The 57412-nt window shown below is 69.6% G+C and carries 48 protein-coding genes and 1 other RNA gene (2 of these 49 only partly in view); 24 read left to right on the top strand and 25 right to left on the bottom strand.

Features of this window, described 5'->3' with window-relative positions; translation table 11 throughout:
- A protein-coding gene (locus tag ACFWZU_RS02890; protein ID WP_439699907.1) for a polyprenyl synthetase family protein crosses the window boundary here: on the top strand, positions 1-321 show its final stretch. 681 nt of this gene lie to the left of the window's left edge; only the last 321 of its 1002 coding nucleotides appear in the window; its start codon lies beyond the left edge, outside the window; the stop codon is at positions 319-321.
- A gap of 93 nt (positions 322-414) precedes the next feature.
- On the top strand, positions 415-3450 hold the full coding sequence (locus ACFWZU_RS02885; RefSeq protein ID WP_439699906.1) for a diguanylate cyclase: 3036 nt from the start codon (positions 415-417) through the stop codon (positions 3448-3450).
- Between the two features lie 88 nt (positions 3451-3538).
- On the opposite strand, the gene ACFWZU_RS02880 is transcribed toward ACFWZU_RS02885, so the two are convergent.
- The 3 genes from ACFWZU_RS02880 to ubiH all read right to left on the bottom strand — a co-directional run bounded on the left by ACFWZU_RS02880 (position 3539) and on the right by ubiH (position 6820).
- Complete coding sequence (locus ACFWZU_RS02880) at positions 3539-4321, bottom strand: dienelactone hydrolase family protein (protein ID WP_439699905.1); 783 nt, start codon at positions 4319-4321, stop codon at positions 3539-3541.
- A 70-nt stretch (positions 4322-4391) separates the two neighbouring features.
- Positions 4392-5603: an FAD-dependent oxidoreductase gene (locus ACFWZU_RS02875; RefSeq protein WP_439699904.1), complete on the bottom strand. Its 1212-nt coding sequence runs from the start codon at positions 5601-5603 to the stop codon at positions 4392-4394.
- Complete coding sequence (ubiH, locus tag ACFWZU_RS02870) at positions 5600-6820, bottom strand: 2-octaprenyl-6-methoxyphenyl hydroxylase (protein WP_439699903.1); 1221 nt, start codon at positions 6818-6820, stop codon at positions 5600-5602. Before ubiH ends, ACFWZU_RS02875 begins: the two co-directional genes overlap by 4 nt.
- Before the next feature lie 109 nt (positions 6821-6929).
- Here ubiH and ACFWZU_RS02865 point away from each other — a divergent pair, with 109 nt between their 5' ends.
- The 9 genes from ACFWZU_RS02865 to ACFWZU_RS02825 all read left to right on the top strand — a co-directional run bounded on the left by ACFWZU_RS02865 (position 6930) and on the right by ACFWZU_RS02825 (position 16215).
- Positions 6930-7529, top strand: coding sequence for a hypothetical protein (locus ACFWZU_RS02865; RefSeq protein ID WP_439699902.1), 600 nt, complete (start codon positions 6930-6932; stop codon positions 7527-7529).
- Positions 7529-8089, top strand: a complete 561-nt coding sequence (locus tag ACFWZU_RS02860; RefSeq protein ID WP_439699901.1) for a cob(I)yrinic acid a,c-diamide adenosyltransferase — start codon at positions 7529-7531, stop codon at positions 8087-8089. The genes ACFWZU_RS02865 and ACFWZU_RS02860 overlap by 1 nt, the downstream gene beginning before the upstream one ends.
- Before the next feature lie 11 nt (positions 8090-8100).
- Complete coding sequence (locus ACFWZU_RS02855) at positions 8101-9018, top strand: histone deacetylase family protein (protein ID WP_439700167.1); 918 nt, start codon at positions 8101-8103, stop codon at positions 9016-9018.
- Positions 9019-9194: 176 nt separating this feature from the next.
- Positions 9195-11591, top strand: coding sequence for an LPS-assembly protein LptD (locus ACFWZU_RS02850; protein WP_439699900.1), 2397 nt, complete (start codon positions 9195-9197; stop codon positions 11589-11591).
- A 120-nt stretch (positions 11592-11711) separates the two neighbouring features.
- On the top strand, positions 11712-13070 hold the full coding sequence (locus tag ACFWZU_RS02845; protein ID WP_439699899.1) for a peptidylprolyl isomerase: 1359 nt from the start codon (positions 11712-11714) through the stop codon (positions 13068-13070).
- Between the two features lie 8 nt (positions 13071-13078).
- Positions 13079-14071, top strand: coding sequence for a 4-hydroxythreonine-4-phosphate dehydrogenase PdxA (pdxA, locus tag ACFWZU_RS02840; RefSeq protein ID WP_439699898.1), 993 nt, complete (start codon positions 13079-13081; stop codon positions 14069-14071).
- Positions 14072-14096: 25 nt separating this feature from the next.
- The gene (gene rsmA / locus ACFWZU_RS02835) at positions 14097-14879 is read left to right on the top strand and encodes a 16S rRNA (adenine(1518)-N(6)/adenine(1519)-N(6))-dimethyltransferase RsmA (protein WP_439699897.1); all 783 of its coding nucleotides are present in this window, start codon (positions 14097-14099) and stop codon (positions 14877-14879) included.
- A gap of 48 nt (positions 14880-14927) precedes the next feature.
- Positions 14928-15311, top strand: a complete 384-nt coding sequence (gene apaG, locus ACFWZU_RS02830) for a Co2+/Mg2+ efflux protein ApaG (protein WP_439699896.1) — start codon at positions 14928-14930, stop codon at positions 15309-15311.
- A gap of 52 nt (positions 15312-15363) precedes the next feature.
- Positions 15364-16215: a symmetrical bis(5'-nucleosyl)-tetraphosphatase gene (locus ACFWZU_RS02825; RefSeq protein WP_439699895.1), complete on the top strand. Its 852-nt coding sequence runs from the start codon at positions 15364-15366 to the stop codon at positions 16213-16215.
- 153 nt (positions 16216-16368) lie between these two features.
- Here ACFWZU_RS02825 and secA read toward each other — a convergent pair whose 3' ends face one another.
- Together secA and ACFWZU_RS02815 are read right to left on the bottom strand one after the other, a co-directional pair.
- Positions 16369-19086: a preprotein translocase subunit SecA gene (gene secA, locus ACFWZU_RS02820; RefSeq protein ID WP_439699894.1), complete on the bottom strand. Its 2718-nt coding sequence runs from the start codon at positions 19084-19086 to the stop codon at positions 16369-16371.
- Between the two features lie 232 nt (positions 19087-19318).
- Positions 19319-20248: a peptidoglycan DD-metalloendopeptidase family protein gene (locus ACFWZU_RS02815; RefSeq protein WP_439699893.1), complete on the bottom strand. Its 930-nt coding sequence runs from the start codon at positions 20246-20248 to the stop codon at positions 19319-19321.
- A 27-nt stretch (positions 20249-20275) separates the two neighbouring features.
- Between ACFWZU_RS02815 and ACFWZU_RS02810 the strand changes: the two genes are divergently transcribed.
- Positions 20276-20755, top strand: a complete 480-nt coding sequence (locus tag ACFWZU_RS02810) for a DciA family protein (protein WP_439699892.1) — start codon at positions 20276-20278, stop codon at positions 20753-20755.
- Between the two features lie 234 nt (positions 20756-20989).
- On the opposite strand, the gene lpxC is transcribed toward ACFWZU_RS02810, so the two are convergent.
- From lpxC to rsmI, 17 genes are all read right to left on the bottom strand, one after another.
- Entirely contained in the window at positions 20990-21904 is a 915-nt protein-coding gene (lpxC, locus tag ACFWZU_RS02805; protein ID WP_439699891.1) for a UDP-3-O-acyl-N-acetylglucosamine deacetylase, read from the bottom strand.
- A 410-nt stretch (positions 21905-22314) separates the two neighbouring features.
- The gene (gene ftsZ / locus ACFWZU_RS02800) at positions 22315-23496 is read right to left on the bottom strand and encodes a cell division protein FtsZ (RefSeq protein ID WP_439699890.1); all 1182 of its coding nucleotides are present in this window, start codon (positions 23494-23496) and stop codon (positions 22315-22317) included.
- Positions 23497-23648: 152 nt separating this feature from the next.
- The gene (gene ftsA / locus ACFWZU_RS02795) at positions 23649-24881 is read right to left on the bottom strand and encodes a cell division protein FtsA (RefSeq protein WP_439699889.1); all 1233 of its coding nucleotides are present in this window, start codon (positions 24879-24881) and stop codon (positions 23649-23651) included.
- A 10-nt stretch (positions 24882-24891) separates the two neighbouring features.
- Positions 24892-25623: a cell division protein FtsQ/DivIB gene (locus ACFWZU_RS02790; protein ID WP_439699888.1), complete on the bottom strand. Its 732-nt coding sequence runs from the start codon at positions 25621-25623 to the stop codon at positions 24892-24894.
- Positions 25620-26597 carry a D-alanine--D-alanine ligase gene (locus ACFWZU_RS02785; protein WP_439699887.1) on the bottom strand — a complete coding sequence of 326 codons (978 nt, stop codon included), beginning with the start codon at positions 26595-26597 and terminating at the stop codon, positions 25620-25622. The genes ACFWZU_RS02790 and ACFWZU_RS02785 overlap by 4 nt, the downstream gene beginning before the upstream one ends.
- A complete protein-coding gene (gene murC, locus ACFWZU_RS02780; RefSeq protein WP_439699886.1) occupies positions 26597-28042 on the bottom strand; it encodes a UDP-N-acetylmuramate--L-alanine ligase in 1446 nt (481 codons plus the stop codon). Before murC ends, ACFWZU_RS02785 begins: the two co-directional genes overlap by 1 nt.
- Positions 28039-29112: an undecaprenyldiphospho-muramoylpentapeptide beta-N-acetylglucosaminyltransferase gene (gene murG, locus ACFWZU_RS02775; RefSeq protein ID WP_439699885.1), complete on the bottom strand. Its 1074-nt coding sequence runs from the start codon at positions 29110-29112 to the stop codon at positions 28039-28041. The genes murC and murG overlap by 4 nt, the downstream gene beginning before the upstream one ends.
- Positions 29109-30353: a putative lipid II flippase FtsW gene (gene ftsW / locus ACFWZU_RS02770; protein ID WP_439699884.1), complete on the bottom strand. Its 1245-nt coding sequence runs from the start codon at positions 30351-30353 to the stop codon at positions 29109-29111. Before ftsW ends, murG begins: the two co-directional genes overlap by 4 nt.
- Before the next feature lie 2 nt (positions 30354-30355).
- Positions 30356-31438 (bottom strand): phospho-N-acetylmuramoyl-pentapeptide-transferase, encoded by a 1083-nt coding sequence (gene mraY, locus ACFWZU_RS02765; RefSeq protein WP_439699883.1) that lies wholly within the window; start codon positions 31436-31438, stop codon positions 30356-30358.
- Positions 31428-32798: a UDP-N-acetylmuramoyl-tripeptide--D-alanyl-D-alanine ligase gene (locus ACFWZU_RS02760; protein WP_439699882.1), complete on the bottom strand. Its 1371-nt coding sequence runs from the start codon at positions 32796-32798 to the stop codon at positions 31428-31430. The genes mraY and ACFWZU_RS02760 overlap by 11 nt, the downstream gene beginning before the upstream one ends.
- Entirely contained in the window at positions 32795-34273 is a 1479-nt protein-coding gene (locus tag ACFWZU_RS02755) for a UDP-N-acetylmuramoyl-L-alanyl-D-glutamate--2,6-diaminopimelate ligase (protein WP_439699881.1), read from the bottom strand. Before ACFWZU_RS02755 ends, ACFWZU_RS02760 begins: the two co-directional genes overlap by 4 nt.
- Complete coding sequence (locus ACFWZU_RS02750; RefSeq protein ID WP_439699880.1) at positions 34270-36081, bottom strand: peptidoglycan D,D-transpeptidase FtsI family protein; 1812 nt, start codon at positions 36079-36081, stop codon at positions 34270-34272. Before ACFWZU_RS02750 ends, ACFWZU_RS02755 begins: the two co-directional genes overlap by 4 nt.
- Positions 36078-36350: a cell division protein FtsL gene (gene ftsL / locus ACFWZU_RS02745; protein ID WP_439699879.1), complete on the bottom strand. Its 273-nt coding sequence runs from the start codon at positions 36348-36350 to the stop codon at positions 36078-36080. Before ftsL ends, ACFWZU_RS02750 begins: the two co-directional genes overlap by 4 nt.
- Positions 36347-37267 (bottom strand): 16S rRNA (cytosine(1402)-N(4))-methyltransferase RsmH, encoded by a 921-nt coding sequence (rsmH, locus tag ACFWZU_RS02740; protein ID WP_439699878.1) that lies wholly within the window; start codon positions 37265-37267, stop codon positions 36347-36349. Before rsmH ends, ftsL begins: the two co-directional genes overlap by 4 nt.
- Positions 37268-37312: 45 nt before the next feature.
- Complete coding sequence (mraZ, locus tag ACFWZU_RS02735) at positions 37313-37759, bottom strand: division/cell wall cluster transcriptional repressor MraZ (protein ID WP_342451877.1); 447 nt, start codon at positions 37757-37759, stop codon at positions 37313-37315.
- 425 nt (positions 37760-38184) lie between these two features.
- Positions 38185-38562: RNase P RNA component class A (gene rnpB, locus ACFWZU_RS02730), an RNA gene on the bottom strand.
- Positions 38563-38675: 113 nt separating this feature from the next.
- The gene (gene rsmI, locus ACFWZU_RS02725; protein ID WP_439699877.1) at positions 38676-39503 is read right to left on the bottom strand and encodes a 16S rRNA (cytidine(1402)-2'-O)-methyltransferase; all 828 of its coding nucleotides are present in this window, start codon (positions 39501-39503) and stop codon (positions 38676-38678) included.
- An 87-nt stretch (positions 39504-39590) separates the two neighbouring features.
- Between rsmI and ACFWZU_RS02720 the strand changes: the two genes are divergently transcribed.
- The 4 genes from ACFWZU_RS02720 (at position 39591) to ACFWZU_RS02705 (ending at position 44084) form a co-directional block, all read left to right on the top strand.
- A complete protein-coding gene (locus tag ACFWZU_RS02720; protein WP_439699876.1) occupies positions 39591-41549 on the top strand; it encodes a penicillin-binding protein activator in 1959 nt (652 codons plus the stop codon).
- Positions 41549-41905, top strand: a complete 357-nt coding sequence (locus ACFWZU_RS02715) for a YraN family protein (protein WP_439699875.1) — start codon at positions 41549-41551, stop codon at positions 41903-41905. Before ACFWZU_RS02720 ends, ACFWZU_RS02715 begins: the two co-directional genes overlap by 1 nt.
- Before the next feature lie 149 nt (positions 41906-42054).
- Positions 42055-43425, top strand: a complete 1371-nt coding sequence (locus ACFWZU_RS02710; protein ID WP_439699874.1) for an FAD-binding oxidoreductase — start codon at positions 42055-42057, stop codon at positions 43423-43425.
- A 68-nt stretch (positions 43426-43493) separates the two neighbouring features.
- Complete coding sequence (locus ACFWZU_RS02705) at positions 43494-44084, top strand: uracil-DNA glycosylase family protein (protein ID WP_439699873.1); 591 nt, start codon at positions 43494-43496, stop codon at positions 44082-44084.
- A gap of 68 nt (positions 44085-44152) precedes the next feature.
- Here the strand turns inward: ACFWZU_RS02705 and rhtC are convergent, their stop codons facing one another.
- Entirely contained in the window at positions 44153-44776 is a 624-nt protein-coding gene (rhtC, locus tag ACFWZU_RS02700) for a threonine export protein RhtC (RefSeq protein WP_439699872.1), read from the bottom strand.
- A 200-nt stretch (positions 44777-44976) separates the two neighbouring features.
- Between rhtC and ACFWZU_RS02695 the strand changes: the two genes are divergently transcribed.
- The 8 genes from ACFWZU_RS02695 to metK all read left to right on the top strand — a co-directional run bounded on the left by ACFWZU_RS02695 (position 44977) and on the right by metK (position 54637).
- Complete coding sequence (locus ACFWZU_RS02695) at positions 44977-46245, top strand: nucleoside permease (protein WP_439699871.1); 1269 nt, start codon at positions 44977-44979, stop codon at positions 46243-46245.
- A 109-nt stretch (positions 46246-46354) separates the two neighbouring features.
- A complete protein-coding gene (locus ACFWZU_RS02690; RefSeq protein ID WP_439699870.1) occupies positions 46355-48475 on the top strand; it encodes a TonB-dependent receptor in 2121 nt (706 codons plus the stop codon).
- The gene (locus ACFWZU_RS02685) at positions 48475-49578 is read left to right on the top strand and encodes a PepSY-associated TM helix domain-containing protein (protein ID WP_439699869.1); all 1104 of its coding nucleotides are present in this window, start codon (positions 48475-48477) and stop codon (positions 49576-49578) included. Before ACFWZU_RS02690 ends, ACFWZU_RS02685 begins: the two co-directional genes overlap by 1 nt.
- Positions 49579-49639: 61 nt before the next feature.
- Entirely contained in the window at positions 49640-50260 is a 621-nt protein-coding gene (locus ACFWZU_RS02680) for a CDP-alcohol phosphatidyltransferase family protein (protein ID WP_439699868.1), read from the top strand.
- Positions 50257-50856 (top strand): lysophospholipid acyltransferase family protein, encoded by a 600-nt coding sequence (locus tag ACFWZU_RS02675; RefSeq protein WP_439699867.1) that lies wholly within the window; start codon positions 50257-50259, stop codon positions 50854-50856. The genes ACFWZU_RS02680 and ACFWZU_RS02675 overlap by 4 nt, the downstream gene beginning before the upstream one ends.
- Positions 50853-51794, top strand: coding sequence for a phosphatidate cytidylyltransferase (locus tag ACFWZU_RS02670; RefSeq protein ID WP_439699866.1), 942 nt, complete (start codon positions 50853-50855; stop codon positions 51792-51794). The genes ACFWZU_RS02675 and ACFWZU_RS02670 overlap by 4 nt, the downstream gene beginning before the upstream one ends.
- Positions 51795-51884: 90 nt before the next feature.
- Complete coding sequence (gene dusB, locus ACFWZU_RS02665; protein WP_439699865.1) at positions 51885-52877, top strand: tRNA dihydrouridine synthase DusB; 993 nt, start codon at positions 51885-51887, stop codon at positions 52875-52877.
- A gap of 548 nt (positions 52878-53425) precedes the next feature.
- Positions 53426-54637, top strand: a complete 1212-nt coding sequence (gene metK / locus ACFWZU_RS02660; protein ID WP_439699864.1) for a methionine adenosyltransferase — start codon at positions 53426-53428, stop codon at positions 54635-54637.
- Positions 54638-54712: 75 nt separating this feature from the next.
- On the opposite strand, the gene ACFWZU_RS02655 is transcribed toward metK, so the two are convergent.
- A complete protein-coding gene (locus ACFWZU_RS02655) occupies positions 54713-55762 on the bottom strand; it encodes a D-alanyl-D-alanine carboxypeptidase family protein (protein ID WP_439699863.1) in 1050 nt (349 codons plus the stop codon).
- A 227-nt stretch (positions 55763-55989) separates the two neighbouring features.
- Positions 55990-57412, bottom strand: partial view of a protein kinase domain-containing protein gene (locus ACFWZU_RS02650; RefSeq protein ID WP_439699862.1) — the 3' portion only. The gene runs 1436 nt beyond the window's last position; 1423 of the gene's 2859 nt are visible here — the last part of the coding sequence; the start codon falls outside the window, past its right edge; its stop codon occupies positions 55990-55992.

Here is a 57412-nt window from a genome sequence, read left to right as displayed (position 1 = left end):
ACCAGCGACGCCGACACCCTGGGCAAGAACATCGGCGACGACCTGGCCGAGGGCAAGCCGACGCTGCCGGTGATCTACGCCCTGAAGCAGGCCACGGCCGACGAAACGCAGGCGATGCGCCAGGCCATCGAACACGGCGACCTCACCGCACTGGACCGCGTGCTCGCCACCATCCGCCGCAGCGGTGCGCTGGAACGCACGCACGAGCGCGCCGTGGCGCACGCCGAGGCCGCCCGCGCCGCGCTGGCGGTGCTGCCCGCCACGCCCTATCGCGAGGCGCTGGATGCACTGGCCGCCTACGCGGTCGAGCGCAGCGCCTAAGCCGCCCGTGCCGCGCGCCTGGCCGACCGCTTCCGCGGGCCGCGCCCGGCGCCGGTGTTCAAGCCGTCCGCGCTTCGGCCGATGACGGCCCCGATGCCCTCCTCACGCCCCCTCCGTTGGCTGGCCCTCGCGCTGCTGGGGCTGGCGCTGCTGCTGCCCGCGACGACCGTCGCCGCGGCCCCGGCCGCCGACTGGTCGCACTGGGACAGCCTGGCCTTCGAGCACCTCACCGTGCGCGCGGGCCTGCCGCACGCCACCACCACCGCGTTCGCACAGGACCGCGACGGCCTGATCTGGATCGGCACCTTCGGCGGGCTGGTGCGCTACGACGGCTACCGCGTGCAGGTGTTCCGCCAGTCCGGCCCCGGCGGCCTGCCGGACAACTACATCCGCGCGCTGCAGGCCGCGCCCGACGGCAGCCTGATCGTCGGCACCTCCGCCGGCGGGCTGGCTCGTTTCGACCCGCGCGACAACCGCTTCTCCACCTACGACGCCTCGCCCGCCCACGGCACCGGCCCGCACGTCCTCACCCTGGCCCCGGACGGCGCGGGCGGTTTCTGGGTCGGCGGACAGAACGGGCTCAGCCACCTGCGCAACGACCTGCGAACGATCGAGCGGCCCTCGGCCGACGCCGGCCTGCCGGCGGACGTGGCGGTGTTCGCCGTGCGCCAGGACCGGCGCGGCAACCTGTGGGTGGGCAGCGGCGAAGGCCTGTACCTGCGGCGCGCCGGCACGACGCACTTCGTGCGGTTCCGCGGCGACGATGACGCCAGCCTTGTACTGGACGAGGACATCTGGGCGCTGCGCGAGGATGTGGCCGGCAACCTGTGGGTGGGCAGCGGCACCCGCGGCGTGGCGGTGATCGATCGCCAGGGCCACGCGCGCGTGCCGCCCGGGCTCGATGGCGACGCGCCGGCGATCCAGCACCGCACCATCCGCGACCTGCTGGCAGCGCCGGACGGCCGGTTGTGGATCGCCACCGATGGCGTGGGCGTGGCCGTCTACGACCCCCACCACGGTACGCTGGACACCCTGCGCCACGACAATGCGCGCCCGGGCTCGCTGGGCGGCAACATCGTGCGGGCGCTGTTCCTGGACCGCTCCAGTGGCCTGTGGGCGGCCACCGAGACCGACGCCTCGCGCTGCGACACGCGCCCGACCCTCGTGCACACGCTGGACGGGCTGGCGCTGTTCGGTCGCCAGGATGCCAACCTCGACGAGAACGTGCGCAGCGTCCATACCGACCGCCAGGGCGCGATCTGGCTCGGCTTCAACCGCGGCCGCCTCGCGCGTGTCGATCCGGCCAGCGGCCAGATCCGCCTGCTGACCCTGGACGGCGCGCAGCAGGATCAGGACGTGCGCGCGATCGACACGCTGCCGGACGGGCGCATCGTGGCTGGAGCGCGCGGGCTGGTCACGATCGACCCGGCGTCGCTGGCGATCCGCCCGTGGTCGGTCGACGGCCTCGACACGCGGCCGATCCTCGCCCTGCGCACCTGGCGCGATGAGCTGCTGGTCGGCACCTACGATGGCCTCTACCGAATCGACCGCACGCGGCACGTCACGCACTACCGGCACGAACCGGGCGACCCGCGCAGCCTGGTCGACGACCAGGTGCGCAACATCGCGGTGCTGTCCGACGGCAGCGTGTGGATCGCCACCAGCGGCGGCATCAGCATCCTTCGCGCGGATGCAGGCGGGTTCGAAAACCTGGTACACGAGGATGGCAACCCGGGCAGCCTGCCGCAGAACTACGCCGGCTCCGTGGTCGAGCTGGGCGGCCGTATCTGGGTCGGCACTTACGGCGGGCTGGCCGCCACGCCGGCGACACCGCCGGGCCCGCACGGCTACCGCTTCACCGTGCTGCGCGGCAGCGACGGCCTGGGCAGCGACAACGTCGCCAGCGTGCTCGCCGACCGCCTTGGCCGGCTGTGGATCGCCACCGCCAACGGCCTGGCCGTGTACGAACCGGCGACCGGCCGGATCCGCTCGCTGGGCGCACGCGACGGACTCGGCGCGCGCTTCTACAACCACCGCACCGCCGCGCTGGGCCCCTCCGGCGAGCTGCTGTTCGGCGGGCTCAGCGGACTCACCGTGATCGAACCCACGCCGCAGGTGCGGCCACGCCAGTCGGATGCGCCACTGGCCGTGACCGCGGCACTGCGCGATGGCAAGCCGCTGCCTTACGCCGCGCTGCCGACCGCACGGCGTCCACTGCCGCTGGACAACGTGCATGCGCTGCGGCTGGGCTTCGCCCTGCTCGACTACACCGCCACCGACGACGTGCGTTACCGCTACCGGCTGGAGGGCTTCGACGCCCAGTGGACCGAACTGGAGTCCGGCGTGCCGCCATCGGCGGCGTACACGAATCTGCCCGGTGGCAACTACCGCCTGTGGCTGCAGGCCGACATCCCCGGACTGCACGCACGCACGGTGCAGGACGTGATCCCGCTGGAAGTACGTGGCCGCTGGTACGAACGGGGCTGGGTGCGCATCGTGCTGGGCCTGCTCGGCGTGGCGCTGGTCTACCTGCTGGTACGCCTGCGCACGCGCTACCTGCTCGCCCGTGCCGACCGCCTTGCGCAACTGGTGCAGGAGCGCACGCACGAATTGCAGGAAGCCAACGAGCGGCTCAACCGGCTGGCCAGCGTCGACGAGCTGACCGGCCTGCTCAACCGGCGCGAGCTGATGCGCCAGCTCGAACTCGCACACGAGACCGCGCAGCGCACGGGCGCGCCGCTGTCGATCCTGATGCTCGACCTGGATGCGTTCAAGGCGCTCAACGACACCCACGGCCACCAGGCCGGCGATGCCGCGCTTCGAAGCGCGGCACAGCGCGTCGCCGCGCTGTGCCGCAAGGACGACCGACTCGGCCGCTACGGCGGCGAGGAACTGATGGTGGTGATGCAGGGTGCGGACCTCGCCACGGCCGCGCAGCGCGCCGAAGCGATGCGTTCGGCAATCGCAACCATGGAGGTCGACCATGGCGACCATTGCCTGCGCCTGACCGCCAGCATCGGGGCCGCGCAACTCAAGCCCGGCGAACGCACGCACGAGCTGATCGCGCGCGCCGATGCGCGGCTGTACCGGGCCAAGCGGGATGGCCGCAACCGCGTCGCGGCCTCGTAAGCTGCGCGAGCACCGTAGGGTGGGCTTCAGCCCACCGCTCGCTCCCGAAGCCGGGCTGGTGGGCTGAAGCCCACCCTACGTGGGCCGACTACGGTCGATCGGCAAACGCCGCGTCCAGCCAGTCGTGCATCATGCGATAGCTGCGCGCAGCGGCGCGGGCGTCGTACTTGCAGCCGGGTGCGTTCTCGCCGACTTCGGTGAAGCAATGCACCGCGTTGCCGAGCACCACGAACTGCCAGTCGGCCGCGCTGGCGCGCATCTCGTCCATGAACGCGCCGGCATCGGGCATGGTGCCCTTGTCGTCGGCCCCGTTCATGGCGAGCACGCGCGCCTTGAAGTGGTCCGGCAGCGCCGGCTTGCCGGCCGCCAGGGCGCCATGGAAGGACACCACCGCGGCGACGTCGGCGCCGCTGCGGGCGAGGTCCAGCACCGCCGAGCCACCGAAGCAGAAGCCGATCGCGGCGAGCTTGCCGGTGTCCAGCGGCGCGGTGCCGGCCTGGGCCTTCAGTTGCGCCAGCGCCGTGTTCACGCGGTGGCGCATCAGCCCGCGGTCGGCGTAGAGCGGTTGCACCGCGGCCTTCGCCTCGTCGTTGCTGGTCGGGCGAACGTCCTGCCCGTACATGTCGGTGAGCAGGATCACATACTGCTTGCCGGCGATCATCTCGGCCTTCCTGATGGCCTGGTCGTTCACCCCGTACCAGTTGGGCACCATCACCAGGCCCGGGCGCTTGCCGGCACCCGCGTCGTCGTAGACCAGCACGCTGTGGAAGCGGGTGCCGCCAGCGGTCCACTCGACCGACCGATGCACCATCTTCGCCTGGGCGGCGAAGGCCAGGGGAAGCGAAAGCAGGGCGAACAGGATGCGACGCATGGCGACGGCTCCGGTGGGGTGAGGTGGCGCTCCGCGCCGGTGCTCCGCGGCGTCCGGCCGCGGCGTGGAATCATCGGCCGGCGGCGTGTGCGGCCAGGCGTCGCTTGAGCGGCGTCAGCCGGTCGACCAGCCGTACGCCCAGCGCACGCGCCGCGACCAGCGGCGGCGCCTGCCAGGCGTAGATGCGGCCCAGCGCATCGAAGCTCCACGCGTCGAGCGTGTCGGCGCTGCGCCGGCGGCGCGCGTAGCGGCGCAGCACATGCGGCGCGGCAATGTTGCGGCCGGCTTCGCGCGCGGCCACCAGCGTGTCGCGTAGCTCGGCCACGTCGCGCAAGCCCAGGTTCACGCCCTGCCCGGCCAGCGGATGCACCGCGTGCGCCGCATCGCCCAGCAGCACCAGGCGCTCGGCCTGGTAGCGGTCGGCCAGTTGCAGCCTGAGCGGGAAGGCGGCGCGGCGGGTGGTCGCGAGCACCGGGCCGAGGCGGAAATCGCTGGCCACGCCGAGCTCGGCGCAGAAGGCGGCATCGTCCAGCGCCAGCACGCGTTGCGCCTCCGCCTCGGGCAGCGACCACACGATCGAGCTGCGCCCGTCGGCCAGTGGCAGCAACGCCAGCGGCCCGCCGGGCAGGAAGCGCTGCCACGCGGTGTGCTGGTGCGGGCGTTCGGTGGTGACATGCGCGACGACGCCCCGCTGGCCGTAGTCGCGGCCGTGCGTATCCAGCCCGGCCAACCGGCGCAGCGGCGAGCCGGCGCCGTCGGCGGCGACCAGCAGGCGCGCGGACAGGCTGGCGGTCGCGGCGGCCTCCATCTGCAGCAGCACGCGATCCTCGCGCGCCTCGTAGCCGGTCACCTGCGCCGGGCACAGCCGCTGCACGCCCGCCGCTTCAAGCGCCTGCCACAACGTCCACTGCACCAGGTTGTTCTCGACGATCCAGCCCAGCCAGGCGCGGCCCTCGGCAATGGCATCGAAGTCGACTGCGGCGCCGGTGCGCGCATCCCACACATGCATCCGTCCGTACGAGGCGGCACGGCAATCGCGGATGGATGCCCAGACGTCCAGCTCATCGAGCAACGCGACCGACGAAGACGCCAGCCCGACCACGCGCAGGTCGACCTCGTCCCGGGCGTGCCAGGGCGTCGGCGGGCGTGCTTCCAGCAGCGCCGTGGCGAAACCGGCGCGGGCCAGCGCGAGCGCCGTCGCGGCGCCGACCATGCCGCCACCGACCACCGCCACGTCGAGCAGCGGCGCCCGCCGGCGCGCTTCGGTGAGCCGCGCGTTCACGGTGAGCGCTCCAGCACGGCCTGCGGCGGCTCGCCGCGGAAGCCCATGCCGCGCCGGAGTACCGCATCCTTCAGTGGCGGCAGGCGGTCGCAGGCGAGCAGCGCCAGCGAGCGCAGCGGACCGAGCCACGGTTGTGGCAGGCAGGCCAGCTGCACCAGGCCATGGCTCATCGCCATGGTGCCGTCGCGGTCCGGAGCGCGGCGAGCCGCGTAGGTGGCGAGCAGGCGCTCGTCGCCAGGGTCGGCCGCGGCGGCCACGAGCTCGGCCAGGGTCAGCGCGTCGCGCAGGCCCAGGTTGAAGCCCTGCGCGCCGATCGGGTGCACGGTCTGCGCCGCGTTGCCGACCAGCACCGCGCGTGGTCCGGTAAGACGGTTGGCGGCGACGCGCTGGATCGGGTAGGGAAAGCGCTTGCCCGGACGGCCGAGGCGGCCCAGCCGCCAGCCGAAACGGCGCTGCGCGAGCGCCAGGTAGTCTGCATCGTCCATCGCCGCCACCGCCTCGGCCTGCGATCCCGGCACGGTAAGCACCAGGCCGCAGCGGCGACCGGCCAATGGCAACAGGGCGACCGGGCCTTCGTCGCCGAAGCGCTCGTACGCGCGATGGCCGTGCTCGCGTTCGGGGGTGACGGTGCAGACGAACAGCGTCTGCCCGTAATCGTGGGTATCTGCGGCGATGCCCAGTTGCTCGCGCACAAACGAATGGGTGCCGTCGGCGCCGACCAGCAGCGGCGTGTCGATCTGTCGCACGCCCTCGGCGGTGCGCACCTGCGCGCGCCAGCCATCGGCGACCGGTTCGAGCGCCTCCAGCCTGGCCGGAGCGAGCCGTTGCAAACGCGTGCATTCCTCCAGCCGGCGCAGCAGCGCCGCGCCCAGTTCACGCGCCGGCAGCGTCCAACCCAGAGCATCGACGCCGGCATCGCTCGCCTCAAGCCGCGCACTGCCGAATTCACCCGCGCGACTGACATGGATGTGCTCGATGGCCGTGGCGCCTTCCCGCGTGTGCTTCCACACGCCGATCGCCTCCAGTCCGTTGACGGTGGCGCGCGCCAGCGCCAGGTTGCGCTCGTCGTAGCTCGGCTGCGCCTCGACGCGCGGCGCGGCGGCTTCGACCAGCATCGCATCGACACCGGCCGCATCCAGCGCGATCGCCAGGCTGGCGCCGACCAGGCCGCCGCCGACGATCAGCACGGGCCCGCGTGGGGAGGGGGGGACTGTCATGGCGTGGATGATACGGCCGAACACGCGGGCGTCGCATGGCCCGGACGGGCTTCGGCTAAACTAGCCCGTCCTGCCTTCATTCTCACGCCGCCTGCATACGGAGCACTTCATGGCTATGACGCGAACCCAGCGCCTCGGCATCTTTCTGGCACTCGCCCTGGTGATGGCCATTACCCGCGGCGCGGTGCACACCCACCACTTCGAGGCGTTCCCGGATGCGTCCTGGGGCGTGTTCTTCCTGGCCGGCTTCTGGCTGCGCGGCGCCGGGCGCTGGGCGTTCCCGCTGCTGATGGCCGAGGCCGTGCTGGTCGACTACCTGGTGATCACCGGCCAGGGCCTCGACTTCTGGAGCCACTACTGCGTCTCGCCGGCGTACTGGTTCCTCGTGGCCGCCTACGGCGCGCTGTGGCTGGGCGGCAGCTGGCTGGCCCGCCGCCAGGCCGGCCTGAAGCTTTCCACCGCGGGTCTGGCCGTGGCCGCGCTGCTGGTCAGCGAGGCGGCCTGCTTCGTGGTCTCCAACGGCAGCTTCTACTGGCTGAGCGACAGCGTGCCGGCGCCGCGCAGCATGGCGGCCTGGTTCGAGAACATGGGGGACTGGTACCTGCCGTTCCTGCAGGTGACCGCGCTGTACGTCGGCCTGGGCGCCGTGGTGCACGTGCTGGCAACCCAGCTGACCCGCGCACTGGCCCACGAAGGCCAGGCGCACTGATGGGCAACCGCCTGTCGAAGATCTACACGCGCACCGGCGACGACGGCAGCACCGGCCTGGGCGACGGTTCGCGCGTGCCGAAGGATTCGGCCCGCGTGGCCGCCTACGGCACGGTGGACGAACTCAACAGCACGATCGGCATGGTGCTCGCCTGTGACGGCGTCCCGCCGGACGTGCGCGAGGCGCTGACCCAGGTCCAGCACGAACTGTTCGACCTGGGCGGCGAGCTGTGCATCCCCGGCATGGCCATGGTCCAGGACGCCGACATTGCGCGACTGGAATCGGTACTCGACGGCTTCAACGAGCCGTTGCCGCCGCTGAAGGATTTCATCCTGCCGGGCGGCGGCATGGCCGCGGCCTGCGGCCACCTGGCACGCACCGTGTGCCGCCGGGCCGAGCGCGAGGTCATCGCGCTGGCGCGCGAGGAGGCCGTGCGCCCGCAGGCGCAGCGCTACCTCAACCGGCTGTCGGACCTGCTGTTCGTGCTCTGCCGCGTGCTGGCCCGTGCCGGCGGGCACGGCGAGGTGATCTGGCAGCACGAGCGGCGCCCGCGCGGCTGATTCCTTCGATGCTGCGGCTCTACACCCATCCGGTCTGCCTGCAGCACGCCCCCGGCCCCGGCCATCCCGAGTCCCCCGCACGCCTGCACGCGGTGCTGGCAGCATTGGACCGCGACCGTTTCGCCGCGCTCGACCGTATCGAGGCGCCGCGCGCGAGCATCGAGGCACTCGAGCGCGTGCACGATCCTGCCTACGTCGCACGCATCCTTGCCAGCGCCCCCGCGGACGGGCTGGCCCGCCTCGACGAAGACACGCTGATGTCGCCGGCCTCGGCCGAGGCCGCGCTGCGCGCTGCCGGTGCCGTGGCAGCCGCGGTCGATGCCGTCCTCAATGAACGGGCCAGCCGGGCGTTCTGCGCCGTGCGTCCGCCCGGCCACCACGCAACGGCCGACCAGGCGATGGGCTTCTGCCTGTTCAACAACGTTGCGGTCGGCGCGGCTCACGCGCTGGCCGGGCATGGCCTCGAGCGCGTGGCGATCGCCGACTTCGACGTGCACCACGGCAACGGCACGCAGGACATCTTCGCGCGCGAGCCGCGCGTGCTGTTCGTCTCCAGCCACCAGTCGCCGCTCTATCCCGGCAGCGGTGGCGCGCAGGAAACCGGTGTGGGCAACCTGCTCAACGCCCCGCTGCCGCCGGAAACCGGCTCGGGTGCTTTCCGGCAGATCTGGGAGGAGCGGCTGCTGCCGCGGCTGGACGCGTTCCGTCCGCAACTGCTGCTGGTCTCGGCCGGCTTCGATGGCCACCGCGCGGACCCGCTCGCACAGCTGCGACTGGACGCCGACGACTACGGCTGGCTGACCGCGCGGCTGGTGGACATCGCCCGGGTGCATGCGGCCGGACGCGTCGTTTCGACCCTCGAAGGCGGCTACGACCTCGACGCCCTGGCTGCCAGCGCCAGCGCCCATGTCGCGGCGTTGATGGCCTGAGCGGGGACGTATCGGCGACGAGCTCCGCCTGCCTGCGGGGCGGCGGGCTGAAGCCCACCCTGCGGCGCGCCTGGCCCGCGCTTTCCTGCCGGCCATGTCCCCTTTCTGCTAGTTTTACGCGTCCTGACGAACGCCGACAGCCCACCGTGACGCCGAGCCACACGATCCCGCGCGCCTTGCCCCCACGCCGCCTGCTGGCGGTCGCCGCCGCCCTCGCCCTGTTCGGCGGCCCGGCCGGGGCCCAGACCGCGGTATCCGAGGCCGCAGCGCCTGCCACGCCGGCCAGCACCGGCGCCGAGGTGTCGAGCTGCCCGCTGGGGGCGTTCCACTGTCCGCCGCGTCCGGAAAGTTTCGCGCTGTGCCGGCCCAACGCGCTGCTGGCGTTCTACGACCCGACGCTGCCGCGCGATCCCTCGCGCCGCGAGACCTCCGACACGGTCGTCGACGCCGCCCACGTGGACAGCTCCAACCAGGCGGTCTACCGGCTCTCGGGCAATGTGCGCATCGAGCGCGCCGACCAGCTGCTGCGCGGCGATCGGATCGACTACAACGACGCCACCACCGACTACGACGCCCAGGGCAACGTGCGCTACCAGGAGGCCGGCGAACTGCTCAGTGCCGACCGCCTGCACGGCAACACCCAGGCCAACCGTGGCGTGGCCGAGAACGTGCGTTACCAGCTGCTGCAGTCGCGCGGCAACGGCACCGCCGCGCGCGGCGAGCTGCTCGATGCCCAGCGCAGCCGCTACAACCTGGTCAGCTACTCCACCTGCGACGTCGGCCACCACCTGTGGGAAGTGCGCGCCAGGAGCCTGGAGATCGACAAGGCGACCGGCGTGGGCAAGGCCCACGGCGCGACCATGCGCTTTGCGGACGTGCCGTTCCTGTACCTGCCCTACTTCACCTTCCCGGTCGACAACCGGCGCAAGAGCGGCTTCCTGTACCCGACCTTCGGCAGTTCGAACCGGTCGGGAACGATGTTCTCGATCCCCTATTACCTCAACCTGGCGCCGAACTACGACGCCACGCTCGAGCCGCGCATCTACACCCAGCGCGGGGCGATGCTGGCGGGCGAGTTCCGTTACCTGGTGCCCGGCACGCGCGGGCAGTTCGATTTCCAGTACCTGCCGAACGACCGTGGCGACAACACGTCCGTGGACGAGCCGACCAAGGGCACGGACCGCTGGTGGCTCAAGTACACCGACGTGACGCGCCTGGGCGGGCCGTGGTACTTCAGCACCTCGATCAACCGCGTTTCCGACGGAAGCTACCTGCGCGACTTCGGCAACGACCTCTACACCACTTCGGTCGGCACGCTCACCTCCAGCGGCTACGTCCGCGGCAACGGCGACTGGTGGAACGCCTCCTTCGGCGCCAGCAGCTACCAGAACGTCGATCCGTACCTGCCCGACACGGTGGTGCAGTACAAGCGCTGGCCGACCGCGAACCTGGGCCTGGACATCCCGATCAACCGCTGGCTGGAGTTCGGCGCCGAGGCCGAGGCCACCGCCTTCCGCAAGGACGAACGCATCGAGGGCGACCGCCTCGACCTGTATCCGTACCTTGCCGCCGATTTCCGCGGTGCGGCCTGGTTCGTGCGGCCGAAACTCGCCTACCGCTTTACCGCCTACCAGCTCGACGGCAATTACGCGGACTACGGCTACCGCGGACCGCTGAGCGGCAGCCAGGTGTCGCCCTTCGACGACCGCACACCCAGCCGCGCACTGCCGATCGCAAGCCTGGATACCGGGCTGATCTTCGAGCGCCCGGCCTCGCTGTTCGGCACCACATACACGCAGACGCTGGAGCCGCGGCTGTACTACCTGTACGTGCCCTACCGCAACCAGGACGACCTGCCGCTGTTCGACACGCGGCGGATGTCGTTCGACTACTGGCAGCTGTTCTCCCCCAACCAGTTCTCCGGCGCCGACCGCCAGATGAACGCCAACAACCTCACCGCGGCGCTGACCACCCGGTTGCTGGACGACGACGGCGTGGAGCGGCTCTCGGCCAGCATCGGGCAGATCCACTACTTCGCGCCCCAGCGGGTGCAACTGCCCGACAGCGCAACCACCACCGCCGCGCCAACCGACTGGACGCGCTCGGACTACGTGGCCCAGTTCGGCGTGCAACTGAACGACCGCTGGCGCCTCGACAGCGCCTACCAGTGGAGCCCGAACACGCGCCAGACGAGCCTGGGCACGCTGGGCCTGCAACGGCGCATCGGGGCGGACGGCATCTTCAACTTTTCCTACCGCTTCCGCCGCGGCCTGGTGGAGCAGTACGACACCTCGGCGATCTACCCGATCTCCGAACGCTGGCGCCTGCTCGCGCGATGGGTCTATTCGGTGCGCGACAAGCGTACCGTCGAGGCGCTGGCTGGCGTGGAATACGACAGCTGCTGCGTCGCGGTGCGGGTGGTCGGGCGCCACTACGTGGTTTCCCGCGGCCCCATCGGCGACCGCGGCGAAAGCAACAACGCGCTCATGTTCGAGCTGGTCTTCAAGGGCCTGGGCGCCTTCAACGGCCAGGCGGAAGACGTGCTGCGGCGTGGTATTCTTGGCTATCAGTAACGGCCTTGCCGCGAACTTTCCGCTGCCGTTGCGATCCACGGTTGTCGACCGGCACGACCGGACCTGAAGGCACCGACCCCTCCAACCATCGCCGCACAGGCGATTGAAGGTTTCCGACCGATGAAGCACCCCACCGCGCTGCTCCTCCTCGCGCTCGCCGCGGCCACCGTCCTGCCCACCCAGGCCCAGCTGCTGCCCCAGGCCCAGGGCCAGGGCGACGCCACGGCCTCGGGCACGCAGCCGCTCGACCGCATCATTGCGGTGGTCGACGACAACGTGATCCTGCAGAGCGAACTGGATGACGCCGTGCGCTCGGTCAGGCAGCAGTACGCCAGCACCCCGGACCGGCTGCCGCCGGAGGACGTGCTCAAGCGCCAGGTGCTCGATCGCCTGGTGCTGATGAAGCTGCAGGTCGCCAAGGCCAACGAGCAGGGCATCCGCGTGTCCAGCTCGGACATCGACCAGGCGGTCGCCGCGGTCGCCCAGCAGAACCGCATGAGTCCCGAGCAGCTGCAGCAGGCGGTCGAGCAGAGCGGCCAGAGCTTCGCGGCCTTCCGCGACCAGCTCGGCGACCAGATCATGGTCCAGCGTCTGCACGAGAGCGTGGTCCGCGATTCGGTCAACATCACCGACAGCGAAATCAACAACCTGCTCAACAGCCCGACCTACAAGGCCGGCGAAGTCCACCTGGCGCACATCCAGGTCTCGATCCCGGCCGGCGGTACCGCCGAGGACATCCGCGCCGCGCAGGCCAAGGCGCAGGAAGCGATCGACGCGATCAAGGGCGGCATGGACTTCAATGCCGCGGCGATCCGCTACTCCGACGCGCAGGACGCACTGGAAGGCGGCGACCTCGGCTGGCGCAAGATGGACGAAATCCCGCCGGCCTTCGCCGACACCATCGCCGGCATGAAGCCCGGCCAGGTCAGCGCTGCGCTGCGCGGCCCCACCGGTTTCCACATCCTCAAGCTGGTCGACCAGCGCGAACCCAGCCGCCAGGTAGTCACCGAGTACCACGCCCGCCAGATCCTGATCCGCCCGAGCGAACTGGTGACGCCGGAGCAGGCGCAGCAGAAGGCGCAGGACCTGTACAACCGCATCGTCAACAAGCACGAGGACTTCGCCAAGCTGGCGAAGGAGAACTCCAAGGATCCGACCACCGCCAACGCCGGCGGCGACATGGGCTGGTTCCAGCGCGACCAGTGGGGCAGCACGATCGCCCAGCAGCTGTCGCAGCTGAAGGACGGCGAGGTCTCCCAGCCGTTCCAGAGCGAGGCCGGCTGGCACATCATCCAGCTGGAAGGCACGCGCAAGAGCGACGTGACCGAGGAAAGCGAGCGCAACCAGGCGCGCCAGGCGATCGGCAACCGCAAGGCCGAGCAGGCGTACGAGGACTTCCTGCGCCAGCTGCGTGCCGATGCCTACGTCAACATCCTGGTGCCGGAACTGAAGGACCCGGACGCGCGGGAAAAGAGCTGAGTCGTGCCTTGAACGCCGACCTGCCGCGGCTGGCGCTGACCGCCGGGGAACCGGCCGGCGTCGGCCCCGAACTGCTGGTCCGGCTCGCATCGACACCGCTTGCGGCCGGACTCGTCGCGATCACCGACCGCGACCTGCTGCGCCGCGCTGCCGCCCGCTGCGGCGTGCCGCTGGAACTGCACGAAGACGACGGCCAGCCGCATGCGCACGTGCCGGGCAGCCTGCGCGTCCAGCACGTGCCGCTGGTGGTGGAGGAGCGCCCCGGCAGGCCCGATCCGCGCAATGCCCGCCACATCCTGACCACGTTGGCGGAGGCGGCCGATGGCTGCCTCGCGGGTAGCTACGCCGCCGTGGTCACCGCGCCTTTGCAGAAAGCCTCGATCAACGACGCCGGTATTCCCTTCAGCGGCCATACCGAATTTTTCGCCGAGCGCACCGGCGTGGACGTGGTGATGATGCTGGCCAGCCCGGAGCTGCGCGTGGCCCTGGCCACCACGCACCTGCCGTTGCACGCGGTGTCCGCGGCGATTACCGGCGAATCCCTGGAGCGCACGCTGCACATCGTGCATGGCCAGCTCCGGGCGCGCTTCGGCCTGGTCGATCCGCGTATCGCGGTGCTCGGCCTCAACCCGCACGCCGGCGAAGGCGGCCACCTGGGCCGTGAGGAAATCGACGTGATCGAGCCCGCGCTGGCGAAGCTCCGCGCGCAGGGCATGCACCTGCTCGGTCCGCTGCCGGCGGACACCGCCTTCGTGCCGAGCCAACGCGAGCGCTACGACGCCGTGCTGGCGATGTACCACGACCAGGCGCTGCCCGTGCTCAAGAGCGAAGCCTTCGATCGCACGGTCAACATTACCCTGGGCCTGCCTTTCGTCCGTACCTCGGTCGACCACGGCACCGCGCTGGACCTGGCGGGCACGGGACGAGCTGATCCATCCAGCCTGATCGCGGCTGCGCGGATGGCGCTGGACCTTGCCGCTCGCCGTGGCTGCGCCGGCTGAAGGCCCGGCTTTGCGAGAAGACCCGATGAACGCCCGCCCCAAGAAAAGCTTCGGCCAGCACTTCCTGCACGAGAAGCGCTACATCGAGCGCATCGTCAGCGCGATCGCGCCCAAGGCCGACGACCGCGTCGTGGAAATCGGCCCGGGCGAGGGCGCGCTGACGCTGCCGCTGCTGGCCGCCGCCGGCCGCCTCACTGCGGTCGAGCTGGATACCGACCTGATCCCCGGCCTGCAGGCGCGCGCGAGCAGCGTGGGCACGCTGGAAATCATCCATGCCGACGTGCTCAAGGTGGACTTCACCGCACTAGCGCGGAGCCTCGGCGTGGCGCGCGTGCGCCTGGCCGGCAACCTGCCCTACTACATCTCCAGCCCGATCCTGTTCCATTGCGTGGATCATGCGGCCGCGATCGAAGACATGCACTTCATGCTGCAGAAGGAAGTGGTCGACCGCATGGCCGCGGACCCGGGCAGCAAGGTGTATGGCCGGCTGTCGGTGATGCTCCAGCTGGCCTGTCGCGTCGAGCCGCTGTTTACCGTGCCGCCGGGCGCGTTCCGTCCGCCGCCGAAGGTCGACTCGGCCGTCGTGCGACTGGTGCCGCTCGCCGAGCACGAACGCCACGACGCCGACCCGCAACGACTGCACGCGATCGTCAAGGCAGCCTTCGCGCAGCGGCGCAAGACACTCGCGAACGGATTGAAGAACCTGCTCGACAGCGCTGCCATCGCCAGTGCAGGCATCGACCCGAAGACGCGCGCCGAGACCCTCGCGCCCGGCGACTTCGTGCGGCTGGCCAAGCTCGCGGCCTGACGCGCCCCCTACACGCGCAGGCCCGCACGCAGGCCGTACAATCGACGCATGAATCCCAAACCTTCCTACACGATCGACGTGCAGGTCGAAACCCGCTTCGTTCCCGACCAGTCCAAGCCGCACGACAACCGCTACGTGTTCGCCTACACCGTGACGCTGCACAACGCCGGCGACGTTCCCGCGCGCCTGCTCACCCGCCATTGGGTGATCACCGACGCCAACGGCAAGGTGGAAGAGGTGCGCGGCGAAGGCGTGGTCGGCGACCAACCGTGGATGCGGCCGGGCGACCGTTACCAGTACAGCTCCGGCGCCGTGCTCGACACCGCCGTCGGCACGATGCGTGGCAGCTACCAGATGCTCGCCGACGACGGCACCCGCTTCGAGGCGCCGATCCCGCCGTTCACGCTGTCCATACCGCGCACCCTGCACTGATGGCACGCACAACCGAAGGTTCGCCTGCGATGGACCGGACGGACGAGTTCTGATGGCGACATATGCAATCGGCGACGTGCAAGGCTGCTATCCGGAGCTCTCGCGTTTGCTCGACAAATTGCGGTTCGACCCGGCGCGCGACCAGCTTTGGTTCTGCGGCGACCTGGTCAATCGCGGCGGCGAATCGCTGCAGGTGCTGCGCATGTTGCACGGCCTGCGCGAGAACGTGGTCGTCACGCTGGGCAATCACGACCTGAGCCTGCTGGCGATCGCCCAACGCAAGCCCGACGCCCAGTCGCGGGTCAACCCGGAGCTGCGCGAGGTGCTGTTCGCCGACGACGCGCCGGTGCTGTTCGAGTGGCTGCGCAACCAGAAGCTGCTGCATTACGACGAGGCGCTCGGTTGGGGGATGGTGCACGCGGGCCTGGCGCCGTCGTGGACGCTGCGCCAGGGCCTGCGCGCGGCGCAGGAAGTGGAGCGCGAGCTGTCCAGCCCGCGTCACCCGCGGCTGTTGCGCAACCTGTTCGGCAACCGTCCGGCCGCCTGGTCCAGCCGGTTGCAGGGGATCGAGCGCTTTCGTGCCACGATCAACACGATGACACGCATGCGCTACTGCGACGTCAACGGCCGCATCGACTTCGAGGCGAAGGGCATGCCCGGTTCGCAGAAGCCGGGGCTGTACCCGTGGTTCGCCGTGCCCGGCATGCGCCGGCGCGAGGTCAACATGGTCTGCGGGCACTGGTCCGCGCTGGGCCGTTTCGCCGGCCTGGGCGTGTATGCGATCGACACCGGCTGCGTGTGGGGCGGTCAGCTGACCGCGCTGCGGGTGGGCGAGGAGGAACCGCAGTACACCACCGTGAATGCGGAGCCGCACCGCAAGCGGCCGTCCGGCGGTGGGGACTGACCGCCGCCCCGAGGTGACCGTTCGGGGCTCGCGGTGATCACGATGCAGATTGCTTTGTAGCAGCGCACCCGGTGCGCAACCGCCATTCGGGTCGCGCACCGGATGCGCTCCTGCAGCCGGGCGCGCCGACGTGAGATCGGCGCGCGGGCGTACTCAGGCCAACTGGCCGTGGCAGTGCTTGTACTTCTTGCCCGAGCCGCAGGGACACGGATCGTTGCGGCCGATCTTGGGACCTTCGTGCTGCACGGTCCCCGGCGCGGCCGCCGGCGACGCATCGTTGCCCAGCGCGTTGACCGGAGCGCCGCCGCCGCTGGCGAGCATCTGCTGCTGCAGGCGCGCCGCCAGGCGCTGCTGCTCGGCTTCCATCGCGGCGACCTCTTCCTCGCTGCGGATGCGCACGCGCGCGAGCATCTGCACGACTTCGGTCTTGATGCGGTTGAGCATCTCGGAGAAAAGCTCGAACGACTCGCGCTTGAACGCCTGCTTGGGATCCTGCTGCGCATAGCCGCGCAGGTAGATGCCCTGGCGCAGGTAGTCCATGCTGGCCAGGTGTTCCTTCCAGGCGTTGTCGACCACACTCAGCATGATGTGCTTTTCGAGCTGGCGCATCGTCTCGGCGCCAATCTGCGTTTCCTTGTCCTTGAACGCCTGGTCCATCGCCTCGCGCACGTGGTCGCGGATCTGCGCCGCATCCAGTTCGTGCTGCTTCTCCACCCAGGCCTTCAGGCCGGTGGCGATGCCGAACTCACTGTCCAGCGCGCGCTCCAGGCCGGCGATATCCCATTGTTCGTCGATGCTGTCCGGCGGCACGTGGGCATTGACGATCGATTCGACCACGTCCTCGCGGATGTCGGCGATGGTGGCCGAGACGTCCTCGCCCTCGAGCAGCTCGTCGCGCTGGCGGTAGATCACCTTGCGCTGGTCATTGGCGACGTCGTCGAACTCCAGCAGGTGCTTGCGGATGTCGAAGTTGTGCTGCTCGACCTTGCGCTGCGCCTTCTCGATCTGGCGGCTGATCATGCGCTCCTCGAGCGGATCGTCCTCCTTCATGCCGAAGCGCTTCATCCAGCGCACCAGGCCCTCGCCGCCGAAGATGCGAAGCAGGTTGTCCTCCAGCGCCAGGTAGAAGCGCGAGGAGCCAGGGTCGCCCTGGCGGCCGGAGCGGCCACGCAGCTGGTTGTCGATGCGGCGCGATTCGTGCCGCTCGGTGCCGATGATGTGCAGGCCGCCGGCGGCAAGCACCTGTTCGTGGCGCTTCTTCCATTCGCTCTTGACGCGCTGGCGGTCGACCTCGGAGGCGTCCTCCGGCAGCGCGGCGAGCGCGGCTTCCAGGCTGCCGCCGAGCACGATGTCGGTACCGCGGCCGGCCATGTTGGTGGCGATGGTCACCGAGCCGGGCGCGCCGGCCTGCGCCACGATGTGCGCCTCGCGCTCGTGCTGCTTGGCGTTGAGCACTTCGTGCGGGACCTTGGCCTTGGTCAGCATGTCCGAAAGCAGTTCGGACACCTCGATCGAGGTGGTACCGACCAGCACCGGCTGGCCGCGCTTGTGGCAATCCTTGATGTCCTCGATCACTGCGCGGTACTTGGCCTGCTGGCTCAGGAACACGATGTCCAGGTTGTCCTTGCGGATCATTGGCTTGTGGGTGGGAATCACCACCACTTCCAGGCCGTAGATGGTCTGGAACTCGTAGGCCTCGGTGTCGGCCGTGCCGGTCATGCCGGCCAGCTTCTTGTACATGCGGAACAGGTTCTGGAACGTCACCGTCGCCAGCGTCTGGTTCTCGCGCTGGATCGGCACGCCTTCCTTCGCCTCGACCGCCTGGTGCAGGCCGTCGGACCAGCGGCGGCCGGCCAGCGTGCGGCCGGTGAACTCGTCGACGATGATGACCTCGCCGTCGCGCACGATGTAGTCGACGTCGCGCTGGTAGATCGCGTTGGCGCGCAGCGCGGCGTTGAGATGATGTACCACCGCCAGGTTGCGGGCGTCGTACAGGCCACTGTCCGGATCGATCACGCCGGCCTTGCGCAGCAACTCCTCGGCGTGCGCCATGCCCTCTTCGGACAGGTGCACCTGCTTCTGCTTCTCGTCGACCCAGTAGTCGCCCGCGCCGTCCTCGGTTTCCTGTCGCTTCATCTGCGGCACGATGCGGTTCACCGCCAGGTACAGCTGCGGCGAGTCCTCGGCCGGGCCGGAGATGATCAGCGGCGTGCGCGCCTCGTCGATCAGGATCGAGTCGACCTCATCGACGATCGCGTAGTTGAGGCCACGCTGATAACGCTGTTCCTTCGACAGCGCCATGTTGTCGCGCAGGTAGTCGAAGCCGAATTCGTTGTTGGTGCCGTAGGTGATGTCGGCGCCGTAGGCGGCGTGCTTGTCGCCGTGGTCCATGCCGGGGTAGACCACGCCGACCGACAGGCCCAGGAAGTTGTAGAGCTTGCCCATCTGCGCCGAGTCGCGGCGGGCCAGGTAGTCGTTGACGGTGACCACGTGCACGCCCTTGCCTTCGAGGGCGTTCAGGTAGACCGGCAAGGTACCCACGAGGGTCTTGCCCTCGCCGGTGCGCATCTCTGCGATCTTGCCCTGGTGGAGCACCATGCCGCCAATCATCTGCACGTCGTAGTGGCGCATGCCCAGCACGCGCTTGGCGCCCTCGCGCACGACGGCGAAGGCCTCGGGCAGCAGCTTGTCGAGCGTCTCGCCCTTGGCCAGGCGCTCCTTGAACTCCCCGGTCTTGGCCTTGAGCGCCGCGTCGTCCAGCTTCTCGAACTCCGGCTCCAGCGCGTTGATCCGCGCGACGGTCTTGGAAAGCTGGCGCAGCACGCGCTCGTTGCGGCTGCCGAAAAGGCTGGTCAGGGCACGATTGAACATCGATCTTCCGTCAGTGAAGGCTCAAGGCCCGCGGCGGTCACGGGCGAAAGGAGACATGTTACTACAGCCGCTCCAGCTGGCCGGGATGGCGGCGGGAGGCGCGGGATTCAAGTGGGCGTTCCGGCGAAGCCGGAACCGGCAGGCGCCCGCTTGCGGGGCGTGTCCGGGGCTGGCGGCCGCGGGGATGCGTCGCCCGCAAGCGGCCCCTACAAGGAGCGGCCGGGTAAGCGGCTCAGCGGTGGCTCTTCACGTAGGCCAGCGGATTGACCACGCGGCCCTTGTACCAGACCTCGAAATGCACGTGCGGGCCGGTCGATCGGCCGGTGGAACCGGCGCGCGAAACCACCTCGCCCACATGCACGCGCTGGCCCGGATGCACCAGCAACTTGCTGTTGTGGGCGTAGCGGGTCATGTAGCCGTTGCCGTGGTCGATCTCGACCACCTTGCCGTAGCCGCTGCGCACGCCGGTGAAGGTGACCATGCCTTCGGCGACAGCGTGGACCGGCGAGCCGAAGGGAACGGCAATGTCCAGGCCGGTGTGCCGCGCGCTGTGGCCATCGAACGGGTCCGGGCGCACGCCGAAATAGGAGGAGATGTAGCCCGACGCCGGCATGCCGGTGGGCTTGAGGTTGGAGTCGATCTTGGCATCGAGCAACAGGCTCTGCAGCGCCGACAGCTGGGCCTGCTGCACGTCGAACTGGCCGGCCAGCTGGTCGATGCCCTTGTCCAGCGTCGGCGGCAGGGCGTAGGCGCTGCCGGCGGTATCTTCCAGGCCGCCCATCGCGGGCGGCTGGTCGAAGTTGAATTCGTCCGGGTCGAGCTTGCCGACCTCGGTCAGGCGCTCGCCCAGCGCATTGAGGCGGGTGGATTGTGCCTCGAGCTGGCCCAGCTTGATCGCCAGAGCGTCGAGCTCGCGCTGGGAGTCCTTGCGCACGCCCGCCAGTTGCGTATCCTGCTCGCGGATCTGCTGCTTGAGTTGCTGGATCTCCGCCAGCGCACGGTCGCGCGGACTGGACACGGTCAGCGCCACCGCGGCACCCAGCACGCCACACCCGATCACCGCCGCCATCGCCAGGCCCGCGAGCCGCCAGCGCAACCGGCGCTGGGCGAGATCGAAGGTCCTGGGCACTTTCCTGGAGCGGGATACGAGTATGATCTGCATTGCTTTTTCTTCACTTCAGATGAGGCCATGCAGCGCGCCGATCCCCCCGCTTCCCGCCGTCCGGACCGTGGCCCCAAGCCGCTGGCCGAATGCGGTTCGTTCGCCTCGCTGGCCCGGAAGGCCGGTGAGCTGGATGCGTTGGATCGTGCCCTGCGCCAGACGTTGCCGATGCCCTTGCGCGAGCAGGTGCGATTCGCCCACCTGCGCAACGGCCGCCTCGTCTTCCTGGCGTCCTCACCGGCCTGGGCAGCGCGCCTGCGCCTGATGCAGGCGCAGATACTCACCACCGCCCGTGCCATCGGCACGAGCGCCAGTTCGGTCACCGTGAAAGTGGCTCCCCCCCGACCGGTCGCAACGGAACCGGATCGGTCAAAACCGCTTTCGCCTGCTGCAGCCAACCATCTCAAGGCCGCCGCAGCATCAATCACAGACCCGGAACTGAAGGGACTGTTCCTCGAGCTGGCGTCCATCGCCGATACTGCTGGATTCCCGGTCGCCAAGGACTGACCGGCGCGGGGCGCCGTGCCTTCGCAGCGTGCCCTGCGGGCACCGATTTCCCCCTTGCCACCCCGAGGGCGGCAGAAGGTTTATAGCACGGTGGGAGGGCAGGTACACCCCGACATGTCCCCGTAGCGTGAATCACGGCGTGTAGGGTGGACGGCCTGCGTCACAGAAACGACGAAGGCCGCCTCTTGCGGGGCGGCCTTCGGGGCAGGCGTCGGGCCGACGGGACAGGCCTGATCAGATCGCCTGGGCCGGGTGCGCGTAAGAGATCGGCGAGACGGCCGGATCGTCCTTGTAGACCACCTCTTCCCATGCAGCGGGATCGGCGATCAGGGTGCGCAGCAGCTTGTTGTTGAGCTCGTGGCCGGACTTGTGGGCGTGGTAGGCGCCGATCAGGCTGTGGCCGAGCAGGTACAGGTCGCCGATGGCGTCCAGGATCTTGTGCTTGACGAACTCGTCCTCGTAGCGGAGGCCGTCCTCGTTGAGCACGCGGTAGTCATCCAGCACCACGGCGTTGTCCATCGAGCCGCCCAGCGCCAGGTTGTGCTCGCGCAGCATCTCGATGTCGCGCATGAAGCCGAACGTACGGGCACGGCTGACTTCCTTGACGAAGGAGGTCGTCGAGAAGTCGATCTCCGCGCGCGAGGTGCGCTTGGAGATGATCGGATGGTTGAACTCGATCGAGAAGCCGACCTTGAAGCCCTCGAACGGCTCGAAGCTGGCCCACTTGTCGCCTTCCTGCACCTTGATCGGCTTCTTGATGCGGATGAAGCGCTTGGCGGCGTTCTGCTCCTCGATCCCGGCCGATTGCAGCAGGAATACGAAGGGACCGGCGCTGCCATCCATGATCGGCACTTCCGGCGCGGACAGCTCCACGATCGCGTTGTCGATGCCCAGGCCGGCCATCGCCGAGAGCAGGTGCTCGACCGTGGAGACGCGCACATCCCCCTTGACCAGCGTGGTGGAAAGGCGGGTATCGCCCACGCAATCCGGGCGCGCATGGATGTCGACCGGCGGATTGAGGTCCGTACGTCGGAACACGATGCCCGTGTTCGGCGCGGCGGGGCGCAAGGTCATGTAGACCTTGTCGCCGGTGTGCAGGCCGACGCCGGTCGCACGGATGATGTTCTTGAGCGTACGCTGCTTGATCATTTTTATAGGTACCAGTGTGGGCAGCAGCCAATCAGGGGTCGGATGCTAACACAGTCTTAACCTGTCGCAATAGCAAACCGTACCGTACAGTCTGGTCGCCTCTTTAGCATTCCTTCATCTGTGACGCCGGTCATCAAGTCCGGCAAATCCCCCGCCGCCTCAATCAGTTACCGCGACACGCCCCCTGCGCCGGGAAGACGGGTATCCGGCGCAAGGGGGCGGACAGGCCGGCGGCTCCCTGCCGGCCGGTGCGCGCACCGGTCCTCGGTGCGCTGTCTTCACCCCAAAATCACCTGACGGACGGTCACGAAAACCACGCAGGCGCTGGACGCCTGCCGGGCCACGTCATGCACTGACCAGCCGATCTGGTGTTTTGTTCAATTTTCGCAAGGGCCTCCGGTGAGAGCCATTCAGTCGGCCTGACGGCGCAGGAACGCCGGAATATCCAGGTAATCGAAGCTGGGATCGGCGCCCTTGGCCGGCGGCTCGGCACGGGTGTGCGATGCCACCGTCTCCGGGGCGGCGTAATCGACCACCTCGTTGCCGGTGCCGGTACGCAGCACCACCGGACGCGGACGCTGGCGCATCTCCACCTGCTGGGTAGCCACGGCGCGCGGCGCCTGGCGGGTGGCGGCCGCCCGGTTGAGGCCCGTGGCGACCACGGTCACGCGCACGTCGTCCTGCATTTCCGGGTCGAGCGAGGTGCCGATCACCACGGTGGCGTCTTCGCTGGCGAAGTCGTGGATGACCCGGCCGATCTCGTCGAACTCGCGCATGGTCAGGTTGGGGCCGGCGGTGACGTTGACGAGGATGCCGCAGGCGCCATTGAGGTTGACGTCCTCCAGCAGCGGGTTGTTGATCGCCGCCTCGGCCGCGGCCTGGGCGCGGTCGTCGCCACGGGCGGTACCGGAACCCATCATCGCCATGCCCATCTCGGACATGACCGTGCGCACGTCGGCAAAGTCGACGTTGATCAGGCCCGGGGCGGTGATCAGGTCGGCAATGCCCTGCACCGCACCCTGCAGCACGTCGTTGGCGGCCTTGAACGCATTGAGAAGCGTGACCTCGCGGCCGAGCACGGAGAGCAGCTTCTCGTTCGGCACGGTGATCAGCGAGTCGACGTGCTGGGAGAGGTCCTCGATGCCCTTCATCGCCACCTGCATGCGGCGACGGCCCTCGAACGGGAACGGCTTGGTGACCACCGCCACGGTGAGGATGCCCTTCTCCTTGGCAAGCTGGGCCACGACCGGAGCCGCACCGGTGCCGGTGCCGCCACCCATGCCGGCGGTGATGAACACCATGTCGGCGCCGTCGAGCATTTCCTCGATGCGCTCGCGGTCTTCCAGCGCAGCCTGGCGGCCGACTTCCGGATTGGCGCCCGCGCCCAGGCCCTTGGTGACATTGGCGCCGAGCTGCAGGTGGGTGCGCGAGCCGCAGTTCTTCATCGCCTGCGCGTCGGTGTTGGCGACGACGAACTCGACGCCTTCGATGTTGGCATTGAGCATGTGCGCCACGGCGTTGCCGCCGCCACCGCCCACGCCGATGACCTTGATGACCGCATTGGGTGCCAGTTTTTCGATAAGTTCAAACATTTCCCGTCCTCCGTAGAGACTCTTCGTTGTCGTTGTTGCCGCGGGAACGGCGTCCTGCCGCCCTGCGGTGGTGGGCGAAACCTCCTTTCGCCCGCGGTGGCGCTCCGCGCCAGCCGAAAAATCCACTCCCGGAGAGGGCGTCGCCCTCCCCGTCAGAAGTTCTTGGTGATCCAGCCACGCACCTTGTCCACCAGCCCACCGACGCTGCCGCCAACCGGGTGGCTCACGCGCACGCCGCCGGCGCGCGCGCCGTGCAGCAGCAGGCCCACGCCGGTCGAGTGCAGCGGGTTGGCGACCACCTCACCGAGGCCGGTGACGTGCTGCGGCACGCCGATGCGCACCATCTTGTGGAAGATCTCCTCGGCCAGCTCCAGCGCGCCTTCCATGCGGGAGGCGCCGCCGGTCAGCACGACGCCCGCGGCGACCAGGCTGTCGTAGCCGGAGCGGCGCAGCTCGTCCTGCACCATCTCGAAGATCTCCTCGTAGCGCGCCTGCACGCTCTGCGCGAGCGACTGCCGGGCGAGCCGGCGCGGCGGGCGGTCGCCGACGCTGGGGACCTGGATCGTCTCCTCGGCGTGCGCCAGCTGCGCCAGCGCGCAGGCGTACTTGATCTTGATCTCCTCGGCATGCGCGGTCGGCGTGTGCACGCCATAGGCGATGTCGTTGGTGACCTGGTCGCCGCCGACCGGCAGCGACTTGGTGTAGCGGATCGAGCCCTGCGTATAGATGGCGATGTCCGTGGTGCCGGCGCCGATGTCGACCAGGCAGACGCCCAGCTCGCGCTCGTCGTCGGTGAGCACCGACTTGGCACTGGCCACTGCCGAAGGCACCAGCTCGTCCACGGAGAGCCCGCAGCGCTGTATGCACTTGGAGATGTTCTGTACCGCTGCGGCCGCGCCGGTGACCAGGTGGACGGACGCTTCCAGGCGCACGCCGCTCATGCCGACCGGCGAACGGATACCGTCCTGGCCGTCGATGCGGTACTCCTGCGACTCCTTATATAGGACCTTGCGATCGGCAGGGATCGCCACCGCGCTGGCCGCCTCCAGCACCTGCTCCAGATCGCCAGGGGTGACCTCGCGATCGCGGATCGCGGCGGTACCGTGCGAGTTCTTGGTTTCCAGATGGCTGCCGGAGATCGAGGCGAACACCGAGCGGATGTCGCAGCCGGCCATCAGCTCGGCCTCCTCCACCGCGCGCTGGATCGAATGCACGGTCGATTCAATGTCCACGACCGAGCCCCGCTTCATGCCGCGCGAGACGTGCGAGCCGATGCCGATCACCTCGATCGGCTCACCCGGCTCGTACTCGCCCACGATTGCGGTCACCTTGTTGGTGCCGATGTCCAGGCCGACGACCAGCTGCTTGTCGTTGCGCGTCTTCATAGGGTCAGGCTCATGTGCGGGGCGTCCCCGCGGCAGGTGCGGCGGCCTCGGGCCAGCGCACGGCGAATCCGTTGGTGTAGCGAAGGTCGGCGTAGGCAAAGGCGGCCGGGTGGCCGGCCATCACCTGCGGGTAGACGTCGAGGAAGCGGCGCAGGCGCTTGCCGGCCTGGGTGCGGTCGCCCAGCACGATCTGCGCGCCCGCGTCGGTGGTCAGGCTCCAGCTGCCGCGCTCGGACAGCGCCACGCCTGACACTTTCAGGGGCGTGCGAGCGACCGCCTTGAGCGCGTCGGCGTAGAACGCCACCACCTCGGGCATCTGCGCATCCGGGCCGTGCAGGTCCGGCAGCGGTGCGGAGGGCGCGATCCTGCCGCCGTCGAACAGCACGCCCTGCCGGCTGATAAGCCGGGTTCCGTTCCAGCGCGCGAACGGCTGGCGCTCGTAGATGCGCAGGATCAGCGTGTCCGGCCAGCGCTTGCGCGCCTCGACCGATTCCACCCAAGGCAGCGCCGCCACCGCCTGCTGCACCGAATCCAGGTCCAGCGCGAAGAAGCCATGACCCAGACGCGGCAGCACGGCCGCGCGGATCTGCTCGGCGCTGACGTGCTTGAACTCGGCCTGCACGGTCAGCTGCGTCACCGGCCAGCGGTCGGCGGCGAACCAGCCGCGCAGCACGCCGACCACCGGCAGCACCACCAACGCGATGGCCAGGCACCAGGCAACGAGGCGGATGGCTCCCCTCACAGGCCCTCCCGGAAACTGGTTTCCAGCACGCGCCAGCAAACCTCTTCGTAGTCGATGCCGGCGGCCTTGGCCGCCTTGGGCACCAGCGAATGCGAGGTCATGCCCGGCGCGGTGTTCACCTCAAGCAGGAAGTTGCGGCCGGCGTGGTCGCGCATCACGTCCACTCGGCCCCAACCGTGGCAGCCGAGCGCGTCAAAGGCCTCCAGCGCCAGCGCTCGCAACTCGTCCTCGGCCGAACCCTCCAGCCCGGGGCAGAGGTACTGGGTGTCTTCGGCGACGTACTTGGCGTTGTAGTCGTAGAACGCCCCCTTGGGGACGATGTGGATCGAGGGCATCACCTGGCGACCGAGAATGGCGACGGTCATCTCCTGGCCCTCGACCAGGCTTTCCATCAGCAGGTCGCCCGGATAGCGGGCGGCGAGCTGCACCGCGCTGTCGAGCTGGCTCTCCTCGAACACGCGGGTGACGCCCACGCTGGAACCTTCGCAGGCCGGCTTGACGATCAACGGGAAACCCACCTGCTTCGCCGCCGCGTGCACGGCCTGCGCGTCTGCGCCGCGCGCCAGCGCAACGAACTTCGGCGTGGGCAGGCCGAGCGACTGCCACACGCGCTTGGAGCGCACCTTGTCCATCGACAGCGCCGAGCCGAGCACGCCCGAGCCGGTGTAGGGCACGTGGAGGGACTCCAGCGCGCCCTGCAGCACGCCATCCTCGCCCCCGCCATGCTGGCCGTGCAGGATGTTGAACACGCGCGCGAAGTGGCCGGCGCGCAGCGCGTCGAGCAATGCCGGGATCCCGTCGATCGCATGCGCATCCACGCCGCGGCTCTTCAGCGCCGCCAGCACGTTGCGGCCCGAATCGAGCGATACCTCGCGCTCGGCCGAACTGCCGCCCATCACCACGGCGACGCGGCCGAACTGGGCCGGGTCGCTGATGCGCACGGGAGCGTCGGTGCCGGGGATCGTCGTGGTCATCATTCGCTACCTCGCGTCTTGAGCTGGCCGGCCTGCGCGAGCTCCACCGCCACGGCGCCGATGTCGCCGGCGCCGCACAGCAGCAGGAGGTCGCCGTCGCGCAGCAGCGTCGGCAGGGTGTCCTTGAAGTCGCGCGGGTGCTCGATGAGCACGGGATCGACCTTGCCGCGCGCGCGCACGGCGCGGGCCAGCGCGCGCCCGTCGGCGCCGGCGATCGGCGCCTCGCCGGCCGGGTAGACCTCGGTCAGCACCAGCACGTCGGCCTCGGCCAGCACGTTGGCGAAGTCGTCCAGCAGGTCTCGCGTGCGGCTGTAGCGATGCGGCTGGAAACCTACCACCAGGCGACGGTCGGGCCAGCCACCCCGGGCGGCGGCGAACACAGCGGCAAGCTCGCGTGGGTGGTGCCCGTAGTCGTCGACCAGCAGCGCACTGCCCTGATCCAGGGCAAGCTCGCCGCGCCGGTGGAAGCGCCGGCCGACACCCTGGAAGTTCTCCAGTGCGCGGGCAATGGCTTCCGCCTCGACGCCGAGCTGCCAGCCGATCGTGGCCGCGGCCAGCGCGTTGAGCACGTTGTGCTGGCCCGGCAGGTTGAGGGTCACCGGTAGAGGCTCGGCACGATTGGGCAAGCGCAGGTCGAACTGCATCTGGAAGCCGCTCTGGCGCACGTTCGTGGCGCGCACGTCGGCATCGGCCGTGCTGATGCCGTAGGTCATCACGCGGCGCGAGGTGTTCCTGGCGAGCCGGGCGACCTCCTCGTCGTCGACGCATAGCACGGCCAGGCCATAGAAAGGTAGGCGGTGCAGGAAGTCGGCGAAGGCCTTCTTCACCTGCGCGAAGTCGCCGCCGTAGTTCTCGAGATGGTCCGCATCAATGTTGGTAACCGCGGCGATCACCGGCGACAGCAGCAGGAACGAGCCGTCGGACTCGTCCGCCTCGGCCACCAGGTACTGGCCGGTGCCCAGCCGCGCGTTGGCGCCGGCGGCGTTGAGCTGGCCGCCGATCACGAAGGTGGGGTCGTAGTTGGCCTCGGCCAGCACGCTGGCGACCAGGCTGGTGGTGGTGGTCTTGCCGTGGGTGCCCGCGATGGCGACGCCACGGCGGAAGCGCATCAGCTCGCCCAGCATTTCGGCACGCGGGATCACCGGGATGCGCGCGGCGCGGGCCGCGAGCAGCTCGGGGTTGTCCTGGCGGATCGCGCTGGAGGTGACCACGACGTCGGCATCGGCCACGTGCGCCGCCTCGTGCCCGACCTGCACCACGATGCCGAGTGCGGCCAGCCGCTGCGCGGTGGGCGAATTGGACTTGTCCGAGCCGGACACGGCATAACCGAGGTTGTGCAGCACCTCGGCGATGCCGCTCATGCCGACACCGCCAATGCCGATGAAATGCACGCGGCGGAAGGTGGTCATCAGGTCTTCGTGGGCGAGCAGCCGGCGGGGCGTCATGCGGCCACCTCCAGGCAGGCGGCGGCGATCGTCGCGGCCGCGTCGGGCTTGGCCTGCGCGCGCGCGGCCTCGGCCATCGCGGTCAGCTGGCGGCGGTCGGCGAGCAGCGCGTCGAGGCGCCGCGCCAGTTGCTGTACGTCCAAATCACGTTCCTGGATCAGTTCGGCGGCGCCCGCTTCCACCAGCGCCTGTGCGTTGCCGGTCTGGTGGTCGTCGACCGCATGGGGGAAAGGCACCAGCACGGCGCCCAGGCCGGCCGCGGTGAGCTCGGCGATGGTCAGCGCGCCGGCGCGACACACGGCCAGGTCGGCCCAGCCGTAGGCTGCGGCCATGTCCTCGATGAAGGGCACGACCTCGGCCTCGACGCCGGCCTGCGCGTAGGCCGCGCGAGCCTCGTCGAGGCCGCGGCTGCCACACTGGTGGCGCACGCTCGGGCGTCGCTCGGCTGGCACCAGCGCCAGCGCCTGCGGTAGCGCCAGGTTGAGCGCGCGGGCGCCCAGGCTGCCACCCAGCACGAGCAACTGCATTGGACCGGTGCGCGTAGTGAAGCGCTCGGCCGGCGCCGGCAGCGCGGCGATGCTGGCGCGCACCGGATTGCCGACCCACTCGCCGTTCGGGAGCGCATCGGCAAACCCGGCCAGCACGCGCCTGGCGAAACCCGCGAGCTTGCGGTTGGTGTAGCCGGCCACGCGGTTCTGCTCGTGCACCAGCAGCGGCGTCCCGGTCAGGCGCGCCGCGACGCCGCCTGGACCGGCCACGTAGCCGCCCATCGACAGCACGCTGCGCGGACGCACGCGGCGCAGCACGCGCAACGAGGCGAGCAGCGCGCGCGCCAGCATCAACGGCGCCAGCAGGCGCGTCTTCAGGCCCTTGCCACGCAGTCCGCCGACCGCAACCGTGTGCAGCTCGATGCCGTGCGCCGGCACCACCCGCGTCTCCATGCCGCCGGCCGCGCCCAGCCACGCCACCGGCACGCCCTGCGCTCGCAGCACGTCGGCCACGGCCAGGCCGGGGAAGATGTGGCCGCCGGTACCGCCGGCCATGATCAGCACGGGACCGTTCTCGCTCATGCGGCCACCGCCTCGCGCTCGCGCGGCGTCGTCACCGCGGCGTTGGCATCTGCCACCGCCATCGCGGGCATGCGCGTGGCCATCTGGCGCGCGTCCAGCGCGCGGTTGATCTCGAAGGTGGCGCGCAGCAGCACGCCCGCCATGGCGCAGGTCATCAGCACCGAGGAGCCACCCGAGCTGATCAGCGGCAGGGTCAGGCCCTTGGTGGGCAGCGCGCCGAGGTTCACGCCGATCGACACCATCGCCTGCAACCCCATCATCAACGAGATGCCGAAGGCCACGTAGCCGGCGAAGCGCTGGCCCACTTCCACGCCCTTCAGTCCCAGGTACAGGCCCCGCCCGACCACGGTAGCGAACAGTCCGATCACCAGCGCGATGCCGGCCAGGCCCAGTTCCTCGCCGATCACCGCCAGGATGAAATCGGTGTGCGCCTCGGGCAAATAGGAGAGCTTGAGCACGCTCGAACCCAGACCCACGCCGGTCCATTCGCCGCGACCGATCGCCATCAGCGACTGGGTAAGCTGGAAGCCGTCGTTGAACGGGTCCTTCCACGGGTCCATGAACGAGGTCAGCCGCTTCATGCGGTAGCTCTCGCTGGTCGCCGCGACGACGAGCGCCGGCATCAACGGCAATCCCATCAGGAACAGGTAGAGCGGCCGCGCGCCGCCCAGCCAGACCATGCCGATGGTGACCGCGATCACCAGCGTGGCCGAGCCGAAGTCCGGCTGCGCGAGCAGCAGCAGCACGATCACGCCGGCCACGATGATCGGCCGCAGCAGGCCCCAGAACTTCGTTTCCACGCTCTCGCGGTGGCGCACCAGGAAGCTCGCCACGTAGACCACCAGGATCAGCTTCACCGCCTCCACGGGCTGGAAACTGATCACGATGAAATTGAGCCAGCGCCGGGCGCCGTTGATGCGCATGCCCAGGTGCGGCACGAACACCGCCAGCAGCATGACGCCGCCGACCAGCAGCAGCGGGAAGGCGTACTTCTCCACCTGCTTGAGCTCCGTGCGCATCGCGATGCCGGCCAGCAGCAGGCCCAGCGCCAGGTAGAACAGGTGCTTCTTGAGGTAATAGAACGCGCCGATGTGCTGGCTGTCGGCCACCGCGATCGAGCTGGACGTCACCATCACCACGCCCATGCTGGCCAGACCGACGAGCGCGACCAGCAGCGGCAGGTCGAAGCTGCCGCGCGGCCCGTTCCGCTTGATCGCCTGGCTGGAGCCGAAGCCGAACATCGTCAGCGCACCTTCAACGTGGCGAGGCCGATCAGCACCAGCACGACGCTGATGATCCAGAAGCGCACGATCACCCGCGGCTCGGGCCAGCCCTTGAGCTCGAAGTGGTGATGGATCGGCGCCATGCGGAAGATGCGCTTGCCGGTGAGCTTGAAGCTCGCCACCTGCAGCATCACCGACACGGTCTCCAGCACGAACACGCCGCCCATCACGATCAGCACGATTTCCTGGCGCACGATCACGGCCACGCAGGCCAGCGCCGCGCCGATGGCGAGCGCGCCGACGTCGCCCATGAACACCTGCGCCGGGTACGTGTTGAACCACAGGAAACCCAGGCCCGCGCCCGCCAGCGCGCCGCAGAAGATGGAGAGCTCGCCTGCGCCGGGAATCGAGGGGATGCCCAGGTACTCCGAAAAGACCTTGTTGCCGGCGAGATAGGCGAACACGCCCAGTGCGCCGGACACCAGCACCGAGGGCATGATCGCCAGGCCGTCCAGGCCGTCGGTCAGGTTCACCGCGTTGGAGAAGCCCACCACCATGAAGTAGGCCACCACTACGAACAGCACGCCGAGCGGCAGCGCCACCTGCTTGAACAGCGGCACGTAAAGCGCGGTCTCGGCCGGCAGCTGGGCGGTCTTGTAAAGGAACACCGCCGCCGCCAGCCCGAATACCGACTGCCAGAAATACTTCCAGCGCGAGGCCAGGCCGCGGCTGTCCTTGAGTACCAGCTTCTTGTAGTCGTCGTAGAAGCCGATCACGCCAAAGGCGATCAGGACGGCCAGCACGATCCACACGTAGCGGTTGTGCAGGTCGGCCCAGAGCAGTGTGGCGATGGCGATCGCCAGCAGGATCATCACGCCGCCCATCGTCGGCGTGCCGGCCTTGACCAGGTGCGTCTGCGGACCGTCGCTGCGCACCACCTGCCCGGCCTTGAGCGCCGCCAGCCGCATGATCAGGCCCGGACCGAACAGCAGCGACATCGCCAGCGCGGTGAGCGCGGCCATGATCGTGCGGAAGGTGATGTACTGGAACAGATGCAGGGCGGTGAAATGCCGCGCCATCCAGTCGGCCAGCTCAAGCAGCATCGACGGGGCCTCCGGAGGCGTGGGTTTGATCTTTGAGCAAGGTCACGACCTGCTCCATGCCGGCCGAGCGCGAGCCCTTGACCAGGCAGGTCACGCCCGCGTGCAACTGGCGCGCGAGCGAGGCGGCCAGCGCCGCCTTGTCGGCGTGGTGCTCGCTGCCGCTGCCGAAGGCCTTGGCCGCGCCGACGCTCAAGTTGCCGACCGCGAACAGCCGGTCGATGCCGGCGGCCTTCGCGCGGGCGCCGATGCCTTCGTGCAGCGCGCGCGCCTCGGGCCCGAGCTCGGCCATGTCGCCGAGGACCAGCCAGCGCTCGCCCGTGGCCAGCGCCAGCGTGTCTATTGCCGCGCCGACCGAGCCAGGATTGGCGTTGTAGCTGTCGTCGATCAACGTCCAGCCGCCCGGCATGATTTCACTGCGCAAGCGCCCGGCCACGCCCGGCACGTGCAGCAGGCCGGCGACGATGGTCGCCAGCGGCACGTCAAGCGCCAGCGCGATCGACGCCGCAGCCAGCGCATTGGCGATGCTGTGCCGACCGGCCAGCGGCAGCGCCACCTCGGCCTCGCCTTCGGGCGTGCGCAACACGAAGCGCGAGCCGTCCACGCGCTGTTCCAGGATGGTCGCGCCCACATCGACGTGGCCGTCGAGCCCGAAATGCAGCGTCGCGCGTGATCCGGCCAGGCCCTCGAAGAAACCGGCAAAGGCGTCGTCGGCATTGATGATCGCCACGCCGTCGGCCGGCAGCGCCTGGTACAGCGCGCCCTTGGTTTCGGCGACGCCTTCGAGACTGCCCATCCGCTCAAGGTGCGCCGGCGCAATGGTGTTGACGAGGCCGATGTCGGGCCGTGCGATGGCGGCCAGATAGGCGATGTCGCCCGGCTTGCCGGCGCCCATCTCCAGTACCGCGTACTCGCTGTCGGCCGGCATCGCCAGCAGGGTCAGCGGCAACCCCAGTTCATTGTTGTAGTTGCCTGCGTTGACGTGGGTACGGCCGTGGCGCGAGAGGATCGAGGCGGTCAGCGTCTTGACCGTGGTCTTGCCGTTCGAACCGGTGATGCCGACCACGCGCACGTCGCGCTGCGCGCGCACGGCGCTGGCCAGGTCACCGAGCGCGGCCTGGGTGTCGTTGACCAGCACCTGCGGCAGGTCGACATCGACGCGGTGCGTGACCAGCGCCGCCGAGGCGCCGCGCAGAGCAGCCTCGCGCACGAAGTCGTGTCCGTCGACGCGCTCGCCCCTGATGGCGACGAACAGCTCGCCGGCCTGCAGCCGGCGGGTGTCGATCGCCACCCCGTCCACCTGCAGGTCCGGGCCGAGCAGGCGGCCATGGGTCCACACCGCGATTTCGGAGAGGCGCATCATGCGTGGTTCTCCCTGGCCGGTTGTGCAAGGGCCGCGCGGGCGACCGCGAGGTCATCGAAGGGGCGCTTGCCGGCAGCGCCTTCCTGATAGGTCTCGTGGCCCTTGCCGGCGATCAGCACGACGTCGTCGGCGCCGGCCTGGGCGATGGCCATGCCGATGGCAACGGCGCGGTCGCGCTCGATCGCCGACGGATGCCGCATGCCTGCGCGGATCTGCGCGACGATGGCGTCGCCGTCCTCGCCACGGGGATTGTCGTCGGTGACGATCGCGACGTCGGCGAGGCGCTCGGCGATCGCGCCCATCTGCGGCCGCTTGCCCGCATCGCGCTCGCCGCCGCAGCCGAACACGCAGATCAGCCGGCCCGCGCAATGCGCGCGCAGCGCGGCGAGCGCCTGCTCCAGCGCATCGGGGGTGTGCGCGTAGTCGACCACCACCAGCGGATGGCGGCCGTCGCCGCCGAGGCGGCTCATGCGGCCGTTGACCGGCGCGAGCGACTCCACTGCCTCGACGATGCGCGCGAACGGCTCCCCCAGCGCACCCAGGCAGGCCACTACCGCAAGCAGGTTGGCGACGTTGAAGCGCCCTAAGAGTCCACTGCGGATCGCATGCGTGCCCCACGGCGTCGCGAGTTCGAAGGCCAGGCCTTCGGCGGAAGTGACGACCGCCGTCGCGCTCACGTCGGCGGGACCCGCGACGCTGGTGCGCAGCGCCCGCACGCTGGACGGGATCCGGTCGGCCAGCGTGCGCCCGAACGCGTCGTCCACGTTGATCGCCGCCGCCTTCAGACCGGGGCAGGCGAACAGCTTGGCCTTGGCCGCGCCGTAGGCCTCCATGGTGCCGTGGTAGTCCAGGTGGTCGCGGGTCAGATTGGTGAAGGCCGCGACCTCGAAATCCACCGCCCCCACGCGCCCCTGCTGCAGCGCGTGCGAGGACACTTCCATCGCCACGTGCGTCGCACCCTGGTCGCGGAACTGCGCCAGCAGGCGCTGCACGCTGATTGCATCGGGCGTGGTGCGCTCGCCTTCGTCCAGCGCGCCATACAGGCCGGCGCCGAGCGTGCCGATGCTCGCCGCGGTGTGGCCCAGCCGCGCGAGCGCCTGGGTGATGAGCTGCACGGTCGACGTCTTGCCGTTGGTACCGGTGACGCCGACCACGCGCAACGCGCGCGAGGGGTGGTCGTGGAAGCGCGCGGCGATCGTGCCCAGGCGCGCATGCAGGTCGTCGATCCACAGCACCGGCACGCCCGGCGCGAAACCCGCCACCGCCGGCGCCTCGGCCAGTACCAGCGCGGCGCCGCGCGCTACGGCCTCGGCGGCAAAGGCAATGCCGTGCGTGCGCGTGCCGTGCAGCGCGACGAAGGCTTCGCCGGGGCGTACCTGGCGCGAGTCCAGGCTCAGGCCGCAGATACGAAGATCGCCGAGCGCACCTGCGTCGGCGAATCCATCCAGCAGGGAGGCGAGGAGGCGCGTCGTCACGGCTCGTCCTCGACCGGCGCATCGTCGATAGGCGGGTCGACCGGTGGCTTGCTGCCAGCCAGCCCGGTCGGGCTCATCAGCGGACCGCCGGCGTACCAGCGGCCGATGTTGTCGGGCGGCACGTCGAGCAGGCGCAACGCGCCTTCCATCACGCGCGCGAACACCGGCGCCGAAACCATGCCGCCGTAGTAACTGCGCTTTTGCGGGTCGTCGATGATGACCACGCCGACCAGCCGCGGGTTGCTGGCCGGCACCAGGCCGGCGAAGGCGGCCGTGTAGTTGTCGCGCGAGTAGCCACCGGCGTTGGCCTTGTGCGCCGTGCCGGTCTTGCCCGCCACGATGTAGTTGGCGATGCGTGCCGTGGTCGCGGTGCCGCCGGGGGCGGTCACCGTTTCCATCATCTGGACGATCTCGTCGGCAACCTGCCGCGAGACGATCGCCTTGGCCTCGTTGTCGGCACCCTTGATGAAGCTTGGCGAGTGCATGACGCCGTGGTCGCCCAGCGTGGCGTAGGCGTTGGCCAACTGCAGCGGCGTCACGTTCAGGCCGTAGCCGTAGCCCATGATGGCCTGCTCCAGCGGACGCCAGTCGCGGCCGATCCGCAGCAGGCCGGAGGACTCGCCCGGGAAGCCGCTGTTGGTGCTGTTGCCGAAGCCGAACGCGCGGTAGGTGTTGTACATCAGCGCCGTGTCGAGCGTCATCGCGATGTGCGCGGCGCCGACGTTGCTGGACTTGGTGATCACGCCGGTGGGCGTGAGCAGGCCATAGTTGTGGGTGTCGTGGATGTCGTGGCCCTGGAAATACCAGTGGCCGCCGGTGGTGTCGATCAGCGGACTGGTCGGCGTGTACTTGCCGCTGGACAGCGCCGCGGCCATCAGGATCGGCTTGATCGTCGAGCCCGGCTCGACCAGGTCCGTCACCGCACGGTTGCGCCGGTCGGAGAACTTGCTGCCGGAAAGCGAGTTGGGGTTGTAGGTCGGCAGGTTGACCATCGCCAGCACTTCGCCGGTCGGCACATCCAGGATCACCATCGATCCCGAGGACGCGTCGAACTCGGTCAGCGCGTTCTTCAGCTCGTTGTAGGCGAGGAACTGGATGCGACGGTCGATGCTCAGCGTGAGGCTCTTGCCGGGCTTGGGCTCGCGCACCTGCTCGACGTCCTCCACCACATGCCCCATGCGGTCGCGGATGACCCGCTTGGCGCCGGGCTGGCCGGACAACCAGTCGTCGAACGCCAGCTCCAGGCCCTCCTGGCCGTGATCATCGATATTCGTGAAGCCGAGCACGTGCGCGGTCACTTCGCCCGACGGGTAATAGCGGCGGTACTCGCGCTGCGCATTGATGCCGGGGATGTCCAGGTCGAGCACGGCCTGGGCGGCTTCCGGCGGCATCTGCCGGCGCAGGTAGACGAACTCGCGGTCGGCACGCTGCGCCAGGTGCTCCTTCAATTCGCCGGCGTCCACGCCGAGCGCCGCAGCAAGGTCGGGAATGCGGTCGGCGTTCTCCAGTACCTGCGGCGGATTCGCCCAGACCGACATCACCGGCGTGGAGACCGCCAGCGGCTCGCCATTGCGGTCGAAGATGGTGCCGCGCGAGACCGGGATCTTGACCTCGCGCAGGAAGCGCGCGTCGCCCTGGTCCTGGTAGAACTGCTTGCGCAGCACCTGCAGGTCGAACGCACGCGCAACCAGCCCCATCGAGGCCAGCGACAGCACGCCCACGACCAGCAACATGCGCCGGCGTGGGCTCGGGCCGGCGCCACGGCGGCGGCCGGCGGCAGGCTGGGGGATCGGCCGGCGCAGGCTCATCGGCGCACCAGCTGGATGTCCTGCGGCCTGGGCGTGACCATGCCGAGCTTGCTGCGGGCCTCCTGGTCGATGCGCCGGGGCTCCGCCCAGGTCGCCTGCTCCAGCTCGAGCCGGCCGTATTCGATGTTGAGTTCGTCGCGCTGGTTCTGCAGCCGGGTCAGCTCGACGAACAGCACGCGGCTCTCGTGGCGCGTCCACACCACGCCGATCGCACTGACCAGCACGGCCAGCAGCAGGATCACGATCGCCGCGCCGCCGATCGCCTTCATGCCAGTTTCTCCGCCACGCGCAGCACTGCCGAACGGGCGCGCGGGTTGACCGCCAGCTCCTCGTCGGACGGAAAGCGCGCCTTGCCGACCGCGGCCAGCCGGGCGGGCTTCGCCGCTACCGGCGGACCGCGCCGGCTGCCCTGCACGCGGCCGGAATGGTCGCGGATGAACTGCTTGACCGCGCGATCTTCCAGCGAGTGGAAGCTGATCACCGAAAGCCGCCCACCGACCTTGAGCCGCTCCAGCGCCGCGTCGAGGCCACGCTGCACGGCATCGAGCTCGCCGTTCACGCGGATGCGCAGGGCCTGGAAGCTGCGCGTGGCCGGGTGTTTGCCCGGCTCGCGGCGACCGATGGTGCGCTCGATCAGCGCGGCCAGCTCGCCGGTGCGGGCGATCGGCGCCTCGGCCCGGCGCGCCACGATGGCGCGGGCGATCTTGCGGCTGAAGCGCTCCTCGCCGAAGGTCCACAACACGTCGGCGATCTCGTGCTCGTCGGCGCGGGCGAGGAACTCCGCCGCGCTCTCGCCCTGGGTGGTGTCCATGCGCATGTCCAGCGGCGCATCGGCCATGAAGCTGAAGCCGCGCGCGGCCTCGTCCAGCTGCGGCGAGGACACGCCGAGGTCGAGCAGCACGCCGTCGAGGCCGGGGGAGGTTTCGTCCCATTCGGCCAGGTCGGCGAAATTGCCGTGGCGGATCGATACGCGCGGATCGCCTGCGAAGGCTTCGCGGGCCGTGGCGATCGCGGCGGGATCGCGGTCCATCAGCAGCAGCCGGCCGTCGGGCCCCAGGCGCGACAGCACCGCGCGTGCGTGACCGCCGCGCCCGAAGGTGCCATCCAGATAACGCCCGCCTGCCTGCACGGCAAGGCCCTCCACCGCTTCAACCAGCATCACCGGGATGTGCCGCAACTCGGCCACGCCGCACCTCCCGTCCCGTCCAAAGTCCGCCCGAAACACCGCGCCTCAAAGGCGCAGGTCCGCCATGTCGTCAGTGATGTCGTCTTCGCCGAGCGTCTGGCGGATCTTGGCCAGGTGGGCCTGTTCGCTCCAAAGCTCGAACTTGTTGCCCATGCCCAGCAGTACCGCCTTCTTCTCGATGCCGGCGGCGCCGCGCTGGCTCGCCGGCAGCAGGATGCGCGAGGCGCCATCCGGCTCGACCACGCTCGCCGCACCCACCAGCTTCATCTGCAGATTGCGGTGGGACGCCTTGACCATCGGCAACGCGTTGACCTGGTCGCGCACCGTTTCCCACTCGGCGTAGGGGTAGATCCACAGGCAGCCCATCTCGAACGGGCTGTAGGTGACCACCAGACGATTGGCGCACTCGCCCGCGACCAGTTCCCGATACGCAGTCGGGATGGCCAGTCGGCCCTTGTCGTCAACGGTGATGGCGGTCTCGCCCTGGAACACCTGCGTGGACTCCACTGATTCCCACGATTTCACACAGGGTCCCACGATACGTCTCGCCTTTTGAGACGTCAAGGGAATTTTGCTTGCGAATCAAAGAGAAAGACGGAAGTGTGGACGTATTTCCAGCCGTTTCGGAGAAAGGTCGGCAAGGTGGTTGAAAGCTGGGGATTTTTCCAAATCGGTTGTGAGGCAGGTCACGGGCGTTTTGGCCTTGGCGAGGGGTGCACATGAACTGCCTGTTCAGCCCACGGGCGCACATGCCGGGGCACACCCCATGCGCGACCGCCATCCCAGCGCGCCATGCATGGCGGTCGCGCACAGGCGCGCTCCTACAACGGCGAGGCACGAAAAAGGGCCAGGGTGGCGCCAACTTCCGCGCCACCCTGGCCCTTCCCTGGCAGCGCGCCGAAGCGCGCCGCCGCAAGAGGCGGAGCCGGCCTGTAAGCCGGGTTCTGTACGCCTTGCGGCGCGACAGTCATTCCTCTCGGCCAGGCGTCGCCGCCTGGCTCCAGCGACCTACCCGGGAACAACGCGGGCCGCGTTATCGTTCCCCTATTCGGTCTTGCTCCGGGTGGGGTTTACCGTGCCGTGCGACGTTGACCCCGCACGCGGTGCGCTCTTACCGCACCCTTTCACCCTTACCTGATCCCCCGCCACCCGAAGGTGGGAGGGCCATCGGCGGTCTGCTCTCTGTTGCACTGGCCGTCAGCTCGCGCTGCCCAGGCGTTACCTGGCACCCTGCCCTGTGGAGCCCGGACTTTCCTCGACGCACTTGCGTGCGACGCGACTGTCCGGCCGACTCCGCGGACCATTGTAATGGCCCGGGAGCGGTTTGCGATAAACGCCCCCTGTAGGAGCGCACCTGTACGCGACCGCCACGTCTCATGGGAGATGGCGGTCGCGCACCGGTGCGCTCCTACATTTGATAGAGCGCCTTTCGCGGCGCGCCGGTGATGGCCGCGGCCAGCTTGGCTGCCTTGGCCGGCGGCAGTTCCTCGCGCAGCAGCGCGAACACCCGCTGCCCTTCGGCCAGCCGCGCGTCCGCCTCCTCGCCGCGACCGGCGACCAGGATCACGCACTCGCCGCGCTGCTGGTCCGGATCGCCCGCCACGCGCGGGGCGAGGTCGTCGAGCGGCTCGCCGATCACTGTCTCGAACAGCTTGGTCAGCTCGCGCGCCAGCACCGCCTCGCGCGCGCCGCCGAATACCTCGCGCATGTCCGCCAGGCTCTCGGCCACCCGATGGGAGGACTCGTAGAAGATGAGCGTGCGCGGCTCGCCCGCCAACGCCTGCAAGCGGCTGCGCCGCGCGGCTGCTTTTGGCGGCAGGAATCCCTCGAACACGAAGCGATCGCTCGGCAGCCCGGCCACCGACAATGCCGCGATCGCCGCGCAGGCGCCGGGGACCGGCACGCAGCGGATACCCGCTGCGCGCGCTGCGCGTACCAGCCGGAACCCGGGGTCGCTGACCAGCGGTGTCCCGGCATCGGAGATCAGCGCCACCGACTGCCCGTCCAGCATCCGCCGCACCAGTGCGTCCACCACGTCGCGCTCGTTGTGTTCGTGCAGCGCGACCAGCGGCACGTCGACGTTGTGATGAACCAGCAACGGGCGACTGTGGCGCGTGTCCTCCGCGGCGATCACGTCGGCGCCGCGCAGCGTCGCGATCGCGCGTAGCGAGAAGTCGTCGCGGTTGCCGATCGGCGTGGCGACCACCCACAGGCTGCCGGGCTGGACAGTAGGCATGGAAACTCCGAAAGGCAGTGCGCAAAGGGCGCGCGGCACGATCGGCTATGATCGCTCACCATGTCGACCACGACCAAGGGACACTCCATGCGACTGCTCCGCGCCGCCGGCCTTGGCCTGCTGATCGCCTTCGTCTTGAGCGCTTGCGTGCCGACAAAGGTGACCCGCTCCCCGCAGGAACTGGCTGCCGCGCAGCACGCCGAACAGCTCGCCAGCCAGGGGCAGTTCGACCAGGCCATCCAGGCCTACCTCGACCTGGGCCGGCAGACCGGCGACACCGACCACTACAACATCCTGGCCGCAGAGGTGTACCGCGAGGAAGGCGCGCTCGAGCAGGCCGCGCCCTTGCTCGACCAGGTCCGCCGCCCGCGCCTCGAGGGCGAGGACGCCGCCCGCTACGACCTGCTTCGCGCGGAACTGGCGCTCGCCCACCACGACGCCCACACTGCGCTGCAGCTGACCACCCAGCCCGCGCCGGTACCGCCGACGCTCGAACTGCGCCTGCTGGAACTGCGCGCGCGCGCCATGGAGGCCAGCGGCGACCTGTGGGGCGCCGCACGCACGCGTGTACAGATGGATCCTCGGCTCGAAGGCCTCGACCACACGCAGAACCGCAAGCAGATCCTCGACCTGCTCGGCCGCCTGGGGGTCGAACCGCTCAAGCGCCGTGGCGCCGCCATGCAGGCAGGCGACCGCATGCTGCCGTGGATCAACGAGGCGCTGACCCAGCTCGGCGTGCCGGTGGCGCAGCCGCAGCCGGACCTCGACCAGCCGGTCGGCACCATGCTGCCGGGCGCCGACGCCAACGTGCGCGAGGGCTATCGCATGCCCGCCAACGTCGCGTTGCTGCTGCCGCTCGGCGGCAACTTCGCCGGCGCCAGCGGCGCGATCCGGCAAGGCTTTTTCGCGGGCTACGCCGATGCCGCGCGCACCCACGCGCCGCGCGCCAATCTGCGCGTGTACGACAGCGGCGGCACGGCCGACAGCGCGATCAAGGCTTATCAACAGGCTGCCAGAGACGGCGCCCAGTTGATCGTCGGCCCGCTCACGCGCACCGAGGTCGCCGCGGTATTCGGCCAGGCGCAGCTGCCGGTACCGTTGCTCGCGCTCAACCACCCGGACGACAGGAGCCTGCCCGCCGCGGGCGCCACCGAGTTCGGCCTGCTGCCGGAAACCGAGGGGGCGCAGGCCGCCGACCACATGGTCGAGCGTGGCATCCACGGCGCCTATGTGGTCGTGTCCGACGACGACTTCGCCCAGCGCGCCGCCGGCGCCTTCAAGGCAGAATTCGAGGCCCGCGGCGGCCACGTCGCCGGCATGGCCACGCTGCCGCCAGGCAAGGTCAACTACGCCAACGCGATTGCCGGCCTGAACATGCCCACCACCGCCACGCCGCTGGCCGGGACCGAACCGGCCGAGGCCGCCTCGGCGCCTGCCGTCGCCGGCAGCGCGGAGGCCCTGCCCGCGCCGGTACCGACCGGCGACACCGGCATCTTCATCAGCATGCGGCCGGAGCAGGCGCGCCTGCTGCTGCCGCAGTTGCACGTCGCCCACTTCGGCCTGCCCGTGTTCGCCACCTCGCATATCTACGCGGGCGTGGACGATGCGGCCGCCAACCGCGATCTGGACGGGGTGGAGTTCTCGGACGCGCCCTGGCTGTTCGACGCCCAGCCGGGCCTGCCCAGCCATGACGCGATCGCCGCCAGGTTGCCCGCCGCACGCGGCACCTCGGCGCGGCTGTTCGCCTTCGGCATGGACGCGTGGAACCTGGTGCCCTACCTCGACTGGCTGCGCGACCACCCGGGCAGCTACCTGCCCGGCGCGAGCGGCCAGCTCGCCGCCGACCAGTTCGGTCGCATCCGCCGCGTGCTGATCTGGGCGCGCTTCCAGGATGGCCTCGCCCGTCCGCTGACCGGCAGCCTGCAGCTTGACGACGTGCCCTCTGCCGCCCCGCCCATCAACGAAGGCACCAGCACGCCGATTCCCGCCACGTCGACCGGGGTACCGCCGGCCGCCTCGACCACGCTTCCGCCCGCCGGCCACTGATGCGCGCCGCGGGCGACGCCTTCGAACAGCGCGCCTGCCGCGAGCTGGAGCGCGCGGGCCTGAAGCCGCTGGCGCGCAACTACAACACGCGCCACGGCGAGCTCGACCTGGTGATGCGCGACGGTGACACGGTGGTCTTCGTGGAAGTGCGCTATCGCGTGCGCGCCGGCCATGGCGACGCCGCAGCCTCGGTCACGCGGTCGAAGCAGGAGAAGCTGATCCGCACCGCGCAGCTCTGGCTGGCGGCACATGCCCAGCATGCCAACCGGCCGTGTCGCTTCGACGTGGTCAGTTACGACGGCCCCGTCGGAGACGCCACGATGCACTGGCTCAAGGGCGCCTTCGAGGCGGAGTGACGGCGAGCTTGACTGCATCCGCCTGACGGGACGGGCACCGGGGTGAGGCGCCAGAACTCGCGCGAAACGCCGCTCGTCGCCTGCGTATCGTTGCGCTGCTTTGATAGATGTGGGCCCTTCCTTGCGACTCCTTCATTGGTACCAAGCCCATGCCGTTACCCGACACGCTGCTTCGCACGCTGCACTCGATCTTCGGCGACGCCCTGCGCACCGGACCGGCCGATCGCCTGGCCTACGCGTACGACAACTCGCGCCTCAACGCCCCACCCGACGCGGTGGTGTTTCCCACCGAACACGCGCAGGTCGAGGCGCTGGTACGCGCCTGCCGCGACCACCGCGTCCCGCTCACCGCGCGCGGGCGCGGCAGCAACACCACCGGTGCCACGGTGCCGGTGGAAGGCGGCGTGGTCGCCAGCTTCGAGCGCATGAACCGCATCCTGCGCATCGATCCGGCCAACCGGCTGGCGGTGGTCGAGCCGGGCGTGATCAACGCCGACCTGCAGCGCGCGCTGGCGCCGCACGGCCTGTTCTGGCCACCGGACCCGAGTTCCTCGCCCTGGTGCAGCATCGGCGGCAACCTCGCCTGCAACGCCGCCGGCCCGCGCGCGGTCAAGTACGGCACGCCACGCGAGAACACGCTGGGCCTGCGCGCGGTCGCCGGCACGGGCGAAGGCTTCCGCTGCGGCACCTGGACCACCAAGGGCGCCACCGGCTATGACCTGACCCGGTTGCTGATCGGCTCGGAAGGCACGCTGGCGCTGGTCACCGAAGCGACGCTCAGGCTCACGCCCCGCCCCTCCACCCTCCGTACGTTGCGCGCGACCTACCGCGACGTCGGCAGCGCCGCGCAGGCGGTGGCGCGCATCATGGGGCAGCCCATAACGCCCTGCGCACTCGAGTTCATCGACGAGACCGCGTTGAAGCTCGCCCACGCGCATGCCGGCGACGAGGTGCCGCTGGCCGGCGCGCTGCTGATGATCGAGGTCGATGGCGAACCGGGCACGCTTGAAGCCGCCGTGGCCGCGGTTTCTGCTGCCGCGCGCGGCGACGGCATGGAGTCCCTCCACACGGCCGCTACCATCGAGGAAGCCCAGAAGCTCTGGGCCGCGCGCAAGGCGCTTTCGCCCGCCCAGCGCACGATCGCGCCGGACAAGATCAACGAGGACGTGGTCGTTCCGGTCAGCCGCCTGCCCGAGTTGGTCCAGGGCATCCAGCGGCTTGCCGCCAGCCACGACGTACTCGTCGTCAGTTTCGGCCACGCCGGCAACGGCAACCTCCACGTCAACCTGCTGCCGCGCGATGCCGCCGAGCGCGAGCGCGCGCACGCCTGCCTGGCCGACATCTTCGCGCTGGTCATCGAACTCGAAGGGACACTGTCCGGCGAACACGGCATCGGCCGGATCAAGCGCGAGTTCATGCCACTTGCATTGCAGCCGACGACGCTCCACCTGATGGGCGAGCTCAAGCGCGTGTTCGATCCCGACGGCATTCTCAACCCGGGGAAACTCCTGCCCGCCTGATCCCCGCAAGCCGTTGCCCGATGCCACGAAGAGCATCGGTGGCCGGCAAGCTGTGCCACCCTTTTCCGATGCCTTCCGCCCTCGATCGTCTTCTTGCCGAAATCCGCGCCTGCCAGCTCTGCGCCGCCGAACTGGCGCATGGCGTGCGCCCGGTGCTGCAGGCCTCGGCCACCGCACGACTGTTGATCGTCAGCCAGGCCCCCGGCCGCAAGGTGCACGCGAGCGGCGTGCCGTTCGACGACCTGAGCGGCGAGCGCCTGCGTGACTGGCTCGGCATCGACAAACCCACCTTCTACGACGCCCGCCGCGTGGCGATCGTGCCGATGGGATTCTGCTTCCCCGGCAGCGCGCGCGGGGCTGACCTGCCACCGCGGCGCGAGTGCGCGCCGGCCTGGCATCCGCGGCTGCTGCCGCTGCTGAAGAAGGTGGACCTGACCCTGGCGATCGGTCGCTACGCCCAGGTCGGCCTGCTCGGCGCGCAGGCGTGTGCGAACCTCACCGACACCGTGCGCGACTGGCGCACGCACCTGGCCCGCGGCGTGCTTCCGCTGCCGCATCCGAGCCCGCGCAACCAGATCTGGACCCGGCGCAACCCGTGGTTCGCGGAGGAACTGCTGCCGGTATTGCGCGAACGCGTCACCCGCGCATTGCACTCGTAGGGTGGGCTTCAGCTCACCAGGCGCCCGATCGGAGCGGCGGGCTGAAGCCCACCCTGCACCCCTGCAAATCAGCCGCGGCGGGCGAGGATGAGGTGCAGGCCAAAGGTGATGAACACCGCGCCGGCGAGGCCGTCGATCCACCGCGCCAGCCGCAGGTAACCGCGGCGCATCGCCGGCAAGGCAAAGAACGCTGCCACCAGCGCGAACCAGATGAACGTCTCGGTGATGATCAGCCCCCACAGGCCCCAGCGCGTGGCCGCATCCACCCGGTCGCCCAGAAAGGCGGAGAACACGCTGCCGAAATAGACCACGACCTTGGGGTTCGCCAGGTTGGTCAGCAGCCCCGCGCGCAGCGTGGCCAGCTCCCCGCCCGGCGTGGCCCTCGCCTCGCCATGCGTCGCCGGCGCATGCGCGAACGCCCCGCGCAGCATGCGCAGCCCCATCCACGTCAGGTACAGGCCGCCGGCGATGGCGACCACTTGCTGCAGCCACGCCAACCGGTGCAGCACCAGCTGCAGGCCGAGCAACGCCAGCGCCGACCACAGCGTGATCCCGAGGGTGATGCCCAGCACGCCGAACAGCGCCTGCTTGCGCGAGCGGCTGACCGCGGTCTGCGAGACGAAGAAGAAATCCGGGCCAGGGCTGAGCAGCGCGACCAGGTGGACGATGGCGATGGTGAGGAAGAGGTGCACGGTCCGGATCCGCGGGGCGATCGCCGGAGTTTATGCCGCCAACCCTTCCACCGGCAGCCGCAAGCTGCGCAGGTCATGGACGACGCGCTGCGCCGCGCCTTGCCCGCCTGCATCCCTTTCTCTAACCTGCCTGACTTTGCAGCCAGGGCGCACGTCCCGCGGCTTTTGCAGGGGAAAAAGCACATGCGGGACTTTGCACCATGAACATCAAGCTGCGTCTGATCGTGATGAACTTCCTGCAGTTCTTCGTGTGGGGTTCGTGGCTCACCACCATCGGCGCCTACTGGTTCCAGACCCGCCACTGGGGCGGCGCCGAGTTCGGCGCGATCTTTTCCACCATGGGCATCGCCTCGCTGTTCATGCCGGCGATCACCGGCATCATCGCGGACAAGTGGATCAACGCCGAACGCCTGTACGGCGTATTGCATCTGGGCGGCGCGCTGATGCTGTTCATCGTGCCGACGATCGACAATCCGGCCACGCTGTTCTGGGTGATGCTGGTCAACATGTGCTTCTACATGCCGACGATCGCGCTCTCGATCACGGTGGCCTACAACGCGCTCAAGACCGAGGGCGTGGACATCGTCAAGGTGTACCCGCCGATCCGCGTGTGGGGCACGGTCGGCTTCATCGTGGCGATGTGGGCGATCAGCCTGCTGCATATCGAAACCTCGCCCGACCAGTTCCGCATCGCGGCCATCGCGGCCGTGCTGCTGGGCCTGTACTCGTTCTCGCTGCCGGCCTGTCCGCCGCGCGATACCCGCCACACCTCGCTGATCGACGTGCTGGGCCTGCGTTCGTTCGCGCTGTTCAAGAACTACAAGATGGCGGTGTTCTTCCTGTTCGCGATGGCGCTGGGCGCCGCGCTGCAGCTGACCAACGCCTACGGCGACACGTTCCTGCACGACTTCGGCAAGGTCGACGCGTACAAGGGCCTGCTGACGGTGCGTTACCCGAACATCGTGCTGTCGATCTCGCAGATGTCCGAAACGCTGTTCATCCTGGCCATTCCGTTCTTCCTCAAGCGTTTCGGCATCAAGACGGTGATGCTGATCAGCATGGTCGCCTGGGTGCTGCGCTTCGGCTTGTTCGCCTACGGCAACCCGGCCGAACTGCTGTGGATGATCATCCTGTCGAACATCGTCTACGGCATGGCGTTCGACTTTTTCAACATTTCCGGCTCCTTGTTCGTCGAGGGTCAGGCCGATCCGAAGATCCGCGCCAGCGCGCAGGGCCTGTTCATGCTGATGACCAACGGCGTGGGCGCGGTGCTGGGCAGCTCCATCAGCGGCCAGGTGATCGAGCATTTCTTCACCGCGCCGGACGGTGCGCTGCAGTGGCATGGCATCTGGCTCAGCTTCGCCGGCTACGCGCTGGTGGTTGCGGTGCTGTTCGTGATCCTGTTCCGCCACAAGCACATTCCGGAGAACGCGGCGCGGGCGAACCTGGGACAGCAAGCGGGGATCTGACGCGCCCTCCTTACCCTGCACGCAGGGGAGGCACATGGCCCGCAACTTCTTGCTTGTTGTTGAGAATCATTTTCATTAGCATGCACAGCCTTCCCCACTGGAGGCTGTCATGTCGTCGTCCGTACGCCCGCTCGCGCTCGCCCTGACCCTGGCCCTGGCCGCTCCACTGCACGCCGCGGACGCACAGCAGGCGACCAATCTCGAGCGGGTCGAGGTCTCCGAGAGCACCCTGCGCCTGCCGCGCAGCCAGGGCGCGCTGCCGATGACGATCACCGTGATCGACCATCAGGACCTCGCCAACCAGCTGGCCATCACGCCAGACCTGGGCGACGCGATCGGCGCACTGGTGCCCTCCTTCGCGCCCTCGACGCAGAAGCTCTCGGTGCGCGGGCAGACCCTGCGCGGGCGCAACCCGCTGTACATGATCGATGGCGTGCCGCAGTCCAGCCCGCTGCGCAACGGCTCGCGCGACGGCTACACCATCGACACGGCGATGATCGAGCGCATCGAGATCGTCGAAGGCTCCAACTCGCTGCAGGGCTTGGGCGCCGCCGGCGGCATCATCAACATCATCACCAAGCACGCGCCGGCCAAGAACGGCTTGCGCCAGGAAGTCACGCTGGACGCCAGCGCGCCGACCCAGGGCGCCGACGGGCTGGGCTACGGCGCGGCCTACCTGGTCGGCGCGCGTTCGGGCGCATTCGACCTTGTCGCCGGCGCCTCCTGGCGCAAGCGCGGCATGTACTCCGATGCGCGCGGCCGGCTGATCGGCGTGGACGGCACCCAGGGCGACCTGATGGATTCGAGGAGCTGGGACGGCTTCGTCAAGCTCGGCTACACCTTCGCCGGCGAGCGCCGCCTGCAGTTGACCGCCAACCGCTTCGACCTGGAAGGCAACGGCGACTACATCGCCGTCTCCGGCGACATGGATGCCGGCATGCCGACCACCTCGGTGCGCCAGAAGCAGCCGGGGCTGGCACCGCGCAACCGCGTGCTCACCACCAGCCTGGACTACCGCGACCCGCACCTGGCCGACGGCGAGCTGCGCGCGCAGCTCTATCACCAGCGCAACCGCGAGCTCTTCGGCGGCGGCACCTTCGGCACCTTTCAGGATCCGGCCTACGGCCCGCTGGTGTTCGACCAGTCGCAGAACGAGTCGGTGAAGGATGGCGCGCGGCTGTCGTGGTCGCGCCGCGGCCTGCTCGACGGCACGCTGAGTGTGCTGGCCGGTGCCGACGGCTACCGCGACCGCACCCACCAGTCGCTGGCGCAGACCGGCCGCGACTGGGTGCCCGAAAGCACCTACACCGGCTGGGCGCCGTTCCTGCAGGCCGAGTACTGGCCGCTGCAGGCGCTGTCGATCAACGCGGGCCTGCGCCAGGAGCACGGCCGGCTGGACGTGCCGACCTTCCGCACGCTGGCGTCCTACGGCGGCGCGACCGTCGGGGGCGGCTCGCGCAGTTTCAAGAAAACGTTGCCCAACATCGGCGCGGTCTGGTACCTCACCGACGCGCTCAACCTGTTCGCCAGCTACGCCGAGGGCTACACCCTGCCCGACGTCGGGCGCGTGCTGCGCGCGATCAGCGTGCCGGGCCAGCGTGTGAATGATTTCCTGGACCTCAAGCCGGTGGTATCGGACAACCGCGAAGTGGGTGCCGAGTACGCGGGCGCCGCCTTCAATGCGCGCGTGAGCTACTGGACCTCGACCTCGCAGCTCGGCGCCCTGCTGGTGTTCGATGCGCCCAACCAGGTTTACAACGTGACCCGCCAGCGCACCGAGATCAGCGGCTGGGAGGCGCGCGCCGGCTGGACGCCGCGCGAGGGCACGCGGATCGACACGTCTTATGCGATCAACCATGGCCGCTCCGATCGCGACGGCGATGGCCAGGTGGATTCGGACCTGGACGGCGCCAACATCGCGCCGAACCGCCTGAACCTCTCGTGGACCCAGCGCTGGAGCGACGCGCTGTCGAGCTACCTGCAGCTCTCGCGCCTGGCCAGCCGCGACTTTGCCACGCTGGGCGAGCGCACCGCGCACTTCGACGGCTATGTCACCGCCGACGCCTACGTGAAGTGGCACGCCGGCGCCGCGGGGGACTGGACGCTGGGCGTGCAGAACCTCGCCAACAGGCAGTACATCAACTACGTGTCGCAGACCGTGGGCGACGACGACTCCTACTTCGCCGGTCGCGGCCGCACCGTCTCGCTCAGCTGGCAGCAGGTGTTCTGATGCGCGACGCCGTCCACCCGGCGGTGCAGGCCCGCTCCACGTCCAGCCTGCGCCATTGGCTGCGCAAGCTGCACCTGTGGGCGGGCCTGAGCCTGGGCACGGTGTATGCGCTGGTCGCGCTGAGCGGCAGCGTGCTGGCCTTGCAGGGACCGCTGCTGCGCGCACTGCACCCGGCGCTGTTTGCGCACGCGCTGCCCACGCAGGCACAGGAAGCGGTGGTGCTGGAGCGCATCGCGCGCGAGTGGTCGCCGCACGGCCTGCGCAGCGCCGACCTGCCCGACCCCGAACTGCCCGTATGGCAGCTCTACTTCAACGGTGGCGTGCGTCGCTACCTCGATCCGGCCAGCGGCGCGCTGCTGCTCACCCGCACGCCGGGCAGCGACGCGCTGCTCGCCCTGCGTGACTGGCATACCCACCTGCTGGCTGGCCACGCGGGCGAAACCTGGCTCGGCGTGCTCGGCTGGTCCAGCCTGTTCATGCTGATCTCGGGCGTCGTGCTGTGGTGGCCCGGGCGCGGCCGCTTCCTCACCCACCTGAAGCCCCACGCGCAGCCGCCGGCGCGGCGCTGGCTGAGCTGGCACCGCAGCTTCGGCGCGCTGAGCCTGCCGGTGGTGCTGCTGGTGACCCTCACCGGCACGCTGATGTGCTACCACGGCGGCACCCGCACGGCGTTGCAGGGATTGTTCGGCGACACGCCGGAACCGGCATCACCGGCAACCCTCGCTTTGCGCCAGGACCCGATCGACTGGGCCGCCGTGCTGGCTGCCGCCAGGCAGGCACTGCCGGGCGCGGTGCTGGGCCGGCTTTCCTTTCCGAGCGAACGCGACGGCCGCGTGACCCTCCGCGTACGCCTGCCGGGCGAATGGAATCCCACCGGCCGCAGCACGCTGTGGATCGATCCCTACCAGGCACGCGTGCTGGGCGTAGCGGATGCCACCCGCGCGGACACCGGCGTGCAGGTGAACAACGCGATCTACCCGCTGCACGCCGGCACCACCGGGCCGCTCTGGCACGCGCTGGTGATCGTCTCCGGCCTGCTGCCGCCGTTCTTCCTGGTCACCGGCTTCCTGTTCTGGCAGGCGCGCACGAAGCGCCGCGGCTGAGGCCGACAAGCCGCGCCCCCACAGCCGCGCTAGCATGCGTGCTGGCCACGGGGGACACGCCATGCAGGACGCCAATCGACGCCCGATTGCCGTGCGCGGCAGCGGCTGGGCGCAACGCATCGCCACGGCGCTGGCGCGCAGCCGGCTGACACCCAACCAGATCTCCGTCCTCAGCGTGCTGTTCGCGCTGGCCGGCGCCTGGGCGCTGCTCGCCCTGCCCGGCGCGGTCGGTGCGCTGCTGTGCGCGTTGGCCATCCTGCTGCGGCTGCTGTGCAACCTGTTCGACGGCATGGTCGCCGTCGAAGGCGGCAAGGGCTCCGTCACCGGGCCGCTTTTCAACGAGGTGCCGGATCGGCTGGCCGACTCGCTGTTCCTGGTCGCGCTGGGCTACGCGGCCGCCGTGCCGTGGCTCGGTTGGTTGGCCGCCCTGCTGGCAGCGCTTACCGCCTACATCCGGGCGCTTGGCGGGTCGCTCGGCCAGGTCCAGGACTTCCGCGGACCGATGGCCAAGCCGCACCGCATGTGGCTGCTTGGCCTCGCGCTGGTGCTCGCGGCGCTGCTGCCGACGTGGCGCCAGCCGATCCTGCTGGCGACCGCGGCGGTCATCGCCGCCGGTTCGGCGCTCACCTGCATGACGCGCACCCGCGCGATCGCCGCGCGACTGAGGGGCGCCGACGCATGATCACCTCGCGCATCCTGGTCGGCCTCGTGCGCCTGCTGGTCGGCGCACACGGCCGCTGGCTCGGCTGCGAGCCGAAGGCCGTGCAACGCATCTACTTCGCCAACCACAGCAGCCACCTGGACGCGCTGGCGCTGTGGGCCGCGTTGCCGCCGCGGCTGCGCCAGCGCACGCGCCCGGTGGCCGCCCGCGACTACTGGGGCAAGGGCGGGCTGCGCGGCTTCATCGCCGAACACGGCTTCAGCGCCGTCTATATCGAGCGTGACCGCGAGCGCCGCGAAGGCGACCCCCTCGAACCCCTGTGCGCCGCCCTGGCCGCGGGCGACTCGCTGATCATCTTCCCCGAAGGCACGCGCAGCCCGGATCCCCTGCCGCAGCCGTTCAAGGCCGGCCTCTACCACCTGGCCCAGCGCCACCCTCAGGCCGAGCTGGTAGCGGTCTACCTGGACACGCTCCACCGCGCGATGCCCAAGGGCAGCCTGCTGCCGGTGCCGCTGACCTGCATGGTGCGCTTCGGCCGCGCGCTGCGGCTGGCCGAGGGCGAGGACAAGGAAAGCTTCCTGCAACGCGCCCACGCGGCGGTGGTGGAGCTGGCATGAATCCCCAACAGAAGTTCTGGACCGTGATGGGCGCCGTGCTGGCGCTGTTGGTGGTGGCGAGCCTGGTCGGCTGGGCGCTGGCGCGGCGCGCGCGCAGCGACGGCTCGCGCGAGGTGATCGCCAACCTGAACGCACGCATCGGCGCCTGGTGGTGGATGGTGGCGATCCTGTGCGTGTGCTTCCTGCTCGGGCGCATCACCACGCTGGTGCTGTTCGCGCTGGCCTCGTTCTTCGCGCTGCGCGAGTTCCTCACGCTCACCCCGACGCGCCGCGGCGACCACCTGCCGCTGGTGCTGTGCTTCTACCTCGCCATTCCGCTGCAGTACTGGCTGATCGGCATCGACTGGTATGGATTGTTCGCGATCTGCATCCCGGTCTACGGCTTCCTGCTGCTGCCGGCGATCACCGCGCTGGGTGGCGATACCGAATCGTTCCTGGAGCGCACCACCAAGATCCAGTGGGGTCTGATGCTCACCGTCTACTGCATCAGCTATGCGCCGGCGGTCCTGCTGCTGCACGTGCCCGGTTACGAGGGACAGAACCTCCTGCTGCTCCTGTACCTGCTGCTGGTGGTGCAGATCAGCGACGTGTTCCAGTACGTGTTCGGCAAGCTGTTCGGACGGCACAAGCTGGCGCCCTCGGTGAGCCCGTCCAAGACGGTCGAGGGGCTGGTCGGCGGCGGGCTGTCCGCCGTGGCGGTGGGCGCGGGCCTCTGGTGGATCACGCCTTTCCCGTTCTGGGGTTCGGCCGGCATGTCGTTGATCATCGTGATCGCCGGGTTCCTCGGCGGACTGGCGCTGTCGGCAGTCAAGCGCAGCCTGGGCGCGAAGGACTGGGGCCACATGATCGAAGGCCATGGCGGCATGCTCGACCGGCTCGACTCGGTGAGCTTTGCCGCGCCGGTGTTCTTCCATGTGGTGCACTACGCGTTGATGTAACGCCCGCGCAGGGTGGGCTTCAGCCCACCATCCCGGTTCAGAAACGCGGTGGGCTGAAGCCCACCCTACGGGAGCTCGTACAATGGGCGGATGCAGATCGGCCCCTACCGCATCGACCCGCCCGTGGTGCTCGCGCCCATGGCCGGGGTCACCGACAAGCCTTTCCGCCTGCTGTGCAAACGGCTGGGCGCGGGACTGGCCGTGTCGGAAATGACCACCGCCGATCCCAAGCTCTGGCACACGCGCAAGTCACTGCATCGCATGGACCACGCCGGCGAACCGGAACCGGTCAGTGTGCAGATCGCCGGCTACGACCCGGGCATGCTGGCCGAAGCGGCCCGCTTCAACGTGGCCAACGGCGCGCAGATCGTCGACATCAACATGGGCTGCCCGGCCAAGAAGGTCTGCAACGTGTGGTCGGGGTCGGCGCTGCTGCAGGACGAGCCGCTGGTGGCGCGCATCTGCAAGGCGGTGGCCGGCGCGGTCGAGGTGCCGGTGACGTTGAAGATTCGTACCGGCTGGGATCGCGAGCACAGGAACGCCTTGAACATCGCGCGCATCGCCGAAGACAGCGGCATCGCCGCGCTCTCGGTGCACGGGCGCACGCGCGCGGACAAGTACGAGGGCGAGGCCGAGTACGACACCATCGCTGCGGTGAAGGCGGCCGTGCGTATCCCGGTGCTCGCCAACGGCGACGTCACCAGCCCCGAGCGCGCCCGCCACGTGCTCGACGTGACCGGCGCCGACGCGGTGATGATCGGGCGCGGCGCGCAGGGCCGGCCGTGGATCTTCCGCGAGGTCGCGCACTATCTCGCCACCGGCGAGAAGCTGCCCGAGCCCACGCCGGCCGAGGTCGGCGCGATCCTGCTCGGCCATCTGGAGCACCTGTACGCCTTCTACGGCGAACGCGCCGGCGTGCGCATCGCGCGCAAGCATCTGGGTTGGTACGCCAAGGACAGGCCGGAGAACGCGGCCTTCCGGCATGTGGTCAACCGTGCCGAGAGCGCGGCCGAACAAGTCCGCCTCACGCACGAATACTTCGAGTCGCTCGCCTCGGGAACCCCACAGCGCTTCGCCGCATGATCGAGCGCTGCGGGGAAGGCTCGGGTATGCGCTCTGCCTGCACCCGAGCCCAACACGCCACCGCGTGATCGAGCCTTCCCCCGCTCCACGGGGAAGGTGCCCGGAGGGCGGATGGGGGCAGGCTTGCGGAAAACCTCCACCGCAGCCTCGCCAGGAGCGCCCCATCCGCCTGTCGGCACCCCCGCGTTGCGGGGAGGGCACGGGTACGCGCCTTCCGCGCGCCTGGGCCCAGTGCGCCGTCGGATGATCGAGCTTTTCCATGGTGGGAGGTGCCCGGAGGGCGGACGGGGCAGGCTTGCGGAGGACTTCCGCCGCGCCCCTCGCCAGGAGTCTCCATTCGCCTGTCGGCGCCGCCTCCCCGGCGTTGCGGGGGATGCGCGGGGACGCGGCCTCCGTGCGGCGTGCATTTGGCCGTCCAGCCGTCCACCGCCTGAACGGGTATGAAACCTTCACCCCCGGGTAGTACGCTGGCCTGCAATCCGCCGCGGCCGCGTGTATCATGCGCGGCTTCTTTATCTCTGTATCCGAAAGGAAGGATATAACCCGCGATGAGCAACTACCTCTTCACCTCCGAGTCGGTCTCCGAGGGCCATCCCGACAAGGTCGCCGACCAGATCTCCGACGCCGTCCTCGACGCGATCCTCGCGCAGGACCCGCGTGCACGCGTGGCGTGCGAGACCATGGTGAAGACCGGCGTGGCCATCGTCGCCGGCGAGATCACCACCTCCGCCTGGATCGACCTCGAGGGCCTGACCCGCAAGGTGATCCTGGACATCGGCTACGACTCCTCCGAAGTCGGCTTCGACGGCGCCACCTGCGGCGTGCTCAACCTGATCGGCAAGCAGTCGCCGGACATCAACCAGGGCGTGGACCGCAAGAAGCCCGAGGAACAGGGCGCCGGCGACCAGGGCCTGATGTTCGGCTACGCCACCAACGAGACGAAGGACTTCATGCCGGCGGCGATCTACTACTCGCACCGGCTGGTCGAGCAGCAGGCCAAGATCCGCAAGAAGAAGAACTCGCCGCTGCCGTGGCTGCGCCCGGACGCCAAGAGCCAGGTGACCCTGCGCTACGAGAACGACGTAGCGGTGGCGATCGACGCCGTGGTGCTCTCGACCCAGCACGACCCGGGCATCAAGCAGAAGGACCTGGTCGAGGCGGTGCGCGAGGAGATCCTCAGGCCCGTGCTGCCGGCGAAGCTGCTGCACAAGGGCACCAAGTTCCACATCAACCCGACCGGCAAGTTCGTGATTGGCGGCCCGGTAGGCGACTGCGGCCTGACCGGCCGCAAGATCATCGTCGACACCTACGGCGGCTGGGCCCGCCACGGCGGCGGCGCGTTCTCGGGCAAGGATCCGTCCAAGGTCGATCGTTCCGCGGCCTACGCGGCGCGTTATGTCGCCAAGAACGTGGTGGCCGCCGGCCTCGCCGACCGCTGCGAAGTGCAGGTTTCCTACGCCATCGGCGTGGCCGAGCCGACCTCGATCTCGGTGACCACCTTCGGCACCGGCAAGATCCCGGACGAGAAGATCGAGAAGCTGATCCGCAAGCATTTCGACCTGCGTCCGTACGGCATCATCAAGATGCTGGACCTGATCCACCCGATGTACCAGCAGACCGCCAGCTACGGCCACTTCGGCCGCCAGCCCTACGAGATGAAGGCGGCCGACGGCTCGACCTTCACCGCGTTCTCGTGGGAGAAGACCGACAAGGCCGAGGCGCTGCGCGCCGATGCCGGGCTGAACGGCAAGCGCAAGTAAGCGCTTGCGGCACGAAAAAAAACCCGCGGCCTGCCGCGGGTTTTTTTGTGTCCGCCCAAGGCGCCCGGCACAAGCTCAGTCGTCGCCGCCCTTGGCCGCGTGCTTGCTCTTGCGATCGGCCAGCTTGACCGCGTGATGGCTCGCGCGGTGGCTGGAACGACGGGCCGTCGAGGTCTTGCCATGGCGTTTGGCGTGACGCGGCGCCGCCGCCGGCGCCGGGTCCGCCTCGGCGTTGGCTATCGGCGAAAGCGCGGCCAGTACGCGATGGGCCACGCCCGTGGCCGGCTGGCCGGCGGCGGCCAGCGCGGCGGCCGCTTCGCTCTGTTCGAAGCCGGCATCGAGCAGGCTCGCCATCAGCCGATCGCGCTTGGCCGCGGTACGCCCGCCCAGCACGACAGCAAACAGGCGGTGACCATCGCGCACGGCGGTGGAAGCCAGGTTGAAGCCCGACGCGGCGGTGTAGCCTGTCTTCAGGCCGTCCATGCCGTCGTAACGGTCCATCAGGTGGTTGTGGCCGTGTACCACGCGCCCCTGGAAGGTGAACTCGGTCGCCGAAAAGTAGTGCGCGTACTGCGGGAAGTCGCGGTACAGGGCCATCGCGAGCGTGAGCAGGTCACGCGCGGTCGAGACGTTCCTGGGGTCCGGCAGGCCCGAGGCGTTGTCGAAGTGCGTGCCGGCCATGCCCAGCAGGGCCGCCTGCGCGTTCATCATGTCGGCGAAACCCGCCTCGGATCCGCCGATGCTTTCCGCCGCCACCGTGGCGGCGTCGTTGGCCGACTTGGTCACCATCGCCAGGACGCAGTCCTCGACCGAAATGGTCTGGCCCGGACGCAGGCCCAGCTTGCTCGGCTCCCGGTCGGACGCCCAGCGCGACACCGGCAGGTTGTCCTCGAGCGTGAGGCGGCCAGCCTTCAGTTCGCGGAAGGTCAGGTAGAGCGTCATCATCTTGGTGAGCGAGGCGGGGTAGTTCTGCTCGTCGGCGTTCACCTGGCCGAGTACGCGTCCGGTGGTGGCATCGACCACGATGGCGGCCTGGCCGGCGTGGGCCACGCTGGCGACCAGCCACAACAGGAATACCGCGCACAAGGCGCTGAGCCCGCTGGTCGAAAGCAATTCTGATTTCACACCGGTTGATCCCCGCCGCCGCCGACGACGTCATGTAGCGTTGAGCTAACCTTAATGCACGGCTACTCCGAAAAGCCAGAAGTTCGTCCTGCAAATGGCTGTTGTGCCGTGATTTTGTAGCAAGGATGTCGAACCGGTCCGGTCGAGTCCGCTTGCGCGGAGTTCCCCTGGAGCGGCCGGCGACCCCGGCAATGTCCCCGACAGGCCGCCGGGGTCGACACAGCCACCTAGCTGCCGACCGCTTCCATCGCCTCTTCGCGCACACTGCGCATGCCGGCGTTGAGCGTTTCGGGGTGCATCGCGATCACCGGCTGCAGGTAAGTGGCCAGTACGTGCCGCGCACCCGCCGCGTCGTGCAACTTGCGCAGCACCACGTACAGCCGCGAGGCGCTCTCGATGGTGTGCGCGTCGGTGTTGCCGAGGGTGCGGGCGCGGCCTTCCAGCGCCCTGGCATGGGCATCGCGCGCGCGCGCCCACTGGCCGGCACTGGCCTCGATGCGGCCGACCAGGTCGTAGGTCGCCAGCGTCATCGGATGATCCTCGCCCAGTTGACGGCGCAACGCGTCGAGTACCTGCTCGCCCTGCTTGCTGGCCTCGGCGTACTGGCCGTTGCCGCACAGCAGGCTCGCCAGGCTGCCGCGCGCATACAGGGTGCTGAAGTGGCCCGGGCCCAGCGTACGGCTGCGCCCGGCGAGGATCTCGCGCTCCATGGCGATGGCATCGGGGTAGCGGTCCTGCTTGGACAGCAGTCGCACCATGTCGGTCATCGCATCGAGCGTCTGCGGGTTGTCCGGCCCCAGCACGCGCCGGTAGCCCTGGATGATCGCGTCCAGGCGCGCGTGCACCTGCGCCATGGTCGCGGGGTCGAGCGCGAGGCGCACCTCGTTCGATGCCGCCAGCGCGCGCGCCTGCAGGGCCAGCGGATGATCCGCGCCCAGCCGGCGCTGGCGGATTGCCGCCACGTCCTGCGCCAGCGCCAGCGAGCGCTCGTACTCGTTGTCCTGGGAATACAGCAGCGTGGCGAGGGTGAGCGTGGTGGCCAGGGTTTCCGGGTGCTCGGCGCCGAACGCCTGCCGGTACAGCGGCACCAGGTATTCCAGTTCCGCCCGCGCGCGATCGCGCTCGCCCAGCTGGATGAGGGTTTCCACGCGGTCGCGGCGAAGCTGCAGCAATCCCTCGTCGGTGGCGGGCAGGCGTGGCGCGAGGCCGGCGTAGAGCGCTTCCTGCCGGTTCAGTGCCTGCCCGAGATGACCCTGCGCGGCAAGCACGCGTGCCCGGCCGGAGAGCGCGGCGACCTGCAGGGGATCGGCCGGTGGCAGCGCTGCCGCGGCGGGCAGCGCGCTGTCGTAGACCTGCGCCGCTTGGTCGATCTGCCCGCCGCGGTACAGCGCATCGCCCAGGTCGACGCGCGCGGACACCAGCGCAGGGGCGTCGGCGGGCAGGCGTTGCTTGCGCACTTGCACCACGTTGCGCAATTCCACCGCCGCGTGCGCGTAGCTGCCGATGGTCAGCAGCACGCGGGCGAGCGACTGGCGCATGTCGGCAGCGAGCAGCGGCGCGTCGGCGAAATCGCGGTCCAGCCGCGCGAGCGCGTGGCTCACCACGTAGGTATCGAGCGCGTCGCTCGCCGATCCGGATGCGTCGATGCCG

The sequence above is a fragment of the Frateuria sp. GZRR33 genome, from assembly GCF_051900425.1.
Classification (GTDB): Bacteria; Pseudomonadota; Gammaproteobacteria; order Xanthomonadales; family Rhodanobacteraceae; genus Frateuria_A.
Note: the sequence above shows the minus strand (reverse complement) of the source record. Positions and strands in the feature narration are given on the sequence as shown.

Excerpts from the sequence above, each read along its gene's own strand:
- ACFWZU_RS02860 (WP_439699901.1), top strand. The coding sequence starts at position 7,529 with ATGGGCAACCGCCTGTCGAAGATCTACACGCGCACCGGCGACGACGGC.
- metK (WP_439699864.1), top strand. The coding sequence starts at position 53,426 with ATGAGCAACTACCTCTTCACCTCCGAGTCGGTCTCCGAGGGCCATCCC.
- ACFWZU_RS02760 (WP_439699882.1), bottom strand. The coding sequence starts at position 32,798 with ATGATGCGCCTCTCCGAAATCGCGGTGTGGACCCATGGCCGCCTGCTC.
- ftsA (WP_439699889.1), bottom strand. The coding sequence starts at position 24,881 with ATGAAGACGCGCAACGACAAGCAGCTGGTCGTCGGCCTGGACATCGGC.
- ACFWZU_RS02865 (WP_439699902.1), top strand. The coding sequence starts at position 6,930 with ATGGCTATGACGCGAACCCAGCGCCTCGGCATCTTTCTGGCACTCGCC.
- ACFWZU_RS02880 (WP_439699905.1), bottom strand. The coding sequence starts at position 4,321 with ATGCGTCGCATCCTGTTCGCCCTGCTTTCGCTTCCCCTGGCCTTCGCC.
- ACFWZU_RS02715 (WP_439699875.1), top strand. The coding sequence starts at position 41,549 with ATGCGCGCCGCGGGCGACGCCTTCGAACAGCGCGCCTGCCGCGAGCTG.
- ACFWZU_RS02720 (WP_439699876.1), top strand. The coding sequence starts at position 39,591 with ATGCGACTGCTCCGCGCCGCCGGCCTTGGCCTGCTGATCGCCTTCGTC.
- ACFWZU_RS02845 (WP_439699899.1), top strand. The coding sequence starts at position 11,712 with ATGAAGCACCCCACCGCGCTGCTCCTCCTCGCGCTCGCCGCGGCCACC.
- ACFWZU_RS02825 (WP_439699895.1), top strand. The coding sequence starts at position 15,364 with ATGGCGACATATGCAATCGGCGACGTGCAAGGCTGCTATCCGGAGCTC.
- ftsL (WP_439699879.1), bottom strand. The coding sequence starts at position 36,350 with ATGAAGGCGATCGGCGGCGCGGCGATCGTGATCCTGCTGCTGGCCGTG.
- lpxC (WP_439699891.1), bottom strand. The coding sequence starts at position 21,904 with ATGATCAAGCAGCGTACGCTCAAGAACATCATCCGTGCGACCGGCGTC.
- dusB (WP_439699865.1), top strand. The coding sequence starts at position 51,885 with ATGCAGATCGGCCCCTACCGCATCGACCCGCCCGTGGTGCTCGCGCCC.
- ACFWZU_RS02705 (WP_439699873.1), top strand. The coding sequence starts at position 43,494 with ATGCCTTCCGCCCTCGATCGTCTTCTTGCCGAAATCCGCGCCTGCCAG.
- ACFWZU_RS02680 (WP_439699868.1), top strand. The coding sequence starts at position 49,640 with ATGCAGGACGCCAATCGACGCCCGATTGCCGTGCGCGGCAGCGGCTGG.
- apaG (WP_439699896.1), top strand. The coding sequence starts at position 14,928 with ATGAATCCCAAACCTTCCTACACGATCGACGTGCAGGTCGAAACCCGC.
- ftsW (WP_439699884.1), bottom strand. The coding sequence starts at position 30,353 with ATGTTCGGCTTCGGCTCCAGCCAGGCGATCAAGCGGAACGGGCCGCGC.
- ACFWZU_RS02670 (WP_439699866.1), top strand. The coding sequence starts at position 50,853 with ATGAATCCCCAACAGAAGTTCTGGACCGTGATGGGCGCCGTGCTGGCG.
- ACFWZU_RS02885 (WP_439699906.1), top strand. The coding sequence starts at position 415 with ATGCCCTCCTCACGCCCCCTCCGTTGGCTGGCCCTCGCGCTGCTGGGG.
- ACFWZU_RS02695 (WP_439699871.1), top strand. The coding sequence starts at position 44,977 with ATGAACATCAAGCTGCGTCTGATCGTGATGAACTTCCTGCAGTTCTTC.
- rsmA (WP_439699897.1), top strand. The coding sequence starts at position 14,097 with ATGAACGCCCGCCCCAAGAAAAGCTTCGGCCAGCACTTCCTGCACGAG.
- secA (WP_439699894.1), bottom strand. The coding sequence starts at position 19,086 with ATGTTCAATCGTGCCCTGACCAGCCTTTTCGGCAGCCGCAACGAGCGC.
- ACFWZU_RS02750 (WP_439699880.1), bottom strand. The coding sequence starts at position 36,081 with ATGAGCCTGCGCCGGCCGATCCCCCAGCCTGCCGCCGGCCGCCGCCGT.
- ftsZ (WP_439699890.1), bottom strand. The coding sequence starts at position 23,496 with ATGTTTGAACTTATCGAAAAACTGGCACCCAATGCGGTCATCAAGGTC.
- ACFWZU_RS02690 (WP_439699870.1), top strand. The coding sequence starts at position 46,355 with ATGTCGTCGTCCGTACGCCCGCTCGCGCTCGCCCTGACCCTGGCCCTG.
- ubiH (WP_439699903.1), bottom strand. The coding sequence starts at position 6,820 with ATGACAGTCCCCCCCTCCCCACGCGGGCCCGTGCTGATCGTCGGCGGC.
- murG (WP_439699885.1), bottom strand. The coding sequence starts at position 29,112 with ATGAGCGAGAACGGTCCCGTGCTGATCATGGCCGGCGGTACCGGCGGC.
- rsmI (WP_439699877.1), bottom strand. The coding sequence starts at position 39,503 with ATGCCTACTGTCCAGCCCGGCAGCCTGTGGGTGGTCGCCACGCCGATC.
- ACFWZU_RS02815 (WP_439699893.1), bottom strand. The coding sequence starts at position 20,248 with ATGCAGATCATACTCGTATCCCGCTCCAGGAAAGTGCCCAGGACCTTC.
- mraY (WP_439699883.1), bottom strand. The coding sequence starts at position 31,438 with ATGCTGCTTGAGCTGGCCGACTGGATGGCGCGGCATTTCACCGCCCTG.
- murC (WP_439699886.1), bottom strand. The coding sequence starts at position 28,042 with ATGACGCCCCGCCGGCTGCTCGCCCACGAAGACCTGATGACCACCTTC.
- ACFWZU_RS02675 (WP_439699867.1), top strand. The coding sequence starts at position 50,257 with ATGATCACCTCGCGCATCCTGGTCGGCCTCGTGCGCCTGCTGGTCGGC.
- ACFWZU_RS02685 (WP_439699869.1), top strand. The coding sequence starts at position 48,475 with ATGCGCGACGCCGTCCACCCGGCGGTGCAGGCCCGCTCCACGTCCAGC.
- ACFWZU_RS02785 (WP_439699887.1), bottom strand. The coding sequence starts at position 26,597 with ATGACCACGACGATCCCCGGCACCGACGCTCCCGTGCGCATCAGCGAC.
- ACFWZU_RS02710 (WP_439699874.1), top strand. The coding sequence starts at position 42,055 with ATGCCGTTACCCGACACGCTGCTTCGCACGCTGCACTCGATCTTCGGC.
- ACFWZU_RS02810 (WP_439699892.1), top strand. The coding sequence starts at position 20,276 with ATGCAGCGCGCCGATCCCCCCGCTTCCCGCCGTCCGGACCGTGGCCCC.